Origin of the sequence: Niveispirillum sp. BGYR6 (assembly GCF_027568365.1) — a bacterium.
GTDB lineage: Bacteria > Pseudomonadota > Alphaproteobacteria > Azospirillales > Azospirillaceae > Niveispirillum.
On the sequence record NZ_JANLNL010000008.1, the window covers coordinates 57,672 to 115,342 of the forward strand.

Genomic DNA, 57,671 nt, shown 5'->3' on the forward strand with positions numbered 1-57,671 from the left:
TTTCGGGGCGGAGATCATCAAGGTGGAGCGTCCTGGCGAGGGGGATGATACCCGCCGCTGGGGTCCACCCTATGTGGAAGGCGACGGGCCGTCCGCCTATTTTCTGACAGCCAACCGCAATAAACGCTCCGTCGCTATCGATTTCACCGGCGCGGCGGGTCAGCGGCTGATCCGCGATCTGGCCGCCCGCTGCGATGTGCTGGTGGAAAATTACAAGGTCGGGGGGCTGGCCAAATATGGGCTGGATTATGAAAGCCTGCGGCAGGTCAATCCCCGCCTGATCTATTGCTCCATCACCGGATTCGGCCAGGATGGGCCTTATGCCCAGCGCCTGGGTTATGATTTCCTGATCCAGGGGATGAGCGGGCTGATGAGCGTGACCGGTCCCGCTGACAGCGGTCCGCATAAGGCCGGCGTGGCGCTGGCCGATATCATCACCGGGCTTTATGCCGGCAACGCCATCCTGGCCGCCCTGCACCATCGGGAACGCACGGGGGAAGGCCAGCATCTGGATCTGGCCCTGCTGGACTGCATGGTCGCCGCCATGGCCAATCAGGCGCTGAACCGGCTGGTCAGCGGGCGCGATCCGGGGCGGCTGGGCAATGGCCATCCCTCCATCGTGCCCTATGACACGTTCCCGGTGGCCGATGGGCATATCAATCTGGCCGTCGGCAATGACCGGCAGTTCCAGCGCCTGTGCACGGTGCTGGAACTGCCGGAACTGGCCAGCGATGACCGCTTTGCCAGCAACAGCGCGCGGGTGGCCAACCGGGTTGCCCTGACCAGCCTGTTGAGCGAGCGGCTGCGCCGCCGCAACGGGGCAGAGTGGTTGGCGGCCCTGGAGGCAGCGGACGTGCCGGCGGGGCCGATCAACGGGCTGGGTGCCCTGTTCGATGATCCGCAGGTGCGCCATCGCGGGCTGGCCCTGGCCATGGCGCATGAGAAAGCCGGCACGGTGCCGGGGGTTGCCAGCCCGGTGAAATTCTCCGCCTCCCCCGTGGTGGAAAGCAAAGCCCCGCCGGAACTGGGGGCGGACACCGAACAGGTGCTGGCCGACCTGCTGGGGCTGGATGCGGCGGGGCTGGCGGCCCTGCGCGCGGCGGGGGTGGTGAACTTGCAATAAAAAATTTAAACCCAGGAGCAAAAAAAGGGGATAAAGATTTTCAATCTACATCCCCATATTTTTTACCTTAACTTACCGCTCTTATTTTGTATTTATAATCAGTAATTATTCAAACTTGTGGCGCCCCATACCCTGTTATATTGCCATTTTCGTCCCAGTCGATGTAAAGGCTACCCGGCGCAAGCGACCACAACGCGCTTCCCCCAAGAAATAGTTCAAAACTATTCAGAACCAATGACCCGGAAGCTGTCGCGGTTGGCGCCTGGTAGGTCGCGCTAAGCTCAATGTGGAACCCAGATACCGTAGGAGATTTATACGACCAGGTAGGAGAGCTTGGTGTAAATGTGTTTGAAATGGTGCCAATATTGTCGCTGCCACCGAGATTTGCTGCAAACTGAACTGTCGCTGATGTATCAAATTTTCCATCGGATCCAAGAGGAATATTCAATGAAAAATCTAAAGTAGCTGTAAATGGCGACACACCCTTACTGAAACTTTTTGACACCACAAAATTTCCAGAAATTGGAACCGCAACTGGATTCGTCATTTTCATCCCCATTGTTTGATCAAGCATCATCTGATGCGCGTCTAATAATTGAAAAACATCAAAGATATGTCAAATATATAAATCCAATACAATAATTGATCATGTTTTTACACAATATATAGAACTTAGGAACTTCACTTAATATTCGGGCGGAGCCGTTAAACTTTATCACCCCCCGTGCCGGCCACATCCTCCACATAAACCAGCGCCCGGCCCTGGGCGAGCGGCTGACCGTCCAGTTCACAGACCGTTTCCAGATCCACCAGATGCTTATCCGGGCGCAGGCGGGTGATGGTGACGCGGGCCAGCAATTCCCGCCCCAGCGGGATGGGGGCCAGGAATTGCGTCTGCTGTTTCAGGTAATTGGTGCCCGGCCCCGGCAGCTTCACCCCCAGCAGATAGGAGAACAAGGCCCCGACCAGCGGTTCGGCTGCTTCCCCCACCGGCATCGGGGCGCCGCCCAGCGCCACATAATCCGCCATGTCGGCGGTGGTGAATGTCCGCGTGATGCTGGCGCTGGCACCAAGCTTCAGCATATCCGCGCCCCCGCCATTTCGAACGTGCCGTCACAGGTGACCACGCCATCGGCGCGGCGGGTGACGCTGACCGCGATCTGCTGACCGGTCAGGGTGGCGCTGAACCGCATCGGCTCCCCTGCATAGGTGGGGGCGGGAAAGCGGATATCCTGGCCCAGCAGCACCGCCCCCGGCAGCAGCCGGCCTGCCAGCCCGCGCAGGATGGTGCAAAGCAACAGCCCATGCGCCACCGTGCGCCCGAAACGGGTGCGGGCGGAAAAGCCGGGATCGACATGGATCGGGTTGTCATCGCCCGACAGGCGGGCGAACAGGTCAAAATCGGCCTGGGTCAGGGTGCGGTCGATCACCAGGGTGGGGGCGGTCATGGCATCACCTGCTGCCGGTCCAGCTTATGTTTCTGCACCTTGCCAGCGGCGGTGCGCGGGAACTCCGGCACCATCAGGAACTGTCTGGGCACCTTGAAGGCGGCCAGCCGGTCGCGGCAGAACCGGGCCAGTTCCTCAGGATTCAGCGCCGGCCGGCCCGGCTTCAGCCGCACGAAGGCGCGCCCCACCTCCCCCCATTGCGGGTCGGGCACGCCGATCACGGCCGCTTCCAGCACCGCCTCATGCTGGGTCAGCACATTTTCCACCTCCGCCGGATAGACATTCTCCCCGCCGGAGATGAACATCTCCTTCAACCGGCCGACAATGTAGTAATAGCCATCCGCATCGCAGCGGGCGATATCGCCCGAGCGCAGCCAGCCATCCTCGGTAAAGGCGGCCTGATTGGCCGCTGGTTGGCGCCAATAGCCGGGGGTGACCCCCAACCCGCCAAACAGCAGTTCGCCCGCCTGCCCCGGTGGCACGTCGCGGCCCAGCGGATCGACGATGCGCACCCCCACCATGATCTGCGGCTTGCCGACGGAGCCGATCTTTTCCAGCGCATGGTCGGGATCGCCCAGAAAGGCGGTCGGCCCCGTCTCCGTCATGCCCATGCCGTTGCAGACGCGGGCCCCGCGCTCGGCATAGCGGCGCACCAGCACGTCGGGCAAGGGCGCGCCGCCGCATCCCCAATGGCGTACCCGCGACAAATCCACCTGATCAAAGCGGGGATGCTGGGAAAGCTGGAGATAGACGGCGGGCACGCCGAAGAAATGATCCAGCCGCCCTTCCGCCAACAGGCCAATCATCACATCGGCATCGAACCCCGGCAGCACCAGCACCTGCCCGCCCGCCATCAGCGTGGGCAGCGTGTGCAGGTTGATGCCGGCGGTATGGAACAAGGGCAGGAAATTCAGCGTGCGGTCCCGGCCCGACAGGCCGATGGGCTGGCTGATATTGACGTAATTCACGAACGCCATGGCATAGGTATAGATCACCGCCTTGGGCGTGCCCGTGGTGCCAGAGGTATAGAGCAGATACCAGATATCATCCGCCGGCCAGCCGCCCCGCCCCGGATGCGGGCTGGCCACATCGCGCCGTCCAGCGTAACCGGCATCCAGGTCAAGCGTGACCAGACCGGGCCGAAGCAGCTCCCGCACCGTCCCGGCATCTTCCACCCCATACAGCAGCAGGCAAGGCGCGCAATCGGCCAGCAGGGGGCGCAGTTCGGCGGCCGGCATCCGCCAGTTCAGCGGCACCAGGATGGCCCCCAGCTTGGCACAGGCGAACAGGATTTCAAAAAACTCGATCCGGTTGCGGCAGAGAATGGCCACCCGGTCGCCCATCCGCACCCCATCGGCCGCCAGCAGGCTGGCGGCACGGGCGGCGCGATCCTCCAACCCGCGATAGGTGACGCGCTGGCCGCCCACCAGTTCCTCCATCGCCAGATGGTCCGGCGACAGCAGGGCCCGCCTGGCGGTGATGTCGGCGATCTCCCGGCTCATGACATCCCCTCCTCCCGTTTCGGAGAAAGCCCAAAAGTGATCAATTCGGCCGCAGCGGCAGCAATTTCGGCGGCAGGCCGATCATCGCTCCACACCGCATAACGCAGGCCCAGAAACACGCTCATCCCGATCAGGGCCCAGGCGCGTTCCTCCTCATGGCCAGGGCTGATCTCCCCCTTGGCAGAGGCATGGACCAGATTGCGGCGATAGGCTTCGGCGAAGACCCGGTAATAATTGCGATAGGCATCCTCGGCGACGAACTGCGCCTCCATGACGATACGATATAAATCCTTGTGCCCGCGCACAAAATCGATAAAGGCCTCCAGGCCCAGCCGTTCCGCCGTCAGCCGGTCGCTGGTGCCGGTCACCCGTTCGGCAATATGCTGGCGGGTCAGCCGGCCCATATCATCCACCAGCGCCCGGAACACCTGCTCCTTGCTGTCGAAATAGGTGTAAAAGGTGCCCAGCGCCGCCCCGGCCCGCTGGGTGATGCCGCTGATCGAGGCCTCGTGATAGCCGCGCTCGCCAAATTCCGCCGCCGCCGCATCCAGCAGCTTGCGCAGGGTGCGCTTACCCCGTTCCGTGCGCGGTGCCTTGGAAATAGCGGTATCTGCCGCCGGCACATCGGCCAGTTCCACACTTGCCGCCTTCGCGGTCATCTTCATCCCTCCCTAGCGCCTTCGATCCGGCGAAAGGCGCATTCTACCGGCTTTGCCGGTCATCGGCACGGTCGGTATTTCTTCTGAAGTTGAATATTGACTCAGGTTTCGGTTTGGCGCAAGCATGGGGACGTTCAGCCGGCACTCGGGCCCCTACACTGGGGCCAAACCAAACAATCGACAAAGCCGGCGGACAGGGAAGCGGAACCAACCAGGGGGCGGACGGCCTATGCCGGAACTGCGTCTCAGCGATGGCGCCTTGATCGCCTATGAGGATGTGGGCAATGGTCGGCCCCTGCTGCTGATCCATGGCTGGGGCACGCGTGCCAGTTTCTTTGCCCCGCAACTGGATGGGCTGGCCGACGGGTTCCGCCTGATCGCCCCTGATCTGCGCGGCCATGGTCAATCGCGTGCCCCGGGGACCGGGGCCGATATCCCAAGGCTGGCCGCCGATATCAGTGAACTGGCCGCAGCGCTGGACCTGCGCTGCATTCTGGCCATCGGCTGGTCCATGGGGGCCATGGTGCTGTGGCAGGCGCTGCTGGAAGGGAATTTGCGCCAGCGCACCGCCGGGCTGGTCAGCATCGACATGGCGCCCAAGGTGCTGAACGGGCCGGATTGGGCCTGCGGGCTGCGCGGCAGCCACCCGGCCAAGGCCGGCAGCCAGGCGCTGGACCTGATGGTGAACGGTTGGGCCGCCGTGGCCCCGCGCATTGCCGCCCGCATCTTCGCCCAGGGGCACGAGGCGGAACGCGCCGTACTGCGCCGCTGGGCAGCCATGGAAATCGCCGGGGCCGATCCGGTGGCCATGGCCAGCCTCTGGGCCTCGCTCACCGCGCTTGATTTCCGCGACCGGCTGCCGGGCCTGGATTTGCCGGCGTTGGTCAGTTTCGGCCAGCTCTCCCGGCTTTATCCGGCGGAGACGGCCCCTTTCCTGGCCGGGCTGCTGCCCCGGTCCAGCCTGCTGGGGTTCCCCCGGTCAGGCCATGCGCCGCAGTTGGAGGAACCATCATCGTTCAACCAGGCCATCCGTGACTTCGCCGCCCGCCTGCCGACACACACCGATAATGATAAATGAGGGGAGAGAAACCATGAAAGCGTCAGCAAAACCCACTATCCGCCTGCTCTATGCCAGCACCGCCCTGTTCACCCTGCCGGTGCTGGGAACACCCGCCGCCCTGGCCCAGCAGCAGACCGCCGCCAGCGCGCCGATGATGGATGAGATCGTCGTCACCGCGCGCCGGCGGGAGGAATCTTTGCAAGATGTCCCCGTCTCCATCACCGCCTTAACGGCGGAAACGCTGGAGATGCAGGGCTCCCCCGATATTACCAGCCTGACCAAGATGACGCCGAACCTGACCATGCAGCCGGCGCGCGGGTCCAATTCCACCCTGATCGCCTTCATCCGCGGCGTGGGCCAGCAAGACCCGCTCTGGGGGTTCGAGCCGGGTGTGGGGCTTTACCTGGATGATGTCTATCTGGCCCGCCCGCAGGGTGCCGTGCTGGATATTTTCGATATTGAGCGGGTGGAGGTGCTGCGCGGGCCGCAGGGCACGCTTTATGGCCGCAATACCATCGGTGGAGCCGTGAAATATGTCACAAAGCGCATCAGCGACACGCCGGAAGGTAAGATCAAGGCGCAGATCGGTTCCTATGACCAGACCGACCTGATCCTCTCCGGCTCCACCCCCATCGGTGAAAAGGTGGGGGTCAGTGGGGCGGTGGCGATGTACCGCCGGGGCGGCTATGGCACCAACCTGACCACCGGCCAGGACCATTACGACAAGGATGTGAATGCCGGCCGGCTGGCGGTGGAGTTCAAGCCGACAGACACCCTGTTCATCCGCGTGGCCGCCGACAAGACAGTGGATGATTCCAACCCCCGCCATGGGTACCGGCTGGTCGCCACCCCCACCGTGCCCAAGCTCCTTTCCGTCTATGACACCCAGGCGGGGCTGACGGGCAAGAACAAGGTGAAAACAGAGGGCGTGTCGCTGACGGCGGAATATGAGGCGTCCGACACCATCACCTTGAAATCCATCACCGCCTACCGCGATGGGCGCAGCGACACGGTGATCGATTTCGACAATCTGCCGGCCAAGATTCTGGATATCCCCGCTTATTACAAGGATGACCAGTTGAGCCAGGAATTCCAGTTCCTCTATCAGGGTGAACGGTTCCAGGGCGTGGCGGGGCTTTATTACATGGATGGCCATGCCGAAGGGGCGTTCGACACCATTGTCGGGCTGGCCAACCTGACCACGCTGACATCCGGCAGCGTGGATACCAAGAGCTATGCCGCCTTCGCCGATTTCACCTATGACATTACCGATCAGTTCAAGATTTCGCTGGGTGGCCGCTATACGATCGACAAGAAGGAAGGCACCGTCTATCGCGCCAACTTCGCCGGGCTGACCAGCCCGTTCTTCGGCGGTACGGCACGCAACCCCACGCTGATCCGCAGCAATTACACCAATGAGCGCACCTTCAAGGAATTCACCCCGCGCGTCAGCCTGACCTATCAGCCGACGGATGATGTGACGCTCTACACCTCCTATGGCAAGGGCTTCAAATCCGGCGGCTTCGACATGCGCGGCGACGTGATCCTGACGCCGGACACGGTGAAGGGCTATGACCCGGAAATCGTCGATACCTATGAGGTTGGGTCCAAGCTGCGCTTCTGGGACAACCGCGCCCGGCTGAACCTGGCGGCCTTCTATTCCGATTATGATGGCCAGCAGGTCACCACCCAGGTGCCCGCCGGCACCACCATCGCCAGCTTTGTCGATAATGTCGGCTCCTCCAAGATCAAGGGCTGGGAGGCGGAAGGCCAGTTCCTGCTGACTGAGGCACTGATGGCCAGCTTCGCCGTCGGCTATATCGATGCGGAATTCAAGGAATTCCTGCGCTACGACCTGACGACCAAGCAATATGTGAATATTGCCAACACGGCCGTGTTCCAGAACACGCCGAAATGGACGACGAACTTCACGCTTTCCTACACCCATGACATGGGGGATGCCGGCACCGCCACCGTGACCGGCTCCGCCTCCCACCGCAGTCATTTCTCCCTGTTTGAATTCCCCAACCCGACGCTGGACCAGAAGGGCTATACGCTGCTGGATGCCAGCCTGGTCTGGACCACGGCGGATGAGCGCTGGCGGGTGGGGCTGCATGGGCTGAACCTGACCGACAAGCGCTATCGGGTGGGTGGCTATAATTTCCCCGGTGCCACCTTTGGCGACAGCATCATCGGCTTCTATGGCGCGCCGCGCACGGTAACGGCGACGGTGGAATATCGCTTCTGATGGACGGCTGGCGGGAGTGGCGCGCCACTTGCCGTTCCCGCCAGCCCCGCCTATTGCTTCTTCCGCCCGCGTCCCCAGAGGAACCAAGCCTATGCAAGCAGCCGTATCCCAGGGCCAGCGCCCCTATTATCGCTATTACGTGCTGCTAATTCTGATCCTGGTCTATATCTTCAATTTCATCGACCGGCAGATTCTGGGCATCCTTGCCTCCCCCATCAAAAAGGAACTGGGGCTCAGTGATCAGCAATTGGGGTTGATGGGCGGCATGGCCTTTGCCTTGTTCTACACCGCCCTTGGCATTCCCATCGCCCTGGTGGCAGACCGCAAAAGCCGCACCTGGATCATGACCGGGGCCTTGACCATCTGGAGCGGTTTCACCGCCTTATGCGGCTTTGCCACCGGCTTCTGGCAATTGTTCCTCTGCCGGCTGGGCGTGGGCGTGGGGGAGGCGGGCGGCGTGGCCCCGGCCTATTCCCTGATTTCCGACTATTTCCCGCCGCAGGAACGGGCGCGCGCGCTGGCCGCCTACAGCTTCGGCATCCCCATTGGCATGGCGGCAGGCGTGCTGTTCGGCGGGGTGATCGCCCACCAGATCGGCTGGCGCTGGGCCTTCATCATCTGCGGGCTGGCGGGGTTGCTGCTGGCCCCCTTGTTCAAGTTGACAGTGCGGGAACCGGTGCGCGGCGGGTTTGATGCCAAACCGACCCAACCGATCAGGGCCGATCATTCATCAGAGCGGGAGCCAGCCCGCACCCGGACGGGCCGCTGGTTTGGCATTTCCCTGGCCAGTGCAGCGGGGGCGCTGCTGGGCGGGCTGATCGCCTACCTGACCGACTGGCCCTGGGCCATCATCATCAGTGGGCTGGCGGGTCTGCTGCTGGCATTGCTGTTCAGGCTGGTGACGCGCGCGCCGGAGCGCGGTGGGGTTGAAGGCGGCGGCGCAGTCAATGTAACCACCCCCGGCCTGGGCGATGCGCTCACCCTGCTGTTCCAGAAACCCTCCTTCTGGCTGCTGGCGCTGGGGGCTTCCTGCTCCTCCATCCTGGGCTATGGGCTGGCCTTCTGGCTGCCCTCCTTCTTTGAGCGCAGCCATGGGCTGGCTTTGGTGGACCGTTCCATCTTCTATGCCGGCATCCTGTTCTTTGGCGGCATGGTCGGGGTCTGGCTGGGCGGGTCGCTGGGCGATCGGTTCGGGGCCAATGACAAGGGCAATTATGCCCGCGTGCCGGCAGTGGCCTTTCTGGTGTCGCTGCCCTTCTTCATCGGCGGCATCATGTCGCCGTCGCTGCCGCTGGTATTCTTCCTGTTCGTGGTACCGCAGGCCCTGTCGCTGATGTGGCTGGGGCCGACCCTGTCGGCCGTGCAGCATCTGGTGCCGGCCACCATGCGGACCACGGCGTCGGCCATCTTCCTGTTCGTCAATAACCTGATCGGGATTGGCTTCGGCACCTGGTTCCTGGGCGTACTGTCCGACTATCTGGTGCCGCGCTATGGGGCGAACAGCCTGCGCTATTCCATCCTCTATGGCATGGTATTTTATCTGCTGGCGTCAGGCCTGTTCTTCCTGGCCGCCCGCCGGCTGAACCAGGACTGGCACCGGGAGTAATATCAGCGGCGGGTGCCGCCGCGCCCTTGGCTGCGCAGCATAAGCCGCGCGGCGTCAGTCACAGATTACCATCGGTCAAGAATACGGCCGTCTCCCGCCTCTCCCGCCGGGGCCAGCTGAATGATAAGGCAGAACATGTCCACGGCCCGCTCAATATAGGCCGACAGTTCCGCCGGTTCCGGCGGGGACCGAACGCCGGAAACAACGCGATTATAAAGATCGCCATGCACCAATATGCAAAACGCCTTGGCCGTGGGCAGCGGTTCCGGCACCCGGGCACAGCCGGCCTGATCCAGCCCATACAGATATTCTGCCAGCCGCGCATGTAACCGGTCCGGCCCGCTGGAGAAGAAAATCTGCGGCAGGCGCGGGAACTTGATCCCCTCCGACATCACCATGCGCCACAGGGCCTGGGCATCGGGCGTCAGCAGCACGCGCATGAAGGCATGGCCGACGGCCAACAGCACGGCCCGCGCGCCGCGCGCGGACAGGTCGGGGGATGACAGCTCCGCCATGATGCAGGCGCAGCGGTCAGCGATCATGGCTTCGAACAGCCCTTCCTTGCTGCCGAACAGCTGGTACAATGTGCTGAGCGAACCACCGGAACGGCGCACAATCGCGGCCAGACTGGCCCGTTCATAGCCAACTTCGAAGATGACGGCGGCCGCAGCATCCAGCATCGCCTGCCGCCGGGCGGTCATCTTCGCCGACTGTTCCACCTCCGCCACACCAGTTTCCTTCATCTGTTATGTGATAAGCGTCACTTGAAGAACTGTAATGTACGTTACATTATCTTCTGCCACGCTGTCGCGCGGTTTCTCCTGCCCTTTGCGCTGTACCCCTTCCGAAGGAATAGATCATGGTTTGGCCGCTCACCCGGTCCGCATTGCTGCTTGTGCCTCTGCTGGTCCTGTCGGGATGCGGCGCCAAGGAGGAGGCCAAGGCCCCCGTCCGGGCGGTGCGGGTGGCGGAAGTTGCCCTCAGCAAGGCCGACTCCGTCATGCGCTATACCGGTACCGTGGTGGCGCGCACCGAAACGGTGGCCGCCTTTCGCGTGGGGGGACGCATCACCCAGCGGCTGGTGGATGTGGGTAACCGGGTGGAAGCGGGGCAGAAGCTGGCCCTGCTGGACCCGGCCGATCTGAAACTATCCCTGCATCAGGCCGAAGCACGGCTGGCCCAGGCGGAGGCCAGTGCCACGCAGGCCGCCGCCGATCTGCGCCGCTATACGCCGCTGCTGAAATCGGGCCATGTCTCCCAGGCGCAGTTCGATCAGGTGAAAGCCGCCTCCCAGGCGGCCGATGCCCAGCTGGCGCAGGCTAAATCCGGGCTGTCGCTGGCCCGCAATGAACTCTCCTATGCCGATCTGACCCTGACCCAGGCCGGCACGGTGACGGCGCTGGATGCCGATGTCGGCCAGGTGGTGGCCGCCGGACAGGCCGTGATGCGCATCGCCACCGATCTGGGCCGCGAAGTGGCCATCGATGTGGCGGAAAGCCAGGTGACGCGGCTGAAGGTGGGCACATCGGCCAACCTTTCGCTGTGGGCTGACCGTGAATTGACCTTGACCGGCACGGTGCGGGAGATCACCCCCATCGCCGATACCGCCAGCCGCACCTTCCGCGTGCGGGTGGCCCTGCCGGAGGATCAGGCCGACAAGGTGCGGCTGGGCATGACCGCCACCGTGCTGTTCGACCGCGAACAGACACAGGAGGTGGTGGTGCTGCCCGCCACCGCCCTGTACCAGCAGGGGGAAAAACCCGCCGTCTGGGTGATGAATGACAAGAAGGACCGCGTGGTCCTGCGCCCCATCACCATCGCGCGCTACCGGCCCGACGCCATCGTCGTGGCGGACGGTCTGCGCCCCGGTGAGCTGGTGGTGACGGCCGGTGTCCACCGGCTGGACGCCAACCTGCCCGTCCGCGTCTGGGACGGGGGCCTGCCGTGAGCCGATTGAACCTTTCCGCCTGGGCCATCCGGCATCAGGCGCTGGTGCTGTTCTCCATCATCCTGTCGCTGGTGCTGGGGGTCTATGCCTATTTCCATCTGGGCCGGGCGGAAGATCCGCAATTCACCATCCGCACCATGGTGGTAACGGCGCAATGGCCCGGTTCCACCGCCAAGGAGATGCAGGAACAGGTCACCGACCGCATCGAACAGGCGCTGCAGCAGATCCCCAATTTCTACCATACCAAGACCTATGCCCGCCCCGGCGAGACGGTGATCTTCGTCAATCTGATGGATTATACCCGGTCCAATGTGGTGCCGGATATCTGGTATCAGGTGCGCAAGAAGGTGGGCGACATTGCCGACAAGCTGCCCGCCGGGGTGATCGGCCCGCAATTCAATGATGAGTTCGGCGACACGTTCGGCAATGTCTATGCCTTCACCGGCGAGGGCTTCAGCGATACCGAGATGCATCAGGTGCTGCTGGCCGCGCGCCAGCGCCTGCTGCGCATTCCCTCTGTGGGCAAGGTGGATTTGCTGGGCCTGCTGGATGAGCGCATCTATGTGGAGTTCGACAGCGGCCGGCTGGCCCAATATGGCGTGACGGTACAGCAGATCGGCCAGGCCCTGGCTGCCCAGAATGCGGTGAATGCCAGCGGCATTGTGGAGACGGGGCAGGAACGGGTGCGGGTGCGCATCACCGGTGCCCTGTCCACCGAAGATCAGGTCCGCGCCGTCCCCATCCAGGCCAATGGACGGCTGCTGCGGCTGGGCGATATCGCCACGGTGCGCCGTGGCCTGCAAGACCCGCCGGAAACCCTGATGCGCCATAATGGGGAGCGGGTGACCGGGCTTGCCGTGTCCATGGCGGCCGGTGGCGATATCCTGAAGCTGGGGGAGGCGCTGGATACCGAAATGGCCGCCATCCAGTCCACCCTGCCGCTGGGTGTCGAGATTGAGAAGATCGCCGACCAACCGACCGTGGTGAAGGACAGCATCAACGAATTCATCCATGCCCTGGCCGAGGCACTGGGCATTGTGCTGGTCGTCACCTTCATCAGCCTGGGCGTGCGCACCGGTGTGGTGGTGGCCTTGTCGGTGCCGCTGGTGCTGGCGGTGACTTTCGCCATCATGCTGGCGGCGGGGATCGACCTGCATAAAATTTCCATCGGGGCGCTGATCATCGCGCTCGGCCTGCTGGTGGATGATGCCATCATTGCTGTGGAAATGATGATGGTGAAGCTGGAACAGGGCTGGGACCGGGCGCGCGCCGCCGCCTTTGCCTGGACCAGCACGGCCTTTCCCATGCTGACCGGCACGGTGGTGACGGCAGCGGGTTTCGTGCCGGTGGGCTTTGCCCATTCAGCAGCCGGTGAATATACCGGCGCCATTTTCTGGGTGGTCGCCACCGCCCTGCTGGTTTCCTGGTTCGTGGCGGTGATCTTCACCCCCTATCTGGGCTTCAAGATGCTGCCCACCCCGCATGATGGGCAACAGGGGCACGACCCGGAAAACAGCCATGATGCAGCCTATGACAAGCCGATCTATCGCCGGCTGCGCCGCAGCCTGATCTGGACGGTGAACCATCGCTGGATCGTCATCATCCTGACGATGGGGGCCTTCGGCCTCTCGGTCTTCGGTTTTGGCTTTGTGCAGCAGCAATTCTTCCCCAGTTCGGCCCGGCTGGAGCTGGTGGTGGATATGGAATTGCCCGAAGGCACCGCCATCGCCGCCACCACCGCCAAGGTGAAGGAGATGGAAGCCTTCTTCGCCAAGGAAAAGGCCATCACACGGCAGAGTGCCTTCATCGGCAGCGGGTCGCCCCGCTTCTACATGCCGCTGAACCAGGAACTGAAGCGGCCGAATTTCGCCCAGTTCATCTTGATGACCACCTCGCTGGCGGATACGACCCGGCTGGCCAAGACGTTGCAGCCGGCCCTGGAAAACCAGTTCCCCGAATTCCGCATCCGCGTGGCGCGGCTGGAAAATGGCCCGCCCGTGGGCTATCCGGTGCAGTTCCGCGTGCTGGGGCGCAACGCCGATGTGATCCGCCAGATCGCCGGCGAGGTGCGGGAGATCATGCGGGCCAACCCGCACACCACCGACGTGAATTTCGACTGGAACGAAAAGATCAAGTCGGTGCGGCTGGTGGTGGATCAGGAACGCGCCCGCGCCCTGGGCATCAGCAGCCAGGAACTGGCCCAGGCAATGCAGACGGTGCTGACCGGCTATACCGCCACCCAGTATCGGGAAGGGATCGAGCTGATCAATGTGGTGCTGCGCGCCAATGAGGATGAACGCCGGGCCGTCGACCGGCTGGGGGAAATCCGCCTGCGTGGTGCCAATGGCGTGACCCTGCCGCTGGGCCAGATCGCCCGCATCGAATATGGGCAGGAGGAAGGTATCCTCTGGACCCGTTCGCGCGATCTGGCGATGACGGTGCGCGCCGACATCGTTGGCAATGTGCAGGCACCGACCGTCACGGGGCAGGTTGAAAAGGCTTTGACGGATCTGAAATCCCGCCTGCCCACCGGCTATCGTATCGAGCTGGGCGGCGCGGTGGAGGAGAGCGCCAAGGGCCAGAAATCCATCATGGCCGTGATGCCGGCCATGGTGATGATCATGCTGGTGGCGTTGATGGTGCAATTGCAGAGCTTCCAGCGCGTGGTGCTGGTGTTCCTGACCGCCCCGCTGGGGTTGATCGGGGTGACCATCGCCCTGTTGGCCTTCAACCAGCCCTTCGGCTTTGTGGCCCAGTTGGGCGTGATCGCGCTGGCCGGCATGATCATGCGCAATTCCGTCATCCTGGTCGATCAGATCGAACAGGATATCGCCGCCGGTCACGGGCGCTTTGATGCGGTGGTGGATGCCACGGTCCGCCGCGCCCGCCCGATCATGCTGACGGCGGCGGCGGCGGTACTGGCCATGATCCCGCTGTCGCGCTCCACCTTCTGGGGGCCGATGGCGATTGCCATCATGGGCGGGCTGCTGGTGGCCACATTGCTGACCATCTACAGCCTGCCGGCCATGTATGCCGCCTGGTTCCGCGTGCGCGCGGATGAGAAGGGGCCGACAGCGCCGGGCGGCTTCGGGGCAGAGTAAAGGAAAAAAAGGGGGCCTTGGGTCGACCATGACCCAAGGCCCCCTTTTTCCCTTGTCGGCTTTATTTCCCTTGTCGGCTTTATTCAGCGCAGGCGGGCAAGGCACAGCGGCTGAATTGCGGACGGCGACGTTCCACAAAGGCGGTGATGCCCTCGGCAAATTCAGCACTGTCGATGGCGGCCAGGAAGGTTTCCCGTTCCGCCGTCAATTGCTGCTGGAAATTATGTTCCAGCGACAGATAGAGCAGCCGCTTGGTCCGCCCCGACGCCGTGGCCGCGCCAAAGGCCAGTTGACGGGCGGTGCAGCGCGTTTCCTCCGCCAGACGCGAGGCCGGGCAGACACGGTTGACCATGCCCAGTTCCAACGCCTCCGCCGCCGTCAGGCGGCGATCCAGCAGGGCCAGTTCGGCCGCCCGGCGGGAACCGACCAGACGGGGCAGCGAATGGGTGGCCCCACCATCGGGCGTGGTGCCCAGGGGACCATAGGCCATCTGGAAGACCGCCCGGTCGGATGCCACCACCAGATCGCAGGCCAGCACAATACCCAGACCGGGGCCGGCCGCCGTGCCGTGCACCCCGGCAATCACCGGCTTTTCCATGCGGCGCAGGGCGGTGATAGACTGATGGGTGAAATCCATCAGCTTGGTGAAATAATCCCGCCGTTCAGCGGCCGGGGCCGACAGCATCTTGTGGAAGGCCGGGATGTCCCCGCCCGACATGAAGCTGGTACCACGGCCAGTCAGCACCAGCACCCGCACCGCCGGGTCGTTGGCCGCCTCCGTCGCCATGCCGGCCAGCGTGGCCGCCATCTCCACATTCATGGCATTCAGCATAGCGGGCCGATTGAAAATGATCTCCGCCACACCTTCCGTGGCATGGCGGGTATAGATCAGGCAATCCGATCCCATGTTGCACCTCCCAACGCGATAGACAGGGTGTAACGGTCTCTCTGCCCTTACCGGCATCGCCGTTTGTTTCCTGATATAACAACATTGCCCCATCAATAGGCCAATGGGGAATATTCTTTGGCGCGCCAGTTTGAGGGTTAGATCGAATCGATATAGCGGATTACGGGACCGGGACGAAGGCGACCGGCTGGCCGCCGCTGCGATGCACCAGACCGCGCCGCATGACGAACGCCACCTGCTGCAAGGCGGTGATATCGGCCAGCGGGTCGCGGGCAACGGCGATGATATCGGCATCCAGACCAGTACGGATGGCACCGATTCTGTTTTGTTTTTCAAGCACCTCCGCCGCCGTTACGGTAGCGGAACGAATGGCGTCGGCCGGCGCCATGCCGGCATCCACCATCAGTTTGAATTCCTGGGCATTCAGCCCGTGGTGGCTGACACCGCTGTCGGTGCCGAAACCCACCTTCACCCCGGCCTTCACCGCCCCCCCGAAGGAGGCCTGCATCTTCGGCCCCACATCCAGGGCCTTTTCCTTTTGGGCGGGGGTCAGGGTGGTGCTGTTGCGCGCCATCTCTGTCACCGTATGGCCGGCCAGCAGGGTGGGCACCAGATAGGCCCCGGTCTGACGGAACAGCTTGATGGACTCGGCATCCAGGTAGCTGCCATGTTCCACCGTATCCACACCGGCCCGCAGCGCGGCATTGATGCCAGCGGCGGCATGGGCGTGGGAGGCGACGCGTTTGCCCATCAGATGGGCAGTATCGATGATGGCCTTGATCTCATCATCAAACATCTGTTGTCCGGTGCCGGCGGCGATGTTGGACAGCACGCCGCCGGTGGTGGCCAGCTTGATGACATCGGCCCCCATGCGGATCTGTTCGCGCACGGCGCGGCGGCAATCATCCGGGCCGTTGCACACGCTTTCCGGCCGCAGCGCATGGGTCACCGCCTCGCTGAAACCATTGGCGTCGCCATGGCCGGCGGTGATGGAAATCATGTGCCCGGCGGCATAGATGGTCGGCCCCTCCACTGCACCCTGATTGATGGCATCGCGGAGCGCAAAGCCGGTGCGGGCCGGCGATCCCAGTTCCCGCACCGTGGTGAAGCCCGCCTGCAGGGTGCGCCCGGCATAGACGACACCTTTCAGCACCGTCTCTTCCGGGTCTTCCTGCACCTCTTCCAACTGGCTGCCAGGCCCCAGTTCCCCACCGAAATGCACATGCAGGTCGATCAGGCCGGGCAGCACCCAGGCATTCTTCAGATCGATCACCTTGGCATCGGCCACCCCTGCCGCCGCCGCATCCAGATAGCCGGGGCGCACATCCTTGATGCGCCCATCGGTGACGATGATGCTCTGCTGTTCCAGCACCTTTTCACCCGGCACAGCCAGCAGATGGCCGGCATGGATGATGCTGGTCTCCGCCATGGCCGGCAGGCAGGCGGCCGACAGCAGCAGCCCGGCCATCCATGTAGCAATCTTGCCCCGTTTCATGACCCTAGTCCTTTTCTTATCATTGGTTGCGGGATAGTCTGGATGCGGCAGAAACGGGGGCTGATCAAGCCCCCGCATCGCTGCTGAAGCGATAAAGAATCCGGTGGCGGTAAATCTGGCCGGGGGCCAGCCGGCAGGGGGGAAATTCCGGCCGGTTGGGCGTATCCGGATGGGTCTGCGGCTCCAGGCACAGGCCGCCGCGCCGGCCATAGGTGGCGCCCCCCTTGCCGGCCAACCCATCGGGCAGGAAATTGCCGGTATAGAATTGCAGGCCGGGTTCAGTCGTCCAGACCTCCACCACCCGGCCGCTTTCTGGCTCCGACAGGCGGGCGGCGAAGGCGGGTTCCGGCTGGCGGCCGGCGCGCAGCACAAAATCATGGTCATAGCCATGACCCAGCGCCAGTTGCGGATCGTCGCCGCCTTCCAGCCCCGCGCCCACCCGCCGGGGTCGGGTGAAATCAAACCAGCCGCCGGCCACCGGCTGAGGCGGACCATTAGGGATGGCGGTGGCATCCACCGGCAGAAAGCTGTCAGCGGCGATTTCCAGATGATGGCCGCTGATGTCCCGTCCCGCCGCCTGACCGGCCAGGTTGAAATAGGCATGGCCGGTCAGGTTGACGATGGTGGGGGCGTTGCTGACCGCCTCCAGCACCAGTTCCAGCCGGTCTTCATGCAGGCGATAGGTGGCGCTGCCGCGCAACTGACCGGGGAAACCCTGGTCGCCATCCGGGCTGTCCAGGCAAAGGGTTACCTGCGGTACCGGATCGGCCGTCAGCCCCGCCACCTGCCAGATTCGTTGATGGAAGCCGCCGGTCCCGCCATGCAGGCTGTTGGGACCGTTATTCACATCCACTTGGCACGGTTGCCCATCCAGGCTGAAACGGCCGCCGGCAATGCGGTTGGCATAGCGGCCGACGACGCTGCCCAGATAGCAGGCATGATCCAGATAGGCCTGCGGATCGTCATGTCCCAGAACAATATCGGCCGGCTCTCCCGCCCGGTCCGGCACCACCAGCCCCTGCAACGTGGCGCCCAGGGTCAGGATGCTGGCCGACAGCGCCCCATTACGCAGGGTAATGCAATCAACGCTGTCCCCCCGGTTCAATTGGCCGAAGGGCCTGCATTCCGCCGTTCTTGTTTCCATCCCGATCATTCCCGTCTGCTGGGGGGCCATTGTTTATGGTTGGTGTTGCCGAACTAATCATATAAATGATGCCAATGAAACGGTCGCCTTGCCCCGGCCGTGCGGCGGGGGCGATGACAGGCCGAACAGGAAGGATTGGAAACCGCCCATGGCTGCTATCAAGCTCGGGCTGGTCGGTGTTGGCAAGATCGCCCGCGACCAGCATTTCCCCGCCATCCATGCCAACCCGGATTTCGATCTGGTGGCCGTGGCCAGCCGCCACGCCACGGTCGATGGGTTGCCCAGCTATCATGATGTCGCGGAAATGCTGGCCGCCCATCCGGAGATTGAAGCCGTCTCCATCTGCACCCCCCCGCAGAGCCGGCATGAGATTGCCCGTTTCGTGCTGGAAAGCGGGCGCCATGTGATGATGGAAAAGCCGCCCGGCGCCACGGTGACGGAGGTGCATGATCTGATCGATCTAGCCCGTCAGCGCAAATTGGCGCTGATGGCCACCTGGCATTCCCGTTACGCCCCGGCGGTCATTCCGGCCAAGGAATGGATCGCCCAGCGCCGGTTGCGCCGCGTGCACATCACCTGGCGGGAAGATGTGCGCCATTGGCACCCCGGCCAAGATTGGGTGTGGGAACCGGGTGGGCTGGGCGTGTTCGACCCCGGCATCAACGCCCTGTCGATCATCACCGCCATCCTGCCCAACCCGCTGATCCTGCAACAGGCGACGCTGGATTTCCCGGCCAACCGGCAATCCCCGGTGACGGCCGCCCTGTCCTTCAAGGATGTGGCGGGCCTGCCGGTGACCGCCGATTTCCACTGGCTGCAGACCGGCCCGCAAAGCTGGGATATCACGGTGGAGGCCGAAGACGGCGTGCTGGCCCTGTCGCGCGGCGGGGCGGCCATGTCCATTGATGGCGTGGCGCAGGTGGAACAGAAGGAACAGGAATATCCCGGCCTGTACCGTCGCTTTGCCGAGCTGGTGCCCAATGCTGGCATCGATGCCGATATAGCGCCGCTGCATCTGGTGGCTGACGCCTTCCTGCGCGGCGATCGCCGCACGGTTGACGCCTTCCACTGGTAAACGGAACGGGGCGGCGGGTCACTCCCTGCCGCCCCGTTGGGTTATTTTGCGTAACGCGCCGCCACCGGCGCGTACCAGTCCCAGACCCGGCGGTCATGCAGCGACCGCAGCAGTTTCACATATTCCGCATGGCTCCAGGCCAAGGGCGTGGCGGAATTGGTGCCCTGGCCCAGGCTATAGCCGGGCGGGGCAACGCCCACCCCATCCCAGACCTGTTCCGGAATCATCAGCCCTTCATTGGCGAATTTCTCCATGCCGCGCGCATAGGTGCGGCGGATGGCGTCGATATCCGCCGGCGTCGCCCCACCGGGCTTCAGACTGGCTGCTGCCAGTTCATAATGCCCGCGTTCGCCGGTGAAAATGGGCCAGACGCGGCCGCGCTGGCCGGCCCCCATGCCGCCTTCCAGCTCCCCGGTGCCGTAATTGGCACCGTTGCGCACATCTTCCCCATAACCGTCATTGCCATAGCGGCGCCAGCCGGGATAGGTGCCGTCATCGCCGGGGAATTTGAACAGGTATTTCACCCGCACCTCATCCGGCAGGCCCGTATCATCCAGTTCCGGCAGACTGTCCAGGATGGAAGGCGCATCGGCCCGGCGCACGCCATAACGCACCAGTTCCAGGAAACCCGCATCCAGATAGATATCCTCTGTCAGTGCCTGTTTGCCGTTGCGGGCGGTCAGCGGCCCCTTGTCATTGGGATTGTCATTCTGGGTGATGCGCAGGAAATAGCGGCCATTGCCGCCGCGTTCTTTATAGGGGCCGCTGGTGGTGAACATCGTTGCCTCGATCCGAGCATTGATGGCATCGGCCTTTTCGCGGTAGCGGGCGGCGGAATCCGGATCGCCGGCCCCCTCGGCAATCTCCGCCGCCGCCACCAGACCGGCCACCACGGCCGCCGTGGTGGAGGGGGAATAGCCGCCCTGTTCCTCCCAGCGTTCCTGCTGGGTTGCGGGCGGGGTGACGGTGTCCTTATTGTTCCAGTCAATGCCGGGCTTACCGCCCGTGACCAGGAAATCGGCGGCCGGCTTCAGCATATCCGCCCATAAGGCGTTCAGCGTGGCCTTGTCCAGCACGCCGGCCTGCGCCAGTTTCCAGCCCAGCATGATGGGCATGGCCGTCTGGTCCAACTGCACCGCCACCCATTCGCGCGTGCCGTCCACATGGGTCTTTTGCAGGAACCAGCCGGTCACCCCCTTGTTGCCCTTGGTATCCGGGCGGACCTGAATGGTTTTCAGATAATTGAAGGCGGCCAGCGGGGTCTGCTTGTCGCCCAGCGCCAGCAGTGCCATGGCGCATTGATAGAAATCGCGCGGCCAGACGGCCTTGTAACCGGTGGCGAATGTCTCCGCCGACACCGTGTCGCCCCAGGGCGCGGAGAGGGAGGCGATCAGCGCCCCGGCATGGGTCTTATCCTCCTGCGCCTTCAACACCATGGCGCTGACATAGGCAAGCTTGCCACCATCGGTGGCCGTGGCGGCCAGATCGGGCAGCGGGGCGAGGCTGGCCAGATAATCCTCCCAGCCCACCGCATCGCCTTCGCCATTATAGGCGGCCAGCACGGCGCTATAGCCCCGGCGCAGGCTGGCATCCGCCGCCGCCGCTGCGGCTGCCTTGTCAGCCCCGAAACCGATGACGATATCCTGCACCCGCTCCGTCCCCTTGGCCACCTTGGGCAGTTCGCCTGCCAGGGCAACATTGCCGGCGCGGGTGCCACTGGTCTGATAGGCGGGTAGCACGCCGTCGCGGCGCAGGCCCGTCAGCCCATCCGACGCCCCGACAAAGCCAACAGATGTGCGGGTAAAACCGGTAGCGGAACGAATGGACAGGGCATTGGCCCCTTCCCAGGCATTCAGGGTGCCGCCGCTGCTGTCGGCGCGGTCACCGCCACCGGTGCCCGCCATCTGCGGGTCGGCCAGCAGCACCGGGGTGATATCGGCCGTCAGCGCGCGGAAGATGGTACGGATGAACAGCACATCACGGTCGGGATCGGTGAAAATATGTTTCTCCACCTCATACCGGCCCTGGCGGTCGCGGTTGATGATGCGATAGGCCAGCGACAGCGGGCGGCCCTGCGCATCCTGGTGCAGATAGTCGATATGGCTGTCCATATCGCCCGCTTCCAGATGCAGGAAACCATCGCCCTGGATGGCAAATTGCAGTTCGCGCAACTGCGCTTCATGGATCTGGCCGCGCATCGTCTCCGTAACGATGCCATGGGCCAGGGAGAACCAGACGCGGGAGACCGGGCCGGTGGCCCCGCCATCCTGATAGCGCCCATTCTGATAGGATTCGTAGGATGTGCCGATGCCGGTCTTGCCGGAATAGGCCCAGGTGGCGGCGGCACCGGGCGCGCCAGGGGCCACCTGTGGCGCGGTGGCCGCCAGACTGGTGCCCGCCAGCAGCAGGGCGGCAAAGGGGCCAAGTACCTGGCGCGCCATCATCTTCCTGTTCATCTCACTCCCCATTTCAACGCTTGTTGCCGGCCCCGGCACCCTGCGCCGCCGCCTTGGTATCCCATTGATGACCCAAGCCGGCCGGCCGGCGCGGCCTGAATACGTATGTGCTGCGGCGCACCCTTTTGGCGAATACGTATGCGCCTGCTGGAGGTGCCGGAGGCCGCCCCCTATGATCGGATCGGATAAATTGGGGGGAACCGTCGGCGGTGGGTAACAGCACCAACGACAGCAGGAACAAACCCCGAGTGCAACCCGACCTGGAAGCGGAACTCGGACATCCATCATGGTTGATCAGCAACAACAGGCCGGCCCGGCAGAGGCCGGCCATCCCTGGTGGCAGGGCGGCGTCATCTATCACGTCTATCTGCGCAGTTTCGCCGACAGCAATGGCGATGGCATTGGCGATCTGCCGGGCCTGCTGGGCCGGCTGGATTATATTGCCGCCCTGGGCGTGGACAGTGTCTGGATCTCGCCTTTCTTCAAGTCGCCCATGGATGATTTCGGTTACGATATATCCGATCATTGCGATATCGATCCGATTTTCGGCACCATGGCGGATTGGGATGCCGTGGTGGAGCGTGCCCATGCGTTGGGCCTGCGACTGGTGATCGATCAGGTCTATTCCCACACAGCGGCCGATCATCCCTGGTTCCAGGCCAGCCGGCAGGATCGCCGCAATGATTACGCCGACTGGTATGTCTGGCAGGATGCCAAGCCCGATGGCAGCCCGCCCAACAATTGGCAATCCATCTTCGGCGGACCGGCCTGGACCTGGGATGCCCGCCGCCGCCAGTACTACATGCATAATTTCCTATCCTCCCAGCCGGACCTGAATGTGCATCACCCGGCGGTGCAGGAAGCGATCAAGGAAATTGCCCGTTTCTGGCTGGACCGGGGGGCGGACGGGTTGCGGCTGGACGCCGCCAATTTCTTCACCCATGACCGGCAGTTGCGCGACAACCCGCCCAACAAGGCGGCCACCGCCCCGAAACGGCCAGTGGAGTTCCAGCAGGCGCTGCACAATATCTCCCAGCCCGAAACGCTGGATTTCATTGAGGAATTGCGCCGGCTGGTGGATGGCTATGGCGACCGCTTCATGGTGGCGGAACTGGGGGAAGCCCCCTTCTCCCTGGTGGCGGACTACACACAGCCCGGCAAGCGCTGCCACACGGCCTATAATTTCGCCTTCCTCTATCGTTGGGCGCTGGATGCCGCCCTGCCCCGGCAGGTGATTGAGGGCTGGCAGCAGGCATCCGGCGGGGCCTGGCCGTCCTGGACCTTCTCCAACCATGACGCACCGCGCGCGCTCAGCCGCTGGGCCATGGGGGCCGCCACCCCCGCACAGGCCAAGTTGTTGAATGCCCTGCTGCTCTGCCTGCCCGGTACCCTGTTCCTTTATTACGGGGAGGAATTGGGGCTGCCGCAGGCCGAGGTGGCGTTTGACGATCTGGTGGACCCGGAAGCCATCGCCAACTGGCCCCACACGCTGGGCCGCGATGGTGCGCGCACGCCCATGCCCTGGCTGGCTGAGGCGCCACAGGGCGGGTTCAGCCGGGCCAAGCCCTGGCTGCCGCTTGACCCGCGCCACCGCCCCCTGGCGGTGGATCGGCAGGAGGCCGACCCGGACAGCACCTTGCATGTCACCCGCCGGCTGCTGGCCCTGCGGCGGGAAGACCCGGCGCTGCGCTGGGGGGAAACCAGCTTCCGCGATTTGCCGCCGCATTTGCTGGGCATGGAACGGACCTATGGCAATCGCCGGCTGCTCTGCCTGTTCAACCTGTCGGCGGAATCAGTCCCCTTGCGGCTGCCCGATATGTCCGCCTGGCGGACGTTGCAGGCGATCAATGGCGCGCGATTGACCGAAACGGAATTACCAGCCTTTGCTGCCCTTATTGTCGAGGCCATTTAGCAGTTGCAGCATGTTGTCCACCGGTTACCACAAAGAAACCAAGGCGAACATTAGACGCACCCGCAAGAGAAACATGCTGCAACGCAGCAAAATAACCAAACCCTATGCAATTTTTGTTGCTTAATTACAAAAAGCGAGAAAAATGCTGACCGTTCGGCGGAATTCTGTCGACAGCGTTGTCATGCTTTGCCACATGGTACGGTCAATCAAACCGGCAATAATCCGTTAGGGAGGTCGCCTTGGCGCAGTCCGTTTCCTCAGCCGCCACGGGGGGTTCGTCCACCTTCCCGGTGGCGACCAAAATGTTGCCCTTCACCTTCATGCTGTTCTTCATTGTCGGCTTTGTCACCGTGCTGGTCGATCCGCTGGTGGCAAAGTTCAAAGGCGCGTTCGAGCTTAGCTATACCGAGGCGATGCTCACCCAGTTCTGCTATTTCATGGCCTATTTCCTGATCTCCCTGCCAGCCAGCCGCGTGCTGGACCGTCTGGGCTATCTGCGCGGGGCCATTGTCGGTTTCAGCACGGTGGGTATCGGCATCCTGCTGTTCATTCCCGCCATTGAAATTGCCAAGTTCTGGGTCTTCCTGGCGGCCCTGTTCGTCATCGCCACCGGCGTGACGATGATCCAGGTGGTGATGAACCCGCTGGCCTCCGGCCTGGGCCCGGCCGCCACGGCACCGCAGCGCCTGACCCTGGCCCAGGCCTTCAATTCGGTGGCGACCATGATCGCCCCGCTGGTCGCCGGCTATATCATTTTCGACGCGGTGACCGACGGTGCGGCCCCGGCGACGGGTGTTGATGCCGCCACCGCCCTGCGCGTGCTGGAAACCCCCTGTCTGATACTGGCCGGCGTGATGTTCGCCATCGCCATCGCCTTCTGGACCCTGCGCGGCAATGAGAAGGTGGAGCGCCGGGAGACCAGCCACTGGCACATGCCGTCCTTGTCGGAAAATCCGCGTCTGGCCTTTGGCGCGCTCTGCATCTTCACCTATGTCGGTGCGGAAGTGGCCATCGGCAGCCTGATGATCAATTATCTGGGCCTGGAAAGCACGCTGGCCCTGCCGGAACACAGCGCCACCCATTATCTGGCCTATTATTGGGGCGGGGCCATGGTTGGCCGCTTCATCGGTTCTGTGGTGATGTCCAAGGTGTCGCCGGCACGTGTGCTGGCCGTCTGCGCCCTGATCGCGGCAGCCCTTGCTACCGTCTCGGCACTGACCACGGGTGTTGTGTCCGCCTATGCCGTGCTGGGGATTGGCCTGTTCAACTCCATCATGTTCCCCACCATCTTCTCGCTCTCGGTGAAGGACATGGATGACCAGACGCCGGCGGCCTCCGGCCTGCTGTGTCTGGCCATTGTCGGCGGGGCGCTGGTGCCGGTGCTCACCGGCAAGATCGCCGACATGACCAACCTGCACGCCGCCCTGTTCGTGCCGGTGCTCTGCTATCTCTCCATCATCGTCTTCGCCATGCTCTGCGCCCGTTCGGTGCTGGAAAACCGCGTCGGCCGGCAGGCCAAGGCGGGCGTGGCGCTGGCCAAGTAAACGTACCAGGGCGGGATGTCGGCGGCCCTTCCTGGCCGGCAGCATCCCGCCCCACTTGGAAGCGCCCCTGTCGGAGAGACGCATGGCCCCGCCCCGCACCCGCAAACCCACTATCAATGATGTGGCCGATCTGGCCGGCGTGTCGATCAAGACCGTATCGCGGGTGATGAACAAGGAGCCGAACGTCCGCGACGCGGTGCGGGAAAAGGTGATGGCGGCCGTCACCCAGCTGGGCTATCAGCCCAGCATGTCGGCCCGCTCCCTGGCTGGTGAACGGTCCTTCCTGATCGGCCTGTTTTATGGCGATACCGGCGGGCAATATACCCACGATATCCAGCTGGGCATGTTGAACCGCTGCCGGCTGGCCGGATATCACCTGCTGGTCGAGGAAATCGATTATAAGGCCCTGGACGTGGCCGACCGGGCGGGGATGCTGGTCAATCAGGTCCGCATGGCCGGCGTGGTGCTGCTGCCGCCGGTGACGGATAATCCCGTCATCTTGAATGTGCTGCAGCGCGCGGCCGTACCCTATGTGCGCATCGCGCCCGACCGGGATATCGACACCTCCCCCATCGTGCGCATTGATGAATGGCAGGCGACGCGCGATCTGGCCGATCATCTGCTGGCCCTGGGCCATCGCCGCATCGGCTTCATCAAGGGTAAGCAGGCCCACGCCGCCACCCGCCTGCGCTATGCCGGTTTCTGCGAGGCGCTGGCCGACCGGGGGCTGGCCCCGGTGCCCGATCTGGTGGAACAGGGCGAATTCTCCTTTGAAACCGGTATGGAATGCGCCATGCGCATGTTGAACCGGCCCGACCGCCCCACCGCCATTCTGGCCAGCAATGATGAGATGGCGGCCGGTGCCATTGCCGCCGCCCGCCAGCTTTCCATTGCCGTGCCGGAACAGCTTTCCATCGTCGGTTTCGACGATATGCCCATCGCCGCCCAAGTCTGGCCGCAACTGACCACCATTCATCAGCCGGTCACGGCCATGGCGGAAGCGGCCGCCGACATGCTGGTGGAACTGATCCGCCGCAAGGATGCCGGCGTGTGGGACAATCCCCTGCCCCACCGTCACCTTGACCATAAGCTGGTCATCCGGGCATCCACCGCCCGCGCGCCCAGTTGAGTTTGTTCCCTCTCATAAACATTTTTCCCATCCAGCCCCAGCCCTGCCAGGAAGCCAGATATGACCGACGGCACCGCGACCAACCAGGCCCCCTTCCTGATCGCCGATATCGGCGGCACCAATGCCCGTTTCGCCCTGGTGGGCGAGAATGGCGCGCCTTACGCCGAACAGGTGCTGCGCTGCGCCGATTACCCGACGCTGACCGATGCGGCCCGTTTCTATCTGCTGGAACAGAAACTGCCGGTGGCGCCCAAGGTGGCCGCCTTCGCCGTCGCCTCCCCCATCCTGGGCGACCTGATCCGCATGACCAATCTGGCCTGGGAATTTTCCATCAAGGGCGTGCAGCACGATCTGGGGCTGACGCATCTGGATGTGATCAATGATTTCACCGCCGTGGCCCTGGCCATCCCCGAACTGGGGGAAGAGGACAAGGTGCAGGTGGGCGACGGCGCGCCCGTGGCCGGCCACCCCATCGCCGTGCTGGGGCCCGGCAGCGGGCTGGGCGTTTCCGCCCTGGTACCGGGCGACAATGGCCATTGGACGGCCCTGGCGACCGAGGGCGGCCATGTCACCATGCCCCCCATCACCGACCGCGAAAGTGCGGTGCTGGCGCAGTTGCGCAAACAATATGAGCATGTCTCCGCCGAACGCGTCGTCTGCGGTCCCGGTCTGGTGAACCTGTATGAGACACTGGCCTTCCTGGAAGGGGTTGAGCCGAAGAAGCTGACGGCGGCGGAGATTTCTGACCGCGCCGTGGCCGGCCGCGATCAGGTTTGTGTGGAGGCGCTGGACATGTTCTGCGCCATGCTGGGCTCCATCGCCGGCAATCTCACCCTGTCGGTGGGGGCGCGCGGCGGGGTCTATATTGCCGGCGGCATCATCCCCCGTTTCCTGGGCTGGTTCAGCCACAGCCGCTTCCGCAAGCGCTTTGTGGAAAAGGGCCGGATGCGCGCCTTCCTGGGGCCGGTGCCCACCTATGTCGTCACCCACCCCTACCCGGCCTTCCTGGGCCTGGCCGCCAAGGTGCGGCGCGCGGCGCATGGGGGGTGAGGCTTTCCCCAGCGGCGGGCCCGTGTCACCGGCCTGCCGCGGGGGGTTTCAGGAACGGGGGGTAAAGGACAAGTGCAGGTTCAGTGCCTTGGCCACCGCCATCAAGGTGGACAGGGTGGGATTGCCCTCCTCCCCCAATGCCTTGTAAAGGCCCTCGCGGGAAACACCTGTATCGCGGGACAATTGCATCATGCCGTGGGCACGGGCAGCAACCCCCAGCGCCCGCACCATGAAAGCCGGATCATCCTCTTCCGCCGCCGCATTCAGAAAGGCGGCTATGTCCTCGGCAGTTTGAAGATGCTCCGCCGGATCGAAAAGGGCGGTCTGGGTAAATTGGTCAGTCATTCCTCTTATGCCCTTCACCCCAACACCCCCATCGACAGGATGAACAGCAAAAACAGCGTGCTGGTGATGGAGGTGATGAGCAACAGGGCAACGGTTCGCCACAGCGCGCCGCCCACACCCAGGGCATAGGTGCCCTTCAGGTGGAAGAACATATGCACGGGCGGGGCCAGCAGCAGAATATTCGTCAGGCTGGAAGCCCAGCCGCTGTCGCTTTTCAACAATAGTGACAGCGCAATGAACAGCAAAGACATGAAGGACAGGGAATAAAGCGCGAATATGGCATGGTCATACATGACCACATCACGACGCCAGAAGAACAGCAGCCAAAGGAAAGGCAGCGAGATCGGGATCAGCATCCAGGAAAATTTATAGGCCGTATTCTGCAGCTTGTAGAGCAGCAGGTCCGGATTCTCCAGCTTGTGCTTGATCTTGGCTTCCAGCGCCGGGTTGCCGATATTCAGATTGGCATTCTTGCTCAAGACCTGCCCCAGCTGCGTGTTGCGGTCCAGTTCCTTGCCGTCCGGCGCGGCGGGGCCAGCCGTCGCCGATACCGTTTGTTTTACCGCATCCAGGGCCGTCTGCGCGTCGGCCACATCCGCTTGCGCCTTGGCCTGGGCTTGTTTTGCCGATGCCACATCGCCGCCGGCCCCTTCCACCTCGGCCAGTTTCACGGTGGCAGCGTCCAGCTTGGCCCTGGCATCGGCCAAGTCCTCTTCCAGGCTGGCCAAGGCGGTGGCGACACCCCTGTTATCCGCCGCCACCCCGCCTTCCGGCAGCTTGGCAACGCCAGCCAGGGAAAACACCATGAACATCATGAAGACGGTGAACAGGAACAGGGCCAGCGGGGAGACATAGCGGACCCGGTGGCCCTGGATGTAATCACGCGTCAGCCGGCCCGGCCACAGGATCAGGGCGGGCAGCGTATGCCAGACCTTGCCGTCGAAATGCAGGATGCCGTGGAAGAATTCCTCCACAATATGCAGCATGGAACGGTGGACATGCCCCACCTGCCCGCAGGCATGGCAGAAGCTGCCGACCAGGGCGGTGCCGCAATTGGCGCAGGCGCCATGGCCATGCCCTTTGCCATGGGCCTGATCAGGCTCCAGCACCGACGCCGCCAGGCCGGCGGTGGCCATGGCCCCCACCGATTCAAAATCCCCACTCATGTTACCCCCCGATAACCCCAACAAGGGAAGGTGCCAGTGCGGCCGCCCGGCTTTCAAGCGCTTCCTTGGGAGAAGCGCGGCGCTTGCGCAATTTTCCCCAGGAAGGGCGATGGTTTGCGATGGGGACAGGGCTGTTTCCCGGCGATATCGCAGGGAAATTGCCGCCCGATGGGGCTATGATTCCGTTCCCTGCTCCCCAAACGGATGGCTTTGCGAACCATGTCCTTCTTCGCCCCGCTGCGCCCGCAGCCCGCTGACGCGCTTCTGGCCCTGATCGGGCTTTACCGCGACGATCCGCGCCCGCAGAAGCTGGATCTGGGGGTTGGCGTCTATCGTGACGATGATGGCCACACCCCCGTGATGCGCTCGGTCAAGGCGGCGGAACGCCGCCTGCTGGAAAGCCAGGACAGCAAGTCCTATCTGGGGCCGGAAGGCAATGTCGCCTTCACCCGCCACATGGCCAAGCTTGCCTTTGGCACGGCGGTGGATGCCGCCCGGCTGACCGGTGTGCAGACGCCGGGCGGCACCGGCGCGTTGCGGCTGGCGGCGGAACTGATCGCCGCATCCCGCCCCGGTGCCCGCGTCTTTGTCGGCACGCCGACCTGGCCCAACCATCCGCCGGTCATGGCGGCCGCTGGGTTGAAGGTGGAGACGTTCCGCCATTTCGACGTGGCCAGCCAGCGCCTGTGCTTTGATGAAATGATGGCGGCCCTGGACAAGGCGGTGGCCGGGGATGTGGTGCTGCTGCATGGTTGCTGCCACAACCCCACCGGCGCCGACCTGAACCTGGAGCAATGGGCGGCGGTGGCCGAGCTGATGCAGGCGCGCGGCCTGTTCCCCCTGCTGGATCTGGCCTATCAGGGGCTGGGCCAGGGGATGGAGGAGGATGCGGCGGGCGTGCGGCTGGTGCTGCAGCGCTGCCCGGAGGCGCTGGTCGCCTATTCCTGCGACAAGAATTTCGGCGTCTACCGGGAACGGGTCGGCGCCCTGTTCGCCCAGGTGGCCGATGGGGCCGATGCGGAGCGGGTGAATTCCAACATGCTGCTGCTGGCCCGCGCCAACTGGTCCATGCCGCCCGACCATGGCGCCGCCGCCATCGCCCTGCTGCTGGACGATCCGGCCCTGACCGCCGACTGGAAGGTGGAGCTGGACCAGATGCGCGACCGGCTGCGCGCCGTGCGCCGGGCGCTGGCCAGCCATGGCGGGGCGCTGGCCCATGTCAATGAACAGCATGGCATGTTCAGCCTGCTGCCCCTGTCGCCGCCGGTGGTGGCCCGGCTGCGCACCGAACATGCCGTCTATATGGCCGGTTCGGGCCGCATCAACATTGCCGGGCTGACGGTGGAAACCGCCAGCCGCTTTGCGCAAGCCGTGGCCGCCTGCGTGTGAGGATTGCTGTCGGCCGATGGTGGGACGAAGCCCACCACCGGCCGATCCGCCAAAGCCCTTCAACAGAAAAAGGGGCGGCCCGTTGCCGGACCGCCCCTTTCGCTTTGTTCTGAACCGGTTGGGATCAGAACTGGTAACGAACACCAACCTGGATCTTCCAGACGGAAGCGCGGTTGTTGACCTGTTCTGTCACATCGCGGCCAGTGGAGGTGAAGACATACTGGCCATTCTGGATCGTGGCCTGCGGGCCGGCGATGGACTGGAAGAACGGCACGCTCTGCTGACGGCCCCAATTCTTGTTGATCAGGTTGGTCAGGTTGATGATGTCCAGCGTGAACTCGGCCTTGTGGCCTTCGATCGGCGTCGGGATTTCCTGGGCCAGCTTGGCATCGACCTGATAGGTCCACGAGCTTTCAAAGGCACCGCGCGGCACGATCCCGCCACGATACTTGTCCAGCCCGTTGCGGCTGATATAGGCATCCATATCGGCCGGCTTGATGGAGCCGGCAGCGTTCCAGTTCACCAGCGGATCGGTGGCACCGGTCGGCACATACAGGGCCTGACGCGCGCGGTTGCCACGGCAGGCCGGATCGCCGAACGGATTGGCCGTGGAGGAGCAGGAGAAGCTGTAGGTGTAGGGCTTGCCGGAGAAGGCCTGACCGAACAGGCTGATCGACGACTTGTAACCATCGAAATATTCGATGCTGTAGGTCGCGTTGGACGTGAAGCGGTGCTTCTGCTCGTACGAGGAAACGCCCAGCAGATCAGAGTTCGGATCGGTGGTCACGAACTGCTCGTAGTTGGAGCCGGCAACAGAGCTGGTGCCCTGGCTGGCATCATCCACATCCTGATAGGCATAGCCGACACCGAAATCGATGTTGCCGTAATCCGTCTCCCAATTATTGGAAGCGAACAGCGACAGCACCAGCCCCTTACCCTTGTCGGTATTGGTCAACACCAGATCGGAACCGGCCGGACGGGCAACCGTGGCACCGGCGGAATTGACCGTGGTCTGCGCCTTCTGGCCATAGATCGGGCGGCCATCCGGCGCGGTACCGGTCTGGACCAGACGCAGATCCTTGTAGAAGGTCGCATCATTGACGCGGGTATAGATCGCCTCAGCCGTGATCAGCCAGTTATCGCCCAGAACCGGAATATCCAGCTTCTGGTCGACCGCCATGCTGAACTTCCAGGAGGACGGCATCTTGAAGTTCGGGTCAAGCGCGTTGACGAAACCTTCGCCCAGCGCCGACAGGCGAGCCACGGCAGCCGTCGGCACCTGACCGGTCACGCCGTTCAGCAGGCCCGGAATAGCCCCGGTGACCGCATCGCCATTGGTGTCCAGGCTGCGCTGGGTTACGCCGTCATTGCTGTAATTGTTGGACAGCCAGACGGCCGGGCCGACACCGGAGAACAGGCCAGCACCACCACGGAACTTGGTGCTGTCCGTCGCCTCATAGGTGAAGCCCAGGCGCGGCAGCCACAGATCCTTGCCGTCCAGCGTCTCGGTGTTGGAGAAGCCGTAACGGGAAGCGAAATTGGCGTTGGCAACGGGCTTGTCGTCGCTCTTGAACAGTTCGTAGCGCAGACCGCCCTGCAGCTGGAAGTCCGGGGAGATGTCCCACGTATCCTGCAGGTAGAAGGAATGCTGCGTGTACTTCCAGTTCGCCGCCGCATCATTGGCGTTGCCCGACACCGCATTGGCGTAACGGAAGCGGTTGGCCTTGCGGGCCTGGAAATCAGCGATAGAAGCAAATTCCCACTGGCCCAGAGAGCGCTGCAGGAACAGGTTGAAGTAATCGTACTTGTCGTATTCGTAGCCGCCGACGATCTTGTGATCGCCCAGCAGATAGGTACCCTTCAGCTTGGCGCTATCGGTCGTGGTGGTCAGATAGTTGCTGTGCGAGGACAGGTCCGGACCAAACACGGCCTGGGTACCGCTGGTGCCCGGCGTGGTATTGACACGGAATTCGCCGAAGCCCAGGCCATTCAGCGGGTCACGCAGCGATTCCACTTCCTTGCGGGCCACCTTGACTTCGGTGGAGAAATCGGACGTCCAGTCGGAGAACAGCTGGAGCGAGTAGCTGTCCATGATCTGGGTGCGGTTGTAGAAATTCGACTGCAGCGACAGCGTGCGCGGCGTGGCGCTGGTGCTGGAGGTCGCGTCGATGATGTTGTTGCCCTCATTGCGCTGATAGGCAAAAGAGGCACGATGGTCGTCGTTGATATTCCAGTCCAGCTTGGTGAGGATCTTTTCATCCGCTTCCGGCAGGGTGCCGTCCGCCAGACCCAGCGTATCGTAGCCGTAGACATCCTTGGCGATCTTGCGGATCTGCTCCACCTGCGCGGTGGTGATGCCGGAAACCGGGTTGCCGAGGCCGCTGTCGGACGTGCCGAAAATCACCGGGGCCTGGTTACGATACTTCTCGTAATTGACGTAGAAGAACACCTTGTCCTGGATCAGCGCGCCGCCCAGCGAGCCACCCCAGGTGCGTTCCTTGTAGGGGCTGATCAGGTTACGGCGGCCGCCACTGCGGGTACCGGACAGGTTCTCATCACCATAATAGTAATAGAAGGAGCCGTGCGGCGTGTTTTCGCCCGACTTGGTGACGATGTTGATGGTACCGCCCTGGAAGCCGGAATATTCAACGTCGTAAGGGGCGGTCAGAACCGACAGGCCGCCAATGGCTTCAACGGAAAGCGGCGCGCGCTGGGTCGGATAGCCACCACCATTCAGGCCGAAATCGTCGTTCTGCTTCACGCCGTCAACCGTCAGGCTGTTGAAGCGGTTGTTGGAGCCGGCGATCTGGATGGCATTGGAATTGGTGACGTCAACAAAGACCTTGGGATCGTTGCGGACGATGTCCTTCAGATCGCGGTTGATCGTCGGGGCATTTTCGATCTGACGCTGATTGAAGCGGGTGCCGATGCCAACCGTGGTGGGCGCGGCGCGCTGCCCGGAAACCACGATCTCATTGATGCTCTCGCCCAGAACCAGATCCAGAGCATAGGGCTCACCCAGCGAGACAAACACGCCTTCAACCACCTGCGGCTTGGCATCGCTGCTGCTGACGGTCACGGTGTAGGGGCCACCGACGCGCAGACCGGAGGCCTGGAAGCGGCCTTCACTATTGACGGTCGTAACAGAACGGGTGCCCGACGGGGTATGGACGATTTCAACCTGGGCGCCAGCGGCCGGCGCACCGGACGACGTGGTGATGCTGCCCGTCATCGACGAGGTGGTCTGCTGTGCGAAAGCCGGCACAACCCAGGCAGAAGCAACGGCAATGGCGGCCACGCCGGCGCCAAGCTTCAAAGATCCCAGGTGGCGACGCAGCACGGAAGCCGCCTTTTTGTTTGGATTGCTCATTTACAATGCCCCCAATTACCGAGCCGTATGGATGGCGCGGACAAGACCAGATGCAGATGACGATTAAGTAACGCATATATTACAGTTCGATGACAACGCAGCTGGAAACTGGCCGTGCGGCGGTCGCGCGGGCTATATCTCGGTCAGCGTATCATTCGCGCCACAGTACCGCAGCGCACAGCGGGCAATAATCGCCAATTTGGCTTGCATCTGTGTGTTCGATATTGTCCTTCCTGTTGCAGCGCACCCAACCCGAGGCGCAGCAAGCGCCCAGCATGGAGCAATCCCGTGATTCGGACATTCCGTATTGCTGCTCTCACCAGCATCACCTTCCTCAGCCTTGGTGGCACCGCCTGGGCCAATGGCAAGGTGGAGCTGCAGGTTCTGGCCACCACCGATCTGCATATGTATCTGAAAGATTACGATTATTATGCGGATAAGCCGGACCCCGCGGTGGGTCTGGTGCGGACGACTCAGCTGATCCGGGCGGCGCGGGCGGAGAACCCCAATACGCTGCTGCTGGATAATGGCGATCTGATCCAGGGCACGCCGATGGGCGACTGGGTGGCGCGCCAGCGCGGCGTGACCAAGGACAAGGTTCATCCGGCCATGGCGGTCATGAACCTGCTGGGCTATGACGCCGCTGTACTGGGCAACCACGAATTCAATTACGGGCTGGACCTGCTGGGCGCCACCTATGCGGGTGCCAAATTCCCGGTGCTGGCCGGCAATGTGTTCAAGGTGGATGGTGACAGCGACCCGTCCAACGACAAGACGCTGTACCCCGCCTATGTCATCCAGGAACGCAAGCTGGTGGATGCGGAAGGCAAGAGCCAGACCATCAAGGTCGGCCTGCTGGGCCTGCTGACGCCGCAGATCATGATCTGGGACAAGGACAAGCTGGAAGGCCGCGTCACCACCCGCGACATCGTGGACATGGCGAAAATCTATGTGCCGGAGATGAAGGCCAAGGGGGCCGACGTGGTGATCGTCATGTCCCATGCCGGCATGTCCTTCACCCCGCGCCAGGGCGGGGAAGAAAACGCCTCCAACTATCTGACCGAGCTGCCGGGCGTGGATGCCGTCATCACCGGCCACAGCCACCGCGTCTTCCCGTCCAAGGATTATGACGGCTTGCCGGGGGCGGACCTGAAGCGCGGCACCGTGAATGGCAAGCCGCTGGTGATGGCTGGCAGCTATGGCAGCCATCTGGGCGTAATCAAGCTGACCCTGGAAAAGCAGGGCAAGGAATGGAAGGTGGTGGATGGCAGCGGCAGCGCCCGCCCCATCCAGCAGCGCCAGGATGGCAAGACCATCAGCAGCGAACCGGATGCCGAGGTGGCCACCCTGCTGACCCCGGCGCATGACGGTACGCTGGCCTATGTGCGCAGCCCGGTGGGCCGCACCACGGCCCGTATCCATTCCTATTTCTCCTATCTGGGCGACAGCGCCGGGGTGGATCTGGTGGCCAAGGCCCAACGCGCCTATATCGCGCGGGAACTGGCCAGCACCGATTATGCCAAGCTGCCGATCCTGTCGGCGGTCGCGCCCTTCAAGTCCGGCGGGCGGCCCGGCGTGCATTTCTATACCGACATCCCGGCTGGCGAAGTTGCCATCCGCAACGTCGCTGACCTCTATGTCTATCCCAACCAGCTGGCGGCGGTGAAGCTGACGGGCGCCCAGGTGCGGGACTGGCTGGAAGCCTCCTCGCGTGCCCTGTCCATCATCAACCCGAAATCCAGCGACCCGCAGCCGCTGGTGAACACGCGGGTGCCGGCCTATAATTTCGACATTCTGGACGGCGTGACCTATGCCATCGACCTGACCCAACCGGAACGGTTCGACCGGGATGGCAAGCTGATCAACCCGGATGCCCACCGCATCGTCAATCTGGCCTATCAGGGCAAGCCGGTGACGGATGACCAGCTGTTCATCGTGGCCACCAATACCTATCGCGCCAATGGCGGCGGCACCTTCCCGCACCTGGATGGCAGCAGCATGGTCTATCAGTCGCCGGATACGGTGCAGCAGGCCATTGTTGACTATGTGCGGACCAAGGGCGTGATCGACCCCACCACCGACAATACGTTCAGTTATGTGCCGCTGCCGGCCAATGTCACCATCACCTATGATACCAACCCGCAGGCGCAAGGCCTGCTGGCCGAACAGCCGCGGCTTTCCTATATCGGGCCGGCGGAAGATGGCTTCGCCCGGTTCAAGTTTGACCTGTCAGCCAAGGGTGGGGCGAAATGAGCCGGCCGCGCCTCTATCTGGCGGGGCCAGACGTCTTCCTGCCCGACCCCATGGCCGCTGCGGCGGCCATGAAGGCGATCTGCGCCGAGCTGGGGCTGGAAGGGGTCTTCCCCATCGATGCCGCCCTGGCACCCGCCGCCGGTGAGCCCGGCACCGCCTTCGCCGCCCGCATCCGGCAGGCCAATCTGGACCTGATCCGGGGGGCCGATGGCGTGATCGCCAATTGCAGCCCCTTCCGCGGGCCCTCGGTGGATGATGGGACGGCCTATGAAATGGGCTATGCTACGGCTTTGGGAAAGCCGGTCTTCCCCTGGGCGGGCGATATCCGCCCGCTGCTGCAACGCACCCAGGCACGGCAATATCTGGCGCATGATGGCCGCGTCTGGCGCGATGCCGACCAGATGGAGGTGGAGGAATTCGGCCTGCCGGTGAACCTGATGCTGGTCGACCCGGCCACCGGGCCGGTGGCCGGCAGCTTCGAACGCGCAGCAGAAGCAGCGGCCAACTGGTTCAATCGGGGACTTTAAGTGTCTGTCTGAAGTGCTTTTTATTCGTTATCAATGTCTTACTATATGTCCTCCGTCACCCCGGCGAAGACCGGGGTGACGGCGATACAGAAAGTCAATTCGTTTAATACATTGACGAAACATTTTCCGGACAGATGCTAAGAGGAGAATATCACCCTTTGGTCAGGTTCGCACCCGCGTAGAACACGATAGCATGAAAGGAAGCTCATCCCGGCAAATCGACATTGAATGATCGGACCCTTCCGTGCGCCTTTGTGAATGCTGCATAACAGTTCGGTCATTTAACATTTGCCGGGTCAGGCTTGGCCTTCTGCTTTCGCTCTTCTTATGCTTCAGCTTTCCCGGTCTGGCGGCTGATCTACGCGTCGGGGTTGCCGCCCTGCCGCGCAGTGCCGATCCGCATTTCGGGGCCAGCCGGGTTGAACAGTTCCTGCACAGCCAGATCTATGAGGGGCTGGTCGATACAGACGCGCAGGGGCGGCCGGTGCCACGGCTGGCGGAACGCTGGGAACGGATTGATGACGGGGCCTGGCTGTTCCGGCTGCGCCACAATGTCCGCTTCCAGAATGGCCAGCCCTTCACCGCCCGCGATGTGATCTTCAGTTTCTGCCGCACCGGTATGATCCAGGGCAGCGCCCACCCATTCGCCCATCGGCTGGCCGCCGCCGAGACAGTGGAGATGGTGAATAATTTCACCCTGCTGATCCGAATGCGGGACCGTGACATGTTGTTCCCGCGCGAAATCGCCAGCATCCCCATCGTTGCCGCCCCGGCTGGGGTCGCGGATGACTGGCATTATGATAGCGGCACCTGTCAGCCGCCGCTTGATCCGGATGACAAGGCGACCAGCCTGGATTTCGGCGATCCGGGCCTGGGGGCCGGTACGGGTCCGTTTCGCCTGCGCTCTTACCAGACAGACGAGATCGTGGCGGTGCGAAACCCCGATTATTGGGGGGAGCTGGCGCCCTGGGAGCATTACCGGCTGATCCGGCTGGCACCAGAGGAACAGGTTGCCGCCGCCCTGGAAGGAAAGGTGGATGTTCTGGACAATCCACCGCTGAACGCCATGGAATTCCTGAAGGGCAAGGATGATCTGCGGCTGGTCAGCTTTCCCTCTACCGCGCTGTCCTATTTACAGTTCAACCGGCGCAAGGAAGGGGGCGACAAGGCAAACCATCTGCCATTCCAGGATGTGCGGGTAAGACAGGCCATCAATCTGGCCATCCCCCGCAACGTGCTGGCCCAGCGGGTGCTGGCGGGTGTGGGCAGCCCGGCCGGACAGATGCCCTTGCAGGGCAGTCCCAGCCATGCACCGGATTTGGCGATTCCTGACCATGATCCGGTGCAGGCCCGGCGCCTGCTGGCCGAGGCGGGCTATCCGGCGGGGTTCCAGGCCGTGCTGGTAACGGGGGTGGCACAGCGCCGGGTGGCCGATGTGATCGCGCATTTCCTGGCCAATATCGGCATCCGCATCACCGTGCAGGAAGAAACACAGGATCGGTTGATCCCAAGGCTGATTGCCGGGGATTTCGATCTTTATTGCGTCGGGTGGATTTTTGACCCCAGCGATATTCCCGGTTCCTATCAAGCCCTACTGGGCTCCGGCAGTCTGGACGGGCGGCGGGGGCTGAATAATTACGGTTTCTATGAGAACAAGGAACTGGACCGGCTGCTGGCCCGCATCCGCTGGGAACCGGCAGCGGCCATGCGGGACCAGCTGACCCGGCGGGCCAGCCGGTTGATGCATGATGATGTCGCCTGGATCCCCCTCGCCCACACAACCAGCCGCTGGGTCTTGCGCGCCGGGCTCTCCATGGAAGGCCGGCTGGATCGTTCGCTGCGGGCCAACCGCGTGCGCCCTGACGAAACCCAGGCTGATGCAGCCAAACCATCATCTCCCACCCAGCCTTGAAAGACCATGATGGCGGGGACAGGCGGCAGCAAAAAGCCCTGCCCGGGTGAGCCGGACAGGGCTTTTTTTCGCATCCGAAGCAGCAGAACAGGGCGCTTACGCGGCTTTCACATCCGCCAGGAAGGTGCTGACCACATCCGTCAGCTGGTTGGATTGCTGCTGTACATTGGAGGCCACGCCCAACACCTGGATGGCCGCCGTCCCCGTCTCCCCCGCCGCGGAGCGGACGCAGACGATGGTGGACGATACGTCATGGGTGCCGATGGCCGCCTGCTGCACATTGCGGGCAATTTCCTGCGTGGCTGCCCCCTGTTCCTCAATCGCGGCGGCGATGGCGGCGGAGATTTCATTCACCTTGGCAATCGTACCGGTGATGGACTGGATGGCCGCCACGGCCTGCTGCGTGGCATCCTGCACCTGCTGCACCTGGCCGCTGATCTCCTCCGTTGCCTTGGCGGTCTGGTTGGCCAGGCTTTTCACCTCACTGGCCACCACGGCAAAGCCTTTACCGGCCTCCCCGGCGCGCGCCGCCTCAATGGTGGCATTGAGCGCCAGCAGGTTGGTCTGGCCGGCAATATCCTGGATCAGCTGCACCACAGTGCCAATCCGGCCCGCCGCTTCCGACAGGGTGGCAACGGTTTCGTTGGTATGTTCGGCCTTTTCATAGGCTTCGCGGGTCACCTGGGCGCTTTCGGCCACACGCCGGGTGATTTCCTCCAGCGAGGCGGAAAGTTCCTCCGTCGCCGATGCCACCGCCTGCACATTGGCGGATGCCTGCTCAGCCGCGCCGGCAACGGTGACAGACTGGTTGCTGGTCTGCTCCGACAAGGCCGACATGGATTGGGCAGAGGCGCGCATCTGCGTGCTGGCGGCCCCCAGCTGCCCGACCAGGGACTGAACCTGGTTGTCAAAGCCCCGCATCAGCGCTTCCAGCCGCTGGGCGCGCTTCTCCCGCGCTTCCCGCTGGGCGGTCTGTTCCGCCTCCAGGCGCTGGCGTTCCAGGCCATTGGTCTTGAAGACCTCCACAGCGCGGGCCATGTCCCCCATCTCGTCACGATGATGGGTGAAGGGCACATCGACCGTCAGATCGGCATTGGCCAACCGCCCCATGGTGCCGGTCAGGGCTGCCACCGGGCCGGTAATGGAACGGGCAATGATCCAGGAGACGGCGGCCCCAAGCAATACCGCCACAATGCCCAGCGCAATGCTGGTGGTGCGAGACGTGTCAATCCCGGCCACGACCTGCGGCCCCAACTGATCCTGGACCGCCGTTTGCGAGCTGCGCAGCCGCCCGGTCACTTCGGTGAAACGGTCGCCGGTCGGCACCAGCCGATCCTGCGTCAGCCGGGTCTGCGACAGCAGCCATTCCTTATTCTGCTTAACCCCAGCCATATAGGCGTTAATGCCCGTGACAATGTCGGTTACCACGGCGCGCCGCGCCGGGATCTGGGCCAGTTCGCTAAAGCTTTTCTCGGCTGCCTCCAGGGTTGCCAGCCGTTCATCCAGGGTGGCGGCGGTCTTGTCATCCCGCCGGTTCAGCAGGCGCTGCATCTCCAGCCGCACCAGCAGATAATCCTGCATCAGCTGGGCCGAGCGGCTGCCGGTGCGCGCGTCATTCTCGGCGGCGGCCACGTCAATCAAGGCGTCCAGTTTCAGCCGGACTTCCGGGCCGATCTTGTCCAGCACATTCGCCGTCAGGCGGTCCATCTCCTGGTCCAGCTTGGTGACCTGCGCGAAGAGGGATTCATAATCAGTAACAATCCCCTTCACCTCCTCCAGCATCTTGCGACGCTCCGGGTTGGTCACCGACTGCTCGGTCTGGGCAATCAATTGTTCCAATTCACGCAGCAACGTGGCGACGCGGGCGCTGTGCTCTTCCTCTCCCCCCAGCAGGAAGTCCTTCACCGAAGCGCGCACATCATCCGCTTTGGCATCCACCTGCCCCAGCAGGTTGGAATTGCGGGCGATCCGCCGATATTCGGTAAAATTACTGCCGATGCCGAACAAGGACCAGATGGATAGCGTTACCATGGCCAGCAGAATGACCAGCAGCAGCGCCTGTCCACCGACAATGCGCTGCGACACCTTAAAGCGATCAAGTTTCATGAGAACCCCCACACCCCGTCTGCCACGCTGAGGCCTCGCTGCAACACTGAACGGGCAGCGGTTGTCAGCACAACCCATGAACAGGTATGAGACTAGATCACGCACATAGGAGTACACTGACCAGAAGGTTAGGATGTACTTTAGGTTAGTTTAATATGTTTATCCAAATGTTAATTTATTGATTAAAAATGTGGCACTGACAGGTTTCACTTGTCAAAATTTTTGCTTACTTATCATTAATATCGCCTTCTTGAATAATATCGCCTTCTTGAACCCTTAGGCGGATCAAGCTGCGACAGGCCGGAATACATATCCCACCCCATAGACAACACTGATCGGCAGCTCCATCCCACAGAACTGGGCAACCTTGCGGCGCAGTCGACTGATCAACCCATCAAGATTACGTTCGTTGTAGCGCATGGAAGGACGGTCCAGGGCAGCGATCAGATCCTGCCGGGGAATGGCGCTGCCGCGCGCCTTCATCAACTTGGCAATGCAGGCAAATTCCGTTGCCGTCAGTTGTACCTGGGCGCCGTGCGGGCTGGTCAGGCACCAGCTGGTATCCTCCAGCCGCCAATCCGTGACGGGGCGGGCATGGGCGGGCTTAGGTGCCACCGTCACCGTCTCTGACAGGCGGCGCAGCAGGCTGCGCACATTGGCCTCCACTTCCCGCAGGCTGGCATGTTTCACCAGATAGATATCGGCACCGCTGGCCAGCCCCTCTACCTTGTCCTCCACGCCCCCCATGCCGGTCAGCATGATGATGCCGCAGGAAAGCCCGTAACGGCTTCGAATTTCCCGCGCCAGATCAAAGCCATGGCAATCCGGCAGCCCGACATCCAGGATGACCAGATCAAAACTCTGCTGCGCCAGCAGGGCGCGGGCCTCTGCCCCATCGGCGGCCCCGATGGCGCCATATTGTTTCAGGCAGAGATAGTCGATCAGGTCGTTGCGCGGACCGTCGGCATCTTCGACCACCAGGATCTCAGGCATGGGCTAGCTCCCGTTCCGGTTGGGGGGCCGTCCGCACCGGCGGGTGCGGCGGCAGGCGCAGGGTGACCAGGGTGCCGCAATTATCCGGGCCGGGATCGTGGCGCATCTCGCCCCCCATCTCGGTCAGAAAGCGGCGAACGATGAAAAGCCCCAACCCCGTCCCGGCCTGGCGGTTGGTGTTGGAGGCACGATAGAAACGCTGGCCGATGGAAGCGCGTTCCAGCGGCGGGATGCCAATACCGCGATCCGTGATGGTCAGCAGCAGACCATTGCCGTCGCGGGCCAGGGTGACCAGCACAGGACTGTCAGAAGGGGAATATTTCAGGGCATTTTCCAACAGATTACGCAGGACGGCGCTGAGCAGGGCCGGATCGGCCATCAGGGGCAAGCTGGCCGAAGCGGCGGTCAGCTGCACCCGCGTGGCCGCCCCCATATGGGCCAGCCCTTCCAGCACAGTGCCCAGCAGGACCGACACGTCCAGCATCTCTGGCCGGGGGCGGACATGACCCGCCCGTTCCTCATCCATCACCCGTTCAACCAAGCCCCCCACCCGGCGCACGCCATCGCGGATATCCGCCAGCCGGCGCTGGCCGGTGGGGGGCAGTTCCTGGCAGGTCAGCTGCAGCATCTCCGTCGCCCGGTCGATCCCGGCCAGGGGGGTGCGTATCTCATGGGCAACAATGTGCAGCAGCTGGCGATGCTCGGCGTGCAGCTGGCGCTCCGCCGCCAGGGTGGCTGCCAGCTGCTGTTCCAGATGGCGGCGATGCTCCACCTCGTGCGCCAGCTCGGCATTGCGCTGGCGCAGGCTGTGCTGCAGCCGCGCGCCCAACATGGCCAGAAAACAGATGAACCAGAGGTGATGGGCAATGGCGGATTCGATCACCGTCCAGGGGAAGAACATGCGCGGGTCAATCACCCCATCCAGACGCAGCGCTAAACGGTAAAGCGACCAGCCACTCTGTATCCCGAGATGAATAAGAACGGCCGGCAGCAGCGTGTAGCGCAACCAGCCGCAATCCCCCCGCAATCGCCAGAGAACAGGCAGAGCCGAACCAAAACAGATGAGCCCCAGGGTGCCTGCGCAGATGGAGCGCAGCGCGCCATCCGCCGGATTAATCAGCAGGGTCGCGGGCCAGTAAATCGCCGTGAAGATAATGCTGAACGGCACCAACCAGCGACGGGGGGGCGCGCCCAGAAAAACCATCACCCCGTTCACGCACAGGGGCACAGAGGCAGAGATCAGCAATGCCGGAACATAACCCGTCATTCCGGTCAGAAAGCCCGGCCCCGGATTGTAGAAAATTCCAGCAATCGCCGCCAGTGCCCCGACAATGAACCCCCCTGCAATCAGGGGAACCCCCGCCAAATGCCGATACGCCCCCCAGATCGCCACCGATATGGCAGCGTTCAGCATGGTCATGATGAACAGCAGGATCAGCAGGGTGTTCATAGCATATAAGACTATGATATCAATGGTGGAAGATCATTAATATATATCACTAATTTTTTTATTACAAAGGACAAGATCAAGGAATTTTCAAATTTTAACGTCGAAATATCCCAATTTCGGTCTTTTTGATTTAGATTAACGCATTAAAATTATTAATAAATTCAGAGATAAAATATAAATCTCTACTTATTTTTCTATTCAGAAAATTATTTAGAAAACACACACAACTCTATGAATGTATTTTCGAGAAAAAATGCAGAAAAGTTCTTTTTTAATTTCAAAACCGATCATTTATTAATTTCAACCCAACCGTTAACGCTCCCCTTCTCCAATATCCAGAAGGAAACAAACCGGTTGTTGAGTGATAGCATTGGTCAAAATTCTTGACTGATGGGACGGCGGCAAGGGCCGCGCGGCCATACCACAAGGGCCGGTATACTACCCAGCCCGATCCCCGCGGACAGGGACACCCAGGCCCTGAATCATACCAGTTCGCCGAGGGTTTGACCCTCGGCGGATTGGAGGCCGGCGACTGCCGGCCCGCCGCTTGGTAGCGGCGTAAGCCAAGCCCACGGATGCAGGCACCCGGCGCCTGAGGGAACCTGAAATCCCCCTTGATCGGTCACGATCAAGGGAGATTGGCATCAGACTTTCATCCACAGGGCGGCCATAACCCCCCGCTCATTGCCATCATTATGGCCGGCCACGGCCTGATTGACGCCGACCTGCAGCGACAGGTCGTCCGTTAACTGATAAACGGCGGAAACCTGCAACTTATGCCGACGGAACTCCCCATAGCCGGGGCCGGCATCGCCGGTGCTGACGGTATTGAAAGATTGCAGCAGCACCTGCAGATCGCTATCGGCGCGCAGGCCCAGCGTCAGGTCCAAACTGACCTCATTGGCCGGCGGGCCGGTTCGTTCCCGCCAGGCCACCTGCCCGTCAAAAAAGGCCGGCAGCCCCGCCACCGTCAGGTTGGTGCCATAGAGGGCGCGAATTTCCAGATCCAGGTGGCCGGAGCCCAGCGCCGGGTTCCGGTCCGGGTTATAGAAGAAGGGCAGCCGCGCCATCGGCTGCAGGGAAATGATGCTGTCACGTCCATGCCAGACGGCAAAGGTGCCGCCTACCTCGGTATCGGTCACGCCGAAGGTGTGATCGGTACCGCCGCCGCTGCGATCAGCCGACAGGCGCTGCAAGGTGGGTTTGACAAACAGGCTGGCATCCCTCACCACGCCCCAGCTGGCCAGCGAGGAAAACTCCCATTTGCTGAACTCCAGGCTGCGGCCATTATTGCGGCCGTCGAACCCGGTATCGGACGTGGAGGTGGCCAGGCTGGTGATGATCTGACCGGTCCCTTCCGCTTGGGGCCAAGCCCCCGCCAGCCCCTGCTGCGGGAACAGGATAAGGCCCAGCAGCAGCACGGACAAAAGGACAAGACGCTTCATCACACCGGTCACCCGCATATCCTCACATCATCCCGGCAGACGGAACATCATCCGCCACGGCGCGGTTCCCGCCATCCAGCTTTGCCTGTTCCCGCGCCGCCTGGGCGCGCGCCTCCAGCCCATCCCCACGGGCACAGCCGATGCTGAGCGTGATGCAGGGCCAGCCGGAAGAGCGCGGGTGCGGGATCGTCGCATCATAGATGGCGCGGCACAGCGTATCGGCCAGCAGCAGCGCTTCCTTCGCCGTCGGCCGGCGGGCCAGCAGGGCGAAGGCCCCGTCGGGCAGCACCAGCATCTGGTCGCCCACCCGCCCCGGCACCGCGCCCAGCAGGGTCAACACCTGGCGTTTGACCAGGGCTGCCCCCGTCTCCCCCGCCGCCACGGACAGGTTGGTCCAGCCATCAATCTCCCCGCTGAACAGCCAGAGATCGGCGGCCAGCCGCCCGGAAAGCAAGGCGGGCAGGGCGGAAAGGTCGGGCAGGCCGGTGCCGGGATCGATGCCGGTCAGGCTTGGCTTGTCCCGGCGCAGGGCGGCATTGGCTGCCGCCAGTGCCGCCTCCCGCTCCCGCCGGCGTTCTGATTCCAGGGCCAGCCGCAGCGCCCCGCGCACGCGGGTCAGCAATTGTACCTGGGTCACCGGCTTGGTGACATAATCAATGGCCCCGGCCATGAAGGCATTGACCAGACAGGCCTCATCCTCCCGCCCCGAGACAACGATGACGGGGATTTCCGCCAGACGCGGGTTGGATTTGATCAGGCAGACCGCTTCAATCCCATCCTGACCCGGCAATTCCACATCCATCAGGATGGCGCTGACCAGGGGGGGCGGACCGTTACGGCGTTCCACATCCAGAATACGGTAGGCTTCCTCCGCAGAGGCCGCCTCCAGCACCGACAGATTGCCAGCGCGCAGCATATGGCCCAGCAGCATCCGCACTTCGGGTACATCGTCGATGATCAAAATCATGGCACCTGCCCCCGCCCGCTCTCACCGTTTCTGCCGGCTTGTGATTGATCCGGCATCCGCCACAGACGCCAACTCCCCTGGCTGGTCACCAGCGTACCGCCAGCCGGCCCATCCCGCCACAAGGTGGGAAAGGCCCGGCTGATCCGATCCCGCATCCCGCGTGGGCTGGCAGGATCCTGCAGCGCCACATAGGCTGTTGAAATATATCCGGCAATCATGTCGGCTTTAAGCCGGTCAGTGCTGGTCAGCACCAGACCATCCGCCCCACCCCGCGCTGGCACCAGCATACCCGAAACATCCGCATCAAGCGCGATATCATGGATATCCCGCAGCTGGCGACCAAAGGCGGCATCATCCGTCATCTGCGCTTCTGCCACCGGCTGCCCCGCCAGGGCCAGCCGCCAGGCGGTGGCGACCGGTGCCGGCTGATAGCCCTGCACCAGCCAGCCGCCGGCTAGGCTGACCAGCGCCAGCAGCAGCGCCACCGGCGCCGACAGCCGGGCCGGCCGCGCGGCCACCAGCGCCATGACACCAAGCGGCACCAGATAGGCCAGCAGGCGGGACGGATGGTCCAGATAGCGGGTCAGGGAACCGATGGCGATGGCTGCCAGCACCGCCAGCGCCAGCATCAGCAGGGTGAAGCGGGCCTGCCGGTCCACCACCCGGCCCAGCGCTGCCGGCAGCAGCGGCAAGCCCAGCAGCGCCATCAAGGCGCCTACCAGCAGGGAACCCGGCAGCGTATGCCCCCCGCCCAGCAGCCAGGGATGCGCCCCCATATTGGCCGCCGCCCCCCGGATCACCGCATCCACCCCGGCGGCGAAGGCCAGGGCCGAGCCGCCAAAGATCCAATTGACATAGAGATAGCCGAGCAGGGTGAAACAGCCCGGAAACAGCAGCACCAGCAGCACCCCGACCGGCGACCGGGAAATCAGGCCCGGCGGGGCCAGCACCACCATGAAGGGCAATAAGCCCAGCACCAGATACGCCCCGGAGGCCGAGGAGAACAGCATCAGCGCCAGCGCCACGCCCACCAGGGCCATGGCGTTGACATCCCCGCTATGGCGCATCCGGATGGCCGCCGGCACCAGCAGGCTGAAGGCAAACACACCCAGCGGCCCCCCGCTGCCCCCGGCAATGGCCTGCTGCAAGGACGGTTGGGCCAGCAGGATGAGCGCGATCAGACCGGCAGGAAACCGGCCGTAACCCGCCCCCTGCAGCAAACCCGCCCACAGTGCCGCCATGGCCGCCCCCACCAGCACATTGACCAGCAAGGGCAAAGGCACCCCCGCCGTTCCCGGCAGCAGGCCCGCCAGCAGATCGGTGGACAGGGCCAGCGGCGGGAAGCTGATGGCAAACAGCTCCCGGAAGGCGCTGGCATCAGAGGCGGCCACCAGGGCGGTGCGCCAGCGGTCAATGCCGATATCCGCCAGATAGCCATTATCCAGCACGCGCATCGTCAGCAGGCCGCAGATCAGCAGCCCGGCCACAAACCAGAGAAGATAGAAGGACAGGGTGGAGGCCGGGTGGCGGACCGCTGCCGCCTCTCCCCCCACGCGCCGCCGGCGCGCTTGCGCATCCATGGCCGTCACTGGTTCATGCTGGCCATCGCCTTGGCCACCTCCTGCTTGGTCACAGCGGAGAGGCCGTGCTGGGTCTTTTCCCAATAGAAGGGGTTGCGCACCAGCTGCCACAGCGCCTTATAGGCCGCCACCGACATCAGCGCCCAATAGCCCGCCACCGTCAGCCCCCAGGGCGCCAGATTCATCCAGCCCCGCTTTACCGGGGCGATGATCGACAAATAGGTGAACAGGCCATTGCCGGCCAGCAGGTTGAACAGCGACAGGTATAACAGCGCCGTCGGGAACAGCTGATCCAGGAAGGCGCCGCCAAACAGCAGCCAGAACAGGTAGAAGCCCCAGAAGATCGGGTTGAGGATGCCCGACAGCATGGTGCCGCCGACAAAGAACTGAAAGCCCCAGAATCCTCCCGCCCCCACCGAGCGGTAGAGGCGCCAGGGATGGCGCATATGCACCAGATAGGTCTGCATATAGCCCTTGATCCAGCGCGAACGCTGCCGGATCCAGTTGGGGATGGAGACGTTGGCTTCCTCAAACGTGGTGGAGTTGCAGACGGCCACCCGATAGCCCTTCTGCGTCAGCCGCACGCCCAGATCGGCATCCTCTGTCACATTGAACGGATCCCAGGAATGGAGCTTGCGCAGCACATCCATCCGGAAATGGTTCGACGTACCGCCCAGCGGAATGGGAATGCGCAGCCGTTCCAGCCCCGGCAGCATGTAATCAAACCAGAGCGAGTAATCGAGCGTGAACATCCGGGTCAGCCAGTTCTCCTCCGCATTGAAATAATTCAGGCGGCACTGGATGCAGGCGACCTCCGGTCCGGCCTTTTCAAAGGCGATGACCACTTTCTTCAGCTGATCCGGTTCCGGTTGATCTTCGGCATCGAAGATCACCAGATAATGACCCCGGGCAAAATTGATGGCATAGTTGCAGGCCTTGGGCTTGGTCTGCGGCTTGGAGGCCGGGACACGGATAATCTCGAAGGAGCCTTCCAGACCCAGGGCCTTGGCCGCATCAATGGTTTCGCGGTCACCTGCCTCCAGCACCAGCTTGATATCCAGCTTGGCCATCGGATAATCCAGCCGCCGCAGGGCGGCGGCCAGGATGGGCAGCACCTCCGGTTCCTTATACATCGGCACCAGCACGGTGAAGACCGGCAGGTCATCATCCTTCAGCGCCTTCACCTCCGCATCGGTCACCTTGCGGTCCACGACGCGGGCATTGGCGCCGAAGGCCACCAGCACCGATTTCAGCACGAAATTGCCCAGATAGAAGACCGCCATCACCAGATTGAAGGCGATCAGCGTGCCCACCGGGGCAAAGGCAAAGCCGGCCAGCAGCACGGTAAGGCAGAGATATAAAAACAGCCCCTGCTGCGGCGTCACCACCTGCTTGGCGGAGCTTTCCGGGTCCATATCGGCCAGCCCGAACACGGCCTTGTGGCTATATTCTTTTTCGAAGGTGCGCTGCAGGGTCCAGAGAATGTCGAACTTGGAGGTGACGACCATCCAGACATCCGGCCCAAAATGCCGGCGCGCGAACAGCAGCGCCTCCGGCCCCGGATCGGCGGTGGCGACAATCACCTGCCCGCCCTGCCGCCGCCAGGGCAGCAGCAGCAGGCGGGCATAATCATCCATATGTTCCGCCCGCGCCAGGGTCGGGTCGGGCCGCGCCTCCATCAGATCCATGAAGGCCAGCCCGAACCGGTCGGCCAGGGTGCGGTAAAAATCGCGTGGCTTCACCATGCCCTGGGAAATGACGATATCGCCGAAGCGCACGTTCCATTGCCGCTGCAGTTCCAGCGCACGCTCCAGCTGGTCCAGCCGGAGCAGGCCGTTGGCAATCAGCAATTCACCGATAGGGGGAGAGGAGAAGCTGTTCATCCCATCAACCCCGCTCAGGCCTTGGGCTTGGAACGGCTGCGATACCAGCGGGCGGCGATGCCGGCCACGGCGGCGGTCAGCGCCACCCAGACGCCAGCCACCAGCAGGATGCGGAAACGGTCCACCCAGTCAGCCCAGGCCGATGCCTCGCCCACCTCCACCCGCACCGCGCGTTCGCGCAGCGTATCCAGGCTCATCAGCAGGCCGCTGGCATCGGCGAAGGCGACATTGCCCTTATCCAGCGCCAGGGCCGCCGGCACCGGGATCGGCCCGCTGCCGCCCGATTGCAGCACCAGGCCCGGCTGCCCGCCGGCCGTGGCCAGCTGGGCCACCAGCAGGCCTGGCGTGCCGGAGACATCCAGCAACAGGCGCTTCTGCCGGTCCACCACCTTGACGAACCCTTCCTCCATCGCCACCGGCAGATCAATGCCGGTGGGCAGTTTGCTGCCGGGCAGCAGCAGGAAGGGCCGCGTCGGCGCCTTGCCCTCATCCAGGACCACCTGCAGACCCTGGCTGCTGGGGGACAGGCCGTTCAGCGCCTTCACCGCCAGAGCCAGGGAATTGGCGGGGTCGGCCAGGGCCGCCTGTGGCACCACCACCATCAGCCCCTCGGCAAAGGCGGAACCCAGGGCGTAGAAATCAGCGGGGTCAGCCTTGTCGGCCACCAGTTCCACGGCACTGCCCGGCAGCAGCTGCGCCGGGGAGGCCAGGGGCGCATCCTTGCAATTGCCGGCGACCGGCTGGCGCTGCAGCACCACACGGATGGCATTGCTGCGGCCCAGCAGCCCGTCGGGCAGCGGCACCGTCAGGGCGCGGGCCTGGGCGCCGCCATCCAGCGTCACCGAGCGCAGCAGCAGGTCATTGACGAAAATATGGGCCAGCTGCGGCTGGCTGGTCATGGCAGCACCGGGCGCCAGCTCAATGCGCAAGGCGGCCGGGCGCTTGCCCTTGGGCACCATGGCATAATCCAGCCGCAGCTGCCATTCGCCCCGGTCGACCACCTCCTGCACGCCCTGGCCCAGCCCCAGCCGGGTAAAGGCGATGGCGTCGGGATCGGGTTTCACCGCCGGCTGGCTGGCACGCGGTGTGACCTGCGCGCCCCCCGCCAAAGCCCGCCAGTCGGACGCCAGATACAGCGCCGTCTGCGCATTGGCCCCGTCGGTCAGTGCCACCAGGGGGAAGCGGCCATTGCGCAGCAGGCGGGCCGTCCCGCTGCCGTCCCCCTTCAGCGCCGCCAGTTCGGCGGCGGGCGCGATGATGATTTCTGCCGGGGCCTGTTCCGGTTCCACCGGCAGGCTGGCGGGCAGCCGCAGGAAGCTGACCTTGTGGCCCTGACGGCCCAGTTCTGCCGCCAGCACCAGGGCCGCTTCGTAATGGTCCCGGCTCAGCGGTGCCGCCGACAGGGCGATGCGGACATGGCGCGGCAACACCGCCATGGCGGCGCGCAGGCTGGTGATGGCAGCGGGATCGTAGCTGTAATGCAGCGCCGTTTCCGGCGCCAGGGTGACATAACCGCCGGGCAGACGCTGATCAGCGCAACGATCATCGGTCCAGGCCGCACCATAGGTGAAGCCGACCCGGACATAATCCTGACCCTGCCCCGTCCGCGCCACGTCCAGCGCCAGCGGCACAGCGGCGGTGCCCAGCACCCCGCTCCAGCGCGGGCGGCCGTCAATGGCGATCTGCGCCGCCGCGCGGATCGGGCCGGGAATGGCACTGTCCAGCACCCCTTCCAGCCGCAGCCCGCTGACCGGTACACCGTCCGGCACGGGGAAGAACAGGTCGCGCTGACCGGAAAAGCCGTTGAAGCTCAGCCCCTCGGTAAAGCCCAGTTCCGCCAGCGTCACCTGCCGGTCCAGCAGGCGCGGTGCCTTGGCCAAGGCCGCAGGGGCGGGGGTAGGCGGCGCCACGGGTGCGGCCGGGGCCGCCTCCGTCTTGGGCTTTGCCACCGCTGCCGGTTTCTTGGCCGCCGCATCGGCAGCCAGGGGGAAGGCCATGGCGACAGTGGCCAGAAGGACAGTCTGCAACATGGTCTTCATGGAAAAGTTCCTGTAAAGGGCGGGGACGGTCGGCATGATCGAGGAAAAGGAGAAGGGTTGATGATAGCGCGGCGGCATTTCCTGGCCCTGCCTCTGATGCTGGCCCTGCCGGGCTGCTGGCCGGCGGGTGCTGCCCAGCAGGCGGGGCCCTGGCGCGGCGTCAACCTGACGCGCACGCCGGAAGCGCCCTTGGGCAGTGCCGCCTGTGGCCGGTCGCTGGCGATGCTGAAGGCGCTGGGGGCCGATGCCGTGGCGCTGGTCTGTTTCTTCTGGCAGGCCAAGCCGGAAAGCGCCGACATTGCGCTGGGCAGCGACATCCCGCTGGAAGAGCTGCGCGCCGGCATCCGCCAGGCGCGCGGGCTGGGGTTGAAAGTGCTGCTGAAACCCCATGTCTGGGTGCCGCAGACCTGGGCCGGCGCCGTCAATCCCACCGGTGACGGCGCCTGGGAGCGTTGGTTCAGCGGCTATGGCGCCGGGCTGGAGACCCTGGCGCAGTTGGCCGCCGCCGAGGGGGCAGAGGGCTTCGCCATCGGTACCGAACTGCGCGGCACCAGCCACCGGCCGGAATGGCGGGAAATGATCGCCCGCGTCCGCCGGCATTATCAGGGGCTGCTGACCTATGTCGCCCATTGGGATGGGGAGGTGCTGCGCGTCCCCTTCTGGGATCTGCTGGATGTGGCCGCTGTCAGCCTGTACGCCCCCCTGGGGGAAAACCCGACCAATATCAGCGTAGCCGTGACCGGTAATGCCGATGAGCTGGTTAAATGGCGTGACCGGATCGGCAAACCGCTGTGGATTGCCGAGCTGGGCCTGCGTTCTGCCACCGGTGCCCAGGCCAAACCCTGGGAAAGTGCGGAGGAGCGGGAGGCCCAGCCGGATGAGCAGGTGCAGGCCGAGGCGCTGGCGCACTGGCTGGCCGCCCTGGATCAGCGCGGCTTTCGCGACGTGTTGATCTGGCGCTGGTTCAGCACCCCCGAAATCGGCGGCCCGACGGACACCGATTTCACCATCCAGGGCAAGCGTGCGGCAACGGTTCTGCATGATTGGCTCAGCAGCTCCGGCACAACACGATAGAGGGTTGGCGCTCACTCGCGGCCATAATCATCCTCCAACCGGACGATATCGTCTTCACCCAGATAGGAGCCGGCGGCCACCTCAATCAGGTTCAGCGGGATGCAGCCGGGATTTTCCAGCCGATGGACCGACCCCATGGGCAGATAGACGGATTCATTCTCCCGCACCATGAACTGTTCCCCGTCCCGCGTGACCAGGGCGGTGCCATTGACGACGATCCAATGTTCGGAGCGGTGGAAATGGCGTTGCAGGGAGAGCTTCTCCCCCGGCTTCACCATCAACCGCTTCACCTGAAACCGGTGGCCGGATTGCAGCGGCTGAAAGTACCCCCAGGGGCGGTACTGGCGCGGCCGACTTTCCGCCTCCGACCGCCCCGCCTTCTTCAGCCGCTGCACGATGGTTTTGACATTCTGCACCTCTGCCTTGTCCGCCACCAGGATGGCGTCAGAGGTGGCCACCACCACCAGATCGCGGGCCCCCAGCACCGCCGTCAGCACGCCGTCGGTGCGCACATAGCAGCCTTCCGACCGCTCGATCACCGCATCGCCGAGCGCGACATTGCCATGCTCGTCCCGCTCCACAATGTCATGCAGCGCTGCCCAGGAGCCGATATCGTTCCAGCCAATGGAACAGGGCATCATTCCGGCCAGCTTTGTGCGGGCAAAGACGGCATCATCAATGGAAATGGACCGCGCCGCGCCAAAGGGCTCCGCCGCCAGTCGCACAAAATCGGTATCCTTGCGGCGCCCGGCCACGGCGGCCCGGACATGGGCCACCAGATCGGGTTCAAACCGCTCCATCTCCGCCACCAGCTGGGAGGGCTTGAACAGGAACATGCCGCTGTTCCAGACATGCCGGCCCCCCGCCAGCATGGCCTCAGCCACAGCGCGTTCCGGCTTTTCCACGAATTCGGCAATATGGAAAGCGCCCGGCAGATCGTCCAGCGGCTGCCCTTCGGCGATCCAGCCGAAGCCCGTTTCGGCCCGTTCCGGGCGGATACCGAAGGTCATCAGCAAGCCAGCGGCAGCGGCCGGCGCGGCCGCCCGCACCGCCTCGGCCCAGGCATCGCCATCGGTAATGACATGGTCAGCCGGCAGCACCAGCATCAACCGGTCAGGATCGGTTTCCGCCAGCAGCAACGCCGCAGCACAGATGGCCGGCCCCGTATTGCGGGCCACCGGCTCCAGCAGCAGGGCCTGGGGTTCCACGCCCTGTTCCAACAGCTGTTCCGCAACGACAAAGCGATGCCCCTCGCTGGCCACCAGCATCGGGGAGGCGAAACCAGCCTCCTGGCACCGCACAACCGTTTCCTGCAGCAAGGAGCGGTCAGACATCAGGCGCAGGAACTGCTTGGGATAATTCTCCCGCGACAGCGGCCATAACCGGGTGCCCGACCCACCGGACAAGATCACCGGGACCAGCCGCGCCCCCCAGCCTTCTACCATTGCCTTCACCTGACGATCCCCATTGCAATGACAACGGGAAGACATAAGTACATCTTATGTATTCCTGTGCCTGCCTTATTGGGCATCAAACACGGTTCAGGTCAACGGATACAGTGCTGGAAACCTATACCGGGGGATAGGGGTTGGTATGCCAATATTATCAACAAGTTAACGGAATAATAACGAACCTTACCCCCCTCGCCTCCATCCCCGGCGGGAAACAACTAATTTCTTCTTTCTTTTGAAGTAAAAGGATTGGAAATTTCCTCACCCCTGTACCTGGAAGGTCAGGGTAATGCTGTAGCTTTTCACCGCCACAGCCCCTTCCGGGGCTTCCAGGCGGTAACGGGCCAGCAGCAGATGGGGCCCGTGCTCCTTCAGGGCGAAGCTGGCCTTGCCATCCTTGTCGGTCACAGCCTTGACGGCGGTTTCGTGCCTGTCTTCCCCCTTGTCATCATGGTCATGCTCCCCGCCGCCGCCCTGCAGGGTGATCTCCACACCTGCCAGCGGCTTGCCCTGGAACAGCAGCTGGACCGGGAAGCTGCCGCCCTCATCCAGCTTGGAGGGATGGGCGAGCGGCAGGATTTCCAGCCCGCTGCCGATCGGCTTCAGGGCGGCGTCGCTGGCAGGGCCCTTGCTGACATAGACATCGGCGCGGGTAATGCTCTGCGCGTCGGCCACGCGGGCGCCAGTGGGGGCGTCTTTCGGGTCGCGCAGGGCTTCCCATTTACCATTGACCAGCGCCATCTTGCGCGTGGCCCCCAGCCGCTCCCCGGTGGAGAAGCGGTAGGTGCCGTTTTCAGGCAAGGCCGCCTCAAACACCGCCAGGTCCTTCAGATAGACGATATTCTCGATCTTCTGCTTCACGCCCGCCGGATTGATGACATGGTAATCATCCGCCTTCATGGCGATATCCGGGGTGAACAGTTCCTCGGTGAAGGAACCCTCGATCGTCACATGGTCACGCTGCGGCGTGGTGAAGAGGTTCGGCTTCAGATATTGCGTATGCGCCACCGCTGGCAGGGTGGTCAGCAGCGCCAAGGCGGCCAAGGCGGTTTTGATCGATCCACGCTTCATGGTGATGTTTCCAACGGTGCCAATTTCGTTGGACAGATAGATAATGCGAATTGGTCGCAATTGCAAATTATTGCTGGTGATCTGGGCGGGCTGCTCCCCGTCATCCCACGACATTCGGAATGACGGGGAAAGATGTGGCGTTAGTGCCCGTCCGGAAAGTTCCACGTTATCTCAACGTCTTACACGTCTTATCTTTAAGCGCTACCGTCACCCATGCTGCGGTCGGGGTCCAGAATCAAGGGGCGCTTTGCTCTACGAACTGGACCCCGGCCGCAGCATGGGTGACGGGATTAAAATATTAACATGTTGAGAAAGAAAGAAAATTTTCGGACAGACACTTAAGAAGCCCCCTAGCCTTCCCCACGCTCCTTGGCATCTTCACGCATTTCAAACCACATTGCGTTCAGCACCGCGACGGCGGCTGCCAGGGGCAGGCCCAGCATCCAGGCGAAATACCACATGATATGTGTCCCCTTTCAGGTCAGTAGAAATGTCCGTCCTCGCGCCGCAACGCCGCCTCATCCACCTTGCCCCACAGGATGCGGTGAACCCAGGCGGTATAGGCCAGCACGATGGGCAGCAGGATCAGCGTCACCACCAGCATGATGAACAGGGTCTGGTGGGAGGAGGAGCTGTCCCACACGGTCAGGCTGGAACGCGGATCAATGGAACTGGGCAGGATGAAGGGGAACATGGATACCCCCACCGTGCCGATCACGCCGACGATGGAGGCACCAGAGGCCAGCAGCGCCAGCCCTTCCCACCGCCCCCGCAACCCGATAAAGGCCAGCCCCGCCCCCACCACGCCCAACAACGGGGCCAGCAGCAGCAGCGGATAGGCCCGGTAATTATCGAACCAGGCGCCCGCCTGGACCGCCACCTGCTTGTAAAGCGGGTTGGAAGGGCCGGCCATATCCTGCGCACCCAGCACGCGATAACCATCCACCCACAGATACAGCACCATGCCGCCCAGCACGAACAGGGCGATGGTCAGCAGGGCCGCAACCGAGCCGACGGCGCGGGCGCGGGCAGCCACGGCCCCTTGCGTCTTCAGCACCAGCCAGCCGGCCCCATGCATGGCCAGCATCGCCACCGACAACAGGCCGCACAGCAGGGCGAACGGGTTCAGCAAGCCAAAGAAGCTGCCGGTATAGAAGGACCGTAAATCATCATCCAGACGGAAGGGCACGCCCTGGAGCACATTGCCCACGGCCACGCCGAAAATCAGCACCGGCACAAAGCCGCTGATGAACAGGGCCCCGTCCCAGACAGCCCGCCAGCCCGGTTCCTCCCGCTTGGAGCGATATTTGAACGCCACCGGCCGCAGGATCAGCGCCGCCAGCACCACGAACATGGCGAGATAGAAGCCGGAGAAGGAGACGGCATAGAGCGGCGGCCAGGCGGCGAAGATCGCCCCGCCGCCCAGGATGAACCAGACCTGGTTGCCCTCCCAGACCGGGCCGACGCTGTTGATCATGACGCGCCGTTCCACATCGTCCCGACCCAGGAAGGGCAGCAACATGCCCACCCCCATGTCATAGCCATCGGTGACGGCAAAGCCGATCAACAGCACGCCCAGCAGCACCCACCAGATCAGGCGCAGCGTTTGGTAATCGATCAATTCATGCAGGATCATGATCGTCACTCCGCAGCGATGGCGTGATGAACGGGGTCTTGGGCCGGCCCCTTGCGGATGGCGCGCAGCATCAGCGAGACCTCCACCACGAACAAGGTGCTGTAGAACAGCACGAAGCCGGCCAGCGTGATCAGCAGGTCGGTGACGCCCAGGCTGGAGACAGCCACCGCCGTGGGCAACACCCCTTCGATGATCCAGGGCTGGCGGCCATATTCGGCCACCACCCAGCCCAGTTCAGCCGCGATCCAGGGCAGCGGGATGGACCAGACCGCCACCCAGAGCAACCAGCGCGGCTGGCCCAGCCGCTGGCGCGCCGACTGCCAGAAGAAGGCCGCCATAAGCGCGATGAAGAAGAAGCCCAACCCCACCATGAGCCGGAAGGACCAGAAGAGCGGGGCCACACCCGGCACCAGATCCCAGGCCGCCGCCTGAATCTGATCCGGTGTGGCATCGGCCGGATTATCGACATAGCGTTTCAGCAAATAGGCATAGCCCAGATTGCCGCCATGGGCTTCGAACAGTTCGCGGGCTTTGGCCGGGGCCTTTTCCAGGCTGCGGGCGGCACGGATTTCTGCCAGCGCGCCATAGGCGACGATGCCGCTTTCAATCCGCTGCCGCCCGCGCTCCACCAGCGCATTGATGCCGGGCACCTCTGTGTCCAGGGAGCGGGTGGAGATCAGGCCCAAGGCCCAGGGGATGGTCAGCACATGATGGGTCTTGCGTGCTTCCTGATCGGGGAAGCCGATGGCGGTGAAGCTGGCGGGTGCCGGCTCCGTCTCCCACATGCCCTCGATCGCGGCCAGTTTCATCTTTTGATGTTCGGTCGCCAGATAGCCGCTCTCATCCCCCAGCACGACGACGGAGAGCGATGACAGCAGGCCGAAGGAGCAGGCCACCGCCATGGAGCGTTTGGCCAGGTGCAGATGCCGCCCCTTCAGCATGTACCAGGCCGACACGCCCAGCACGAAGACCGATGCCGTGACATAGCCGGCGGAAACCGTATGCACGAACTTGGCCTGGGCCACCGGGTTGAACAGTACGGCCCCGAAATCCTCAATCTCCATCCGCATGGTGGCGGGGTTGAAGACGGACCCGACCGGGTTCTGCATCCAACCATTGGCGATGAGGATCCACAGGGCCGAGAGGTTGGAGCCGATGGCCACCGCCCAGGTGGCCGCCAGATGCTGCACCTTCGTCATCTTCTCCCAGCCGAAGAAGAACAGGCCGACGAATGTCGCTTCCAGGAAAAACGCCATCAGCCCTTCGATGGCCAGCGGGGCCCCGAAAATGTCGCCGACATAGTGGCTGTAATAGGACCAGTTCATACCGAACTGGAATTCCATGGTAAGACCGGTGGCCACCCCCAGCACGAAATTGATGCCGAACAGGGTGCCCCAGAACTTGGTCATCTGCCGCCAGATGTCCCGCCCTGTCATCACATAGACCGTCTCCATGATGGCCAGGATGATGGACAGGCCGAGTGTCAGCGGCACAAAAAGGAAGTGGTAAAGCGCTGTCAGGGCGAATTGCAGCCGTGACAGTTCCACAATGTCGAGTTCCATACCTGCCTGCCGGCGAACCGGCCCCCCGGAATGGTCGGCAGCCAC

Annotated in this window: 42 protein-coding genes (1 of these 42 only partly in view); 16 read left to right on the forward strand and 26 right to left on the reverse strand. The window is 63.4% G+C overall.

Going from position 1 to position 57,671, the window contains the following annotated elements; all coding sequences use genetic code 11:
* Positions 1-1,123 carry the 3' portion of a CoA transferase gene (locus PCJ49_RS16650; RefSeq protein WP_269911916.1) on the forward strand. The gene continues 80 nt to the left of window position 1, outside the view, so the window shows 1,123 of its 1,203 coding nt (coding positions 81-1,203); the start codon falls outside the window, past its left edge; its stop codon occupies positions 1,121-1,123.
* Between the two features lie 109 nt (positions 1,124-1,232).
* Here PCJ49_RS16650 and PCJ49_RS16655 read toward each other — a convergent pair whose 3' ends face one another.
* The 5 genes from PCJ49_RS16655 to PCJ49_RS16675 all read right to left on the reverse strand — a co-directional run bounded on the left by PCJ49_RS16655 (position 1,233) and on the right by PCJ49_RS16675 (position 4,732).
* Positions 1,233-1,700 carry a hypothetical protein gene (locus tag PCJ49_RS16655; protein WP_269911917.1) on the reverse strand — a complete coding sequence of 156 codons (468 nt, stop codon included), beginning with the start codon at positions 1,698-1,700 and terminating at the stop codon, positions 1,233-1,235.
* Positions 1,701-1,828: 128 nt separating this feature from the next.
* Complete coding sequence (locus PCJ49_RS16660; RefSeq protein ID WP_269911918.1) at positions 1,829-2,206, reverse strand: hypothetical protein; 378 nt, start codon at positions 2,204-2,206, stop codon at positions 1,829-1,831.
* On the reverse strand, positions 2,200-2,571 hold the full coding sequence (locus PCJ49_RS16665; RefSeq protein WP_269911919.1) for a MaoC/PaaZ C-terminal domain-containing protein: 372 nt from the start codon (positions 2,569-2,571) through the stop codon (positions 2,200-2,202). Before PCJ49_RS16665 ends, PCJ49_RS16660 begins: the two co-directional genes overlap by 7 nt.
* Positions 2,568-4,073, reverse strand: a complete 1,506-nt coding sequence (locus PCJ49_RS16670) for a long-chain fatty acid--CoA ligase (protein ID WP_269911920.1) — start codon at positions 4,071-4,073, stop codon at positions 2,568-2,570. The genes PCJ49_RS16665 and PCJ49_RS16670 overlap by 4 nt, the downstream gene beginning before the upstream one ends.
* Entirely contained in the window at positions 4,070-4,732 is a 663-nt protein-coding gene (locus tag PCJ49_RS16675; protein ID WP_269911921.1) for a TetR/AcrR family transcriptional regulator, read from the reverse strand. Before PCJ49_RS16675 ends, PCJ49_RS16670 begins: the two co-directional genes overlap by 4 nt.
* A gap of 229 nt (positions 4,733-4,961) precedes the next feature.
* Here PCJ49_RS16675 and PCJ49_RS16680 point away from each other — a divergent pair, with 229 nt between their 5' ends.
* The 3 genes from PCJ49_RS16680 (at position 4,962) to PCJ49_RS16690 (ending at position 9,646) form a co-directional block, all read left to right on the forward strand.
* A complete protein-coding gene (locus PCJ49_RS16680) occupies positions 4,962-5,810 on the forward strand; it encodes an alpha/beta hydrolase (protein WP_269911922.1) in 849 nt (282 codons plus the stop codon).
* Between the two features lie 13 nt (positions 5,811-5,823).
* The gene (locus PCJ49_RS16685) at positions 5,824-8,040 is read left to right on the forward strand and encodes a TonB-dependent receptor (protein WP_269911923.1); all 2,217 of its coding nucleotides are present in this window, start codon (positions 5,824-5,826) and stop codon (positions 8,038-8,040) included.
* Positions 8,041-8,131: 91 nt separating this feature from the next.
* Positions 8,132-9,646 (forward strand): MFS transporter, encoded by a 1,515-nt coding sequence (locus tag PCJ49_RS16690; RefSeq protein ID WP_269911924.1) that lies wholly within the window; start codon positions 8,132-8,134, stop codon positions 9,644-9,646.
* 65 nt (positions 9,647-9,711) lie between these two features.
* Here PCJ49_RS16690 and PCJ49_RS16695 read toward each other — a convergent pair whose 3' ends face one another.
* Entirely contained in the window at positions 9,712-10,389 is a 678-nt protein-coding gene (locus tag PCJ49_RS16695) for a TetR/AcrR family transcriptional regulator (protein ID WP_269911925.1), read from the reverse strand.
* Positions 10,390-10,505: 116 nt separating this feature from the next.
* Between PCJ49_RS16695 and PCJ49_RS16700 the strand changes: the two genes are divergently transcribed.
* Positions 10,506-11,594 (forward strand): efflux RND transporter periplasmic adaptor subunit, encoded by a 1,089-nt coding sequence (locus PCJ49_RS16700; RefSeq protein ID WP_269911926.1) that lies wholly within the window; start codon positions 10,506-10,508, stop codon positions 11,592-11,594.
* Positions 11,591-14,695: an efflux RND transporter permease subunit gene (locus PCJ49_RS16705; protein WP_269911927.1), complete on the forward strand. Its 3,105-nt coding sequence runs from the start codon at positions 11,591-11,593 to the stop codon at positions 14,693-14,695. Before PCJ49_RS16700 ends, PCJ49_RS16705 begins: the two co-directional genes overlap by 4 nt.
* A 79-nt stretch (positions 14,696-14,774) precedes the next feature.
* Here PCJ49_RS16705 and PCJ49_RS16710 read toward each other — a convergent pair whose 3' ends face one another.
* The 3 genes from PCJ49_RS16710 to PCJ49_RS16720 form a co-directional block, all read right to left on the reverse strand.
* Entirely contained in the window at positions 14,775-15,602 is an 828-nt protein-coding gene (locus tag PCJ49_RS16710) for an enoyl-CoA hydratase-related protein (protein ID WP_269911928.1), read from the reverse strand.
* A gap of 160 nt (positions 15,603-15,762) precedes the next feature.
* A complete protein-coding gene (locus PCJ49_RS16715; protein ID WP_269911929.1) occupies positions 15,763-17,097 on the reverse strand; it encodes an amidohydrolase family protein in 1,335 nt (444 codons plus the stop codon).
* Positions 17,098-17,161: 64 nt separating this feature from the next.
* Entirely contained in the window at positions 17,162-18,241 is a 1,080-nt protein-coding gene (locus tag PCJ49_RS16720) for an aldose epimerase family protein (protein WP_269911930.1), read from the reverse strand.
* Between the two features lie 148 nt (positions 18,242-18,389).
* On the opposite strand from PCJ49_RS16720, the gene PCJ49_RS16725 reads away from it, so the two are divergent.
* Positions 18,390-19,316, forward strand: a complete 927-nt coding sequence (locus PCJ49_RS16725) for a Gfo/Idh/MocA family oxidoreductase (protein ID WP_089290184.1) — start codon at positions 18,390-18,392, stop codon at positions 19,314-19,316.
* A gap of 41 nt (positions 19,317-19,357) precedes the next feature.
* On the opposite strand, the gene PCJ49_RS16730 is transcribed toward PCJ49_RS16725, so the two are convergent.
* Complete coding sequence (locus PCJ49_RS16730) at positions 19,358-21,772, reverse strand: glucan 1,4-alpha-glucosidase (protein ID WP_269911931.1); 2,415 nt, start codon at positions 21,770-21,772, stop codon at positions 19,358-19,360.
* Positions 21,773-22,058: 286 nt separating this feature from the next.
* On the opposite strand from PCJ49_RS16730, the gene PCJ49_RS16735 reads away from it, so the two are divergent.
* The 4 genes from PCJ49_RS16735 to PCJ49_RS16750 all read left to right on the forward strand — a co-directional run bounded on the left by PCJ49_RS16735 (position 22,059) and on the right by PCJ49_RS16750 (position 27,407).
* On the forward strand, positions 22,059-23,684 hold the full coding sequence (locus tag PCJ49_RS16735) for an alpha-amylase family glycosyl hydrolase (protein ID WP_269911932.1): 1,626 nt from the start codon (positions 22,059-22,061) through the stop codon (positions 23,682-23,684).
* Positions 23,685-23,923: 239 nt separating this feature from the next.
* Positions 23,924-25,228 carry a sugar MFS transporter gene (locus PCJ49_RS16740; protein WP_089290182.1) on the forward strand — a complete coding sequence of 435 codons (1,305 nt, stop codon included), beginning with the start codon at positions 23,924-23,926 and terminating at the stop codon, positions 25,226-25,228.
* Positions 25,229-25,310: 82 nt separating this feature from the next.
* Positions 25,311-26,357 (forward strand): LacI family DNA-binding transcriptional regulator, encoded by a 1,047-nt coding sequence (locus PCJ49_RS16745; protein ID WP_269911933.1) that lies wholly within the window; start codon positions 25,311-25,313, stop codon positions 26,355-26,357.
* Between the two features lie 60 nt (positions 26,358-26,417).
* Positions 26,418-27,407: a glucokinase gene (locus PCJ49_RS16750; protein WP_089290180.1), complete on the forward strand. Its 990-nt coding sequence runs from the start codon at positions 26,418-26,420 to the stop codon at positions 27,405-27,407.
* A 48-nt stretch (positions 27,408-27,455) separates the two neighbouring features.
* Here PCJ49_RS16750 and PCJ49_RS16755 read toward each other — a convergent pair whose 3' ends face one another.
* Both PCJ49_RS16755 and PCJ49_RS16760 read right to left on the reverse strand, forming a co-directional pair.
* A complete protein-coding gene (locus PCJ49_RS16755) occupies positions 27,456-27,752 on the reverse strand; it encodes an addiction module antidote protein (protein ID WP_269911934.1) in 297 nt (98 codons plus the stop codon).
* 14 nt (positions 27,753-27,766) lie between these two features.
* On the reverse strand, positions 27,767-28,918 hold the full coding sequence (locus tag PCJ49_RS16760; RefSeq protein WP_269911935.1) for a DUF3667 domain-containing protein: 1,152 nt from the start codon (positions 28,916-28,918) through the stop codon (positions 27,767-27,769).
* A 219-nt stretch (positions 28,919-29,137) separates the two neighbouring features.
* Between PCJ49_RS16760 and PCJ49_RS16765 the strand changes: the two genes are divergently transcribed.
* Complete coding sequence (locus tag PCJ49_RS16765) at positions 29,138-30,307, forward strand: amino acid aminotransferase (RefSeq protein ID WP_269911936.1); 1,170 nt, start codon at positions 29,138-29,140, stop codon at positions 30,305-30,307.
* Between the two features lie 124 nt (positions 30,308-30,431).
* Here PCJ49_RS16765 and PCJ49_RS16770 read toward each other — a convergent pair whose 3' ends face one another.
* Positions 30,432-33,677 (reverse strand): TonB-dependent receptor, encoded by a 3,246-nt coding sequence (locus tag PCJ49_RS16770; protein ID WP_269911937.1) that lies wholly within the window; start codon positions 33,675-33,677, stop codon positions 30,432-30,434.
* Between the two features lie 288 nt (positions 33,678-33,965).
* On the opposite strand from PCJ49_RS16770, the gene PCJ49_RS16775 reads away from it, so the two are divergent.
* The 3 genes from PCJ49_RS16775 to PCJ49_RS16785 all read left to right on the forward strand — a co-directional run bounded on the left by PCJ49_RS16775 (position 33,966) and on the right by PCJ49_RS16785 (position 38,369).
* Positions 33,966-35,930 carry a bifunctional 2',3'-cyclic-nucleotide 2'-phosphodiesterase/3'-nucleotidase gene (locus tag PCJ49_RS16775; RefSeq protein ID WP_269911938.1) on the forward strand — a complete coding sequence of 655 codons (1,965 nt, stop codon included), beginning with the start codon at positions 33,966-33,968 and terminating at the stop codon, positions 35,928-35,930.
* Complete coding sequence (locus PCJ49_RS16780) at positions 35,927-36,457, forward strand: nucleoside 2-deoxyribosyltransferase (RefSeq protein WP_089290166.1); 531 nt, start codon at positions 35,927-35,929, stop codon at positions 36,455-36,457. Before PCJ49_RS16775 ends, PCJ49_RS16780 begins: the two co-directional genes overlap by 4 nt.
* Positions 36,458-36,701: 244 nt before the next feature.
* On the forward strand, positions 36,702-38,369 hold the full coding sequence (locus PCJ49_RS16785; protein ID WP_269911939.1) for an ABC transporter substrate-binding protein: 1,668 nt from the start codon (positions 36,702-36,704) through the stop codon (positions 38,367-38,369).
* A gap of 96 nt (positions 38,370-38,465) precedes the next feature.
* On the opposite strand, the gene PCJ49_RS16790 is transcribed toward PCJ49_RS16785, so the two are convergent.
* From PCJ49_RS16790 to PCJ49_RS16825, 8 genes are all read right to left on the reverse strand, one after another.
* Positions 38,466-40,475 carry a methyl-accepting chemotaxis protein gene (locus tag PCJ49_RS16790; protein ID WP_269911940.1) on the reverse strand — a complete coding sequence of 670 codons (2,010 nt, stop codon included), beginning with the start codon at positions 40,473-40,475 and terminating at the stop codon, positions 38,466-38,468.
* A 285-nt stretch (positions 40,476-40,760) separates the two neighbouring features.
* Positions 40,761-41,468 carry a response regulator transcription factor gene (locus PCJ49_RS16795; RefSeq protein WP_269911941.1) on the reverse strand — a complete coding sequence of 236 codons (708 nt, stop codon included), beginning with the start codon at positions 41,466-41,468 and terminating at the stop codon, positions 40,761-40,763.
* Positions 41,461-42,918 carry a HAMP domain-containing sensor histidine kinase gene (locus PCJ49_RS16800; protein WP_269911942.1) on the reverse strand — a complete coding sequence of 486 codons (1,458 nt, stop codon included), beginning with the start codon at positions 42,916-42,918 and terminating at the stop codon, positions 41,461-41,463. Before PCJ49_RS16800 ends, PCJ49_RS16795 begins: the two co-directional genes overlap by 8 nt.
* A 644-nt stretch (positions 42,919-43,562) precedes the next feature.
* Complete coding sequence (locus PCJ49_RS16805) at positions 43,563-44,363, reverse strand: hypothetical protein (RefSeq protein ID WP_269911943.1); 801 nt, start codon at positions 44,361-44,363, stop codon at positions 43,563-43,565.
* A 22-nt stretch (positions 44,364-44,385) separates the two neighbouring features.
* A complete protein-coding gene (locus PCJ49_RS16810; protein ID WP_269911944.1) occupies positions 44,386-45,330 on the reverse strand; it encodes a response regulator in 945 nt (314 codons plus the stop codon).
* Positions 45,327-46,910: a hypothetical protein gene (locus PCJ49_RS16815; protein WP_269911945.1), complete on the reverse strand. Its 1,584-nt coding sequence runs from the start codon at positions 46,908-46,910 to the stop codon at positions 45,327-45,329. Before PCJ49_RS16815 ends, PCJ49_RS16810 begins: the two co-directional genes overlap by 4 nt.
* A gap of 5 nt (positions 46,911-46,915) precedes the next feature.
* The gene (locus PCJ49_RS16820; RefSeq protein ID WP_269911946.1) at positions 46,916-48,793 is read right to left on the reverse strand and encodes a glycosyltransferase family 2 protein; all 1,878 of its coding nucleotides are present in this window, start codon (positions 48,791-48,793) and stop codon (positions 46,916-46,918) included.
* 14 nt (positions 48,794-48,807) lie between these two features.
* On the reverse strand, positions 48,808-50,832 hold the full coding sequence (locus PCJ49_RS16825; RefSeq protein WP_269911947.1) for a hypothetical protein: 2,025 nt from the start codon (positions 50,830-50,832) through the stop codon (positions 48,808-48,810).
* 60 nt (positions 50,833-50,892) lie between these two features.
* Here PCJ49_RS16825 and PCJ49_RS16830 point away from each other — a divergent pair, with 60 nt between their 5' ends.
* Positions 50,893-51,906 carry a hypothetical protein gene (locus PCJ49_RS16830; protein WP_269911948.1) on the forward strand — a complete coding sequence of 338 codons (1,014 nt, stop codon included), beginning with the start codon at positions 50,893-50,895 and terminating at the stop codon, positions 51,904-51,906.
* A gap of 11 nt (positions 51,907-51,917) precedes the next feature.
* Here PCJ49_RS16830 and PCJ49_RS16835 read toward each other — a convergent pair whose 3' ends face one another.
* The 5 genes from PCJ49_RS16835 to PCJ49_RS16855 all read right to left on the reverse strand — a co-directional run bounded on the left by PCJ49_RS16835 (position 51,918) and on the right by PCJ49_RS16855 (position 57,626).
* Positions 51,918-53,351: a mannose-1-phosphate guanylyltransferase/mannose-6-phosphate isomerase gene (locus PCJ49_RS16835; protein ID WP_269912074.1), complete on the reverse strand. Its 1,434-nt coding sequence runs from the start codon at positions 53,349-53,351 to the stop codon at positions 51,918-51,920.
* Between the two features lie 267 nt (positions 53,352-53,618).
* Positions 53,619-54,428: a DUF4198 domain-containing protein gene (locus PCJ49_RS16840; RefSeq protein WP_269911949.1), complete on the reverse strand. Its 810-nt coding sequence runs from the start codon at positions 54,426-54,428 to the stop codon at positions 53,619-53,621.
* Between the two features lie 350 nt (positions 54,429-54,778).
* A complete protein-coding gene (gene cydX, locus PCJ49_RS16845; protein ID WP_269911950.1) occupies positions 54,779-54,889 on the reverse strand; it encodes a cytochrome bd-I oxidase subunit CydX in 111 nt (36 codons plus the stop codon).
* A 20-nt stretch (positions 54,890-54,909) separates the two neighbouring features.
* Positions 54,910-56,064, reverse strand: a complete 1,155-nt coding sequence (gene cydB, locus PCJ49_RS16850) for a cytochrome d ubiquinol oxidase subunit II (protein ID WP_269911951.1) — start codon at positions 56,062-56,064, stop codon at positions 54,910-54,912.
* A gap of 5 nt (positions 56,065-56,069) precedes the next feature.
* A complete protein-coding gene (locus tag PCJ49_RS16855; RefSeq protein WP_269911952.1) occupies positions 56,070-57,626 on the reverse strand; it encodes a cytochrome ubiquinol oxidase subunit I in 1,557 nt (518 codons plus the stop codon).
* Positions 57,627-57,671 lie beyond the last annotated feature (45 nt).

Coding starts and splice junctions, on each gene's coding strand:
- PCJ49_RS16655 (WP_269911917.1), bottom strand. CDS start 1,700: ATGATGCTTGATCAAACAATGGGGATGAAAATGACGAATCCAGTTGCG.
- PCJ49_RS16660 (WP_269911918.1), bottom strand. CDS start 2,206: ATGCTGAAGCTTGGTGCCAGCGCCAGCATCACGCGGACATTCACCACC.
- PCJ49_RS16665 (WP_269911919.1), bottom strand. CDS start 2,571: ATGACCGCCCCCACCCTGGTGATCGACCGCACCCTGACCCAGGCCGAT.
- PCJ49_RS16670 (WP_269911920.1), bottom strand. CDS start 4,073: ATGAGCCGGGAGATCGCCGACATCACCGCCAGGCGGGCCCTGCTGTCG.
- PCJ49_RS16675 (WP_269911921.1), bottom strand. CDS start 4,732: ATGACCGCGAAGGCGGCAAGTGTGGAACTGGCCGATGTGCCGGCGGCA.
- PCJ49_RS16680 (WP_269911922.1), top strand. CDS start 4,962: ATGCCGGAACTGCGTCTCAGCGATGGCGCCTTGATCGCCTATGAGGAT.
- PCJ49_RS16685 (WP_269911923.1), top strand. CDS start 5,824: ATGAAAGCGTCAGCAAAACCCACTATCCGCCTGCTCTATGCCAGCACC.
- PCJ49_RS16690 (WP_269911924.1), top strand. CDS start 8,132: ATGCAAGCAGCCGTATCCCAGGGCCAGCGCCCCTATTATCGCTATTAC.
- PCJ49_RS16695 (WP_269911925.1), bottom strand. CDS start 10,389: ATGAAGGAAACTGGTGTGGCGGAGGTGGAACAGTCGGCGAAGATGACC.
- PCJ49_RS16700 (WP_269911926.1), top strand. CDS start 10,506: ATGGTTTGGCCGCTCACCCGGTCCGCATTGCTGCTTGTGCCTCTGCTG.
- PCJ49_RS16710 (WP_269911928.1), bottom strand. CDS start 15,602: ATGGGATCGGATTGCCTGATCTATACCCGCCATGCCACGGAAGGTGTG.
- PCJ49_RS16715 (WP_269911929.1), bottom strand. CDS start 17,097: ATGAAACGGGGCAAGATTGCTACATGGATGGCCGGGCTGCTGCTGTCG.
- PCJ49_RS16720 (WP_269911930.1), bottom strand. CDS start 18,241: ATGGAAACAAGAACGGCGGAATGCAGGCCCTTCGGCCAATTGAACCGG.
- PCJ49_RS16725 (WP_089290184.1), top strand. CDS start 18,390: ATGGCTGCTATCAAGCTCGGGCTGGTCGGTGTTGGCAAGATCGCCCGC.
- PCJ49_RS16730 (WP_269911931.1), bottom strand. CDS start 21,772: ATGAACAGGAAGATGATGGCGCGCCAGGTACTTGGCCCCTTTGCCGCC.
- PCJ49_RS16735 (WP_269911932.1), top strand. CDS start 22,059: ATGGTTGATCAGCAACAACAGGCCGGCCCGGCAGAGGCCGGCCATCCC.
- PCJ49_RS16745 (WP_269911933.1), top strand. CDS start 25,311: ATGGCCCCGCCCCGCACCCGCAAACCCACTATCAATGATGTGGCCGAT.
- PCJ49_RS16750 (WP_089290180.1), top strand. CDS start 26,418: ATGACCGACGGCACCGCGACCAACCAGGCCCCCTTCCTGATCGCCGAT.
- PCJ49_RS16755 (WP_269911934.1), bottom strand. CDS start 27,752: ATGACTGACCAATTTACCCAGACCGCCCTTTTCGATCCGGCGGAGCAT.
- PCJ49_RS16760 (WP_269911935.1), bottom strand. CDS start 28,918: ATGAGTGGGGATTTTGAATCGGTGGGGGCCATGGCCACCGCCGGCCTG.
- PCJ49_RS16765 (WP_269911936.1), top strand. CDS start 29,138: ATGTCCTTCTTCGCCCCGCTGCGCCCGCAGCCCGCTGACGCGCTTCTG.
- PCJ49_RS16770 (WP_269911937.1), bottom strand. CDS start 33,677: ATGAGCAATCCAAACAAAAAGGCGGCTTCCGTGCTGCGTCGCCACCTG.
- PCJ49_RS16780 (WP_089290166.1), top strand. CDS start 35,927: ATGAGCCGGCCGCGCCTCTATCTGGCGGGGCCAGACGTCTTCCTGCCC.
- PCJ49_RS16790 (WP_269911940.1), bottom strand. CDS start 40,475: ATGAAACTTGATCGCTTTAAGGTGTCGCAGCGCATTGTCGGTGGACAG.
- PCJ49_RS16795 (WP_269911941.1), bottom strand. CDS start 41,468: ATGCCTGAGATCCTGGTGGTCGAAGATGCCGACGGTCCGCGCAACGAC.
- PCJ49_RS16800 (WP_269911942.1), bottom strand. CDS start 42,918: ATGAACACCCTGCTGATCCTGCTGTTCATCATGACCATGCTGAACGCT.
- PCJ49_RS16805 (WP_269911943.1), bottom strand. CDS start 44,363: ATGAAGCGTCTTGTCCTTTTGTCCGTGCTGCTGCTGGGCCTTATCCTG.
- PCJ49_RS16810 (WP_269911944.1), bottom strand. CDS start 45,330: ATGATTTTGATCATCGACGATGTACCCGAAGTGCGGATGCTGCTGGGC.
- PCJ49_RS16815 (WP_269911945.1), bottom strand. CDS start 46,910: ATGGATGCGCAAGCGCGCCGGCGGCGCGTGGGGGGAGAGGCGGCAGCG.
- PCJ49_RS16820 (WP_269911946.1), bottom strand. CDS start 48,793: ATGAACAGCTTCTCCTCTCCCCCTATCGGTGAATTGCTGATTGCCAAC.
- PCJ49_RS16825 (WP_269911947.1), bottom strand. CDS start 50,832: ATGAAGACCATGTTGCAGACTGTCCTTCTGGCCACTGTCGCCATGGCC.
- PCJ49_RS16830 (WP_269911948.1), top strand. CDS start 50,893: ATGATAGCGCGGCGGCATTTCCTGGCCCTGCCTCTGATGCTGGCCCTG.
- PCJ49_RS16835 (WP_269912074.1), bottom strand. CDS start 53,351: ATGGTAGAAGGCTGGGGGGCGCGGCTGGTCCCGGTGATCTTGTCCGGT.
- PCJ49_RS16840 (WP_269911949.1), bottom strand. CDS start 54,428: ATGAAGCGTGGATCGATCAAAACCGCCTTGGCCGCCTTGGCGCTGCTG.
- cydX (WP_269911950.1), bottom strand. CDS start 54,889: ATGTGGTATTTCGCCTGGATGCTGGGCCTGCCCCTGGCAGCCGCCGTC.
- cydB (WP_269911951.1), bottom strand. CDS start 56,064: ATGATCCTGCATGAATTGATCGATTACCAAACGCTGCGCCTGATCTGG.
- PCJ49_RS16855 (WP_269911952.1), bottom strand. CDS start 57,626: ATGGAACTCGACATTGTGGAACTGTCACGGCTGCAATTCGCCCTGACA.